Below are 45513 nucleotides of genomic sequence, written 5' to 3'. Positions count from 1 at the left end.
GGGGGGGGCGGGGCGCCCCCGCCCACGCCGGGTCCGCCCGGGGCCGGCTCAGACAGTGGTGGTCGCGGCGTCGAAGTCCAGGCGCGGCAGCCGGTCGTGGCGCGGGGCGGCGGGGGCGCCGATGTTCACGACCATCAGCGAGCGCAGGCTCGTGCCGGCGTGGAACTCGGCGTCCACCCCGGCGGCGTCGAAACCGCCCATGGGACCCGCGGCGAGGCCGACGGCGCGCACCGCCAGCACGAAGTACCCGGCCTGCAGGTGGGCGTTGTCCCGGCCCATCTGCGCGCGCAGCTCCTCGTCGCCGGCGAACATCTCCTGGTTGCCGGCGCCGGGCGGGAAGACGACGGGCAGGTGCTCGTGCCAGTCGAGGTCGTAGCTCAGCACCGCGACGACGGGCGCGGCGGCGGTCTTCGCCCGGTTGCCCCCGGCCATGTGGGGGAGCAGGCGCTCCCGGGCCGCCGCGGAGCGGATCCACGTCACGCGCAGCGGCTGGATGTTCATGGCGGTGGGGCCCATCTTGGCGAGCTCGAAGGCCGCCCGCAGCTGCTCGTCGGCCACGGGCTCGTCGAGGAACTCGGACGCGGTGCGGGCCTCGCGGAAGAGCAGGTCGGCGGCGAGGGCGTCGAGGGTGAGCTGGTCCTGCAGGGTCTCGGGAGCCACGGGAAGTCCTTTCGGGGGCACGAACACGGTGATGTACACGTCAACAAAGCCGGGGGCGGGTCTATGCCGGGCCCCGACTGTGCCATCCGTCACGCGGCGGCACGTCCCCTGCGTATCCTGGTCCCGTGCCCCGACGATCCCCGCAGTCCCCGTCCGGCGCGGTTCCCGGCCGCTCCCGCTCCGCGGCGGCGCGCGCCCGGCGGATGGGTGCGGTGCTGTGCGGGACGGGCGCGCTGCACCTCGTCCGGCCCGCGCCGTTCGACGGGCTGATCCCCCGGTTCCTGCCCGGGTCCCCCCGGGCCTGGACGCTGGGCTCCGGAGTCGCGGAGATCGGCGTCGGAGCGCTGCTGCTCCGTCCCGGCACGCGACGCGCCGGCGGCTGGGCCGCGGCCGCCCTCTTCGTGGGCGTCTGGCCCGGCAACGTCACCATGGCCTGGCGCGCCCGCCGGGGCTCCCCGGTGCGGCGGGCCGTGACGCTCGTGCGGCTCCCGCTGCAGGTCCCGCTGATCGCCGGCGCCCTGCGCATCGCCCGGGCCGGCTGAGCGCCCGGCACCCCGCGCGGGTGCCGTCCTGGCCCCGGCCGCAGGGTTCGCATTCGGTCACACGTGCACACCCTCCCTACGCTGGGCGGAGCACAGGAGTGGGGGCTCCGTTTCCGCAGGGGGATCGTCTCCGCTCCAGTCCATCGGGGGGTGGGCTGTGCGTCCCGTGCCGCCTCCCGTCCCGACGGCCGGAGGAACACTTGACGACCACCCGCAGCACCACCGCCTCGCTCGCGCTCTCGGCGGCCCTCGCCCTCGTCCCGCTGGGCTCGGCCGCGGCGGCGACCGGGGCCGCCGCGCCCGCCGCCGAGCCGGGACCGGCAGTCGCCGCGACGGATCCCGGTGCCGCCGCACCGGCGACCGACCGGCTCGTGGTGCAGTTCCGGGACGCCGCCGAGGACACCCGTGACGTCGTGTACGCGCAGGCCGCCGACCGGGCCGGGGGCACCGCGCTCGTCGAGACCGCAGCCACCGCGGACGGCGCGCAGGTGGTGCGCACCGACGCGATGCTGACCGGCACCGAGCTCGAGGCCCTGACCACCGCCCTCGAGCAGGACCCCGCCGTGGAGTACGCGGAACCGGACCTGCTGGCGACCACCGCCGCGGTGCCGAACGACCCGTCCTTCGCGGCGATGCAGTGGAGCCTGTGGGACGACCCGGCCGGCGTGGGCATGCCCCTCGCGTGGGACCGGGCCACCGGCGCCGGGCAGACCATCGCCGTCGTGGACACGGGGATCACCGCCCATCCGGACCTGGACGCGAACGTGCTGCCCGGCTACGACTTCGTCTCCACGGCGGAGAACGGCCGGGACGGCGACGGGTGGGACCCGGACCCGACCGACATGGGCGACCACCCCGACGCCGTGCTGTGCCCCAACAGCCCCATGACCCCGAGCTCCACCTGGCACGGCACGCACACGGCCGGCATCGCCGCGGCCGACGCGAACAACGGCCAGGGCATCTCCGGGGTGGCCCCGGACGCGAAGATCCTCCCGGTGCGCGCCGTGGGCGCCTGCAGCCAGGGGTACATCACCGACGTCGCCGCCGGCGTCCGGTGGGCCGCCGGCGCCCCGGTGGCCGGCGCCGCCGCCAACCCGAACCCCGCGACGGTCATCAACCTCAGCCTCGGCGTGCCGGGGGAGTGCCCGGCGGTGCTGCGGTCCGCGATCGGGGAGGCCCTGAACCGGGGGATCCCCGTGGTCGTGGCCGCGGGCAACCAGGGCGTGGACGCCGCGCAGTCCGCTCCCGCCAACTGCCCCGGCGTGATCGCGGTGGCCGCGACGGACGTCTCGGGCGCCCTGGCCCCGTACTCCAACTTCGGCTCGGTCACGCTCGCGGCCCCGGGCGGGGACCCCTACGCGCAGATCCTGTCGACCGGCAACACCGGGACCCAGGGCCCCGGCGCGCCCGCGTACACGGAGCGCAACGGCACGTCCATGGCGGCGCCGGCGGTCTCCGGCGCCGTGGCGCTGCTCCGTGAGGCCGCCCCGGGGCTGGGCGTGGCAGGCCTCCAGGACGCGCTGACCTCCACGGCCCGGCAGGCCCCGGGCGGGTGCGCGCCCGGCTGCGGCGCCGGCATCGTGGACCCGGTCTCCGCGCTGATCGCGGCGCAGGGCGGCGCGCCCTTCGGCACCGCCGGCGGCATCGGGGCCCTGCACCGGAAGATCAGCGCGACCACCGGGGAGCCCCGCTCCCGCGAGCTGTGCGCCCTGGGGGGCACGCCCTGCTTCCAGGAGTTCAGCAACGGGTGGATCATCTGGAACGCCGGTCTCGGCGCCCGCTGGGAGCTGTTCCTGCCGACACAGTGGTGGACGGTCCCCACCGCCCGCTGACGCTCCGGTCCGCCCCGCGGCGCCGTCCACCTCCCGGGTGGGCGGCGCCGTCGTCGTGCCCGGGCCGCGCCGCTCTCGCCGACCAGGTACCAACGGAATCATGGATCTTCCCATTCGGTAACAAAAGCAACCGCTCCGTACGCTGAGCGCAGCGGCGCCGGCCCCCGCTTCCCGCGGTGGGTGCGCGGCAGCCCTCGCTGCGGACCGCGTCCCCCACCGCCTGGAGAACCCATGACGTCCTTCCACGGCCGCGCCCTGACGGCCGCCCTGGTCCTGCTCCTCGTCGGCGCCACGGCCCCGGCGGCGGCCGGGCCGACGGCGGAGACCACCGCGCCGGCCGTGCCCGCGCCCGCGCCGGTCGGGTCACGGAGCGCCGGGGCGACCGACCGGGTGATCGTGAAGTTCACGGCCGGCGCGGAGCCCGGGCCCCGCGCCCGGCAGCGGATCTACGCGGAGGCCGCGGAGCGGATCGCACCCGGGGGCGCGGCGGCGGGCGAGCGCGCGGGGACGGCGCCCCGGCTGGCCGAGGTCAGCGAGACCGTGGACGAGGCCAAGGTCGTGGCGGCGGGCGAGCTCCTGGGGGCGGAGGAGCTCGCGATCCTGACCGGCGCCCTCGAGGAGGACCCGGCCGTCGAGTACGCCGAGCCGGACCATCTCGCCGGCATCGCCGCGGTGCCCGACGACCCCTACTACGCGACGTCCCAGTGGAACCTCCAGCCCGTGCCCGCGGGCCTCGGCCTGCCCGGCGCGTGGGACCGGGCCACCGGCAGCGGACAGACCGTCGCGGTCGTGGACACCGGGATCACGCCCCACCCCGACCTCGACGCCAACGTCCTGCCGGGCCACGACTTCGTCTCCCTGCACGCCGGCGGCGTGCAGCCGGGCCACTCGCGCGACGGCGACGGCTGGGATCCGGATCCGCGGGACGAGGGGGACTACGCCGGCCCCGGCGAGTGCGGGATCGGTGCCGCCGCGAGGACCTCCTCCTGGCACGGCACGCACACGGCCGGCATCGCGGCGGCGCGGGGCAACAACGCGACCGGCGTGGCCGGGGTCGCCCACGGGGCGAAGCTGCTGCCGGTGCGCGCCCTGGGCGCCTGCGGGGACGGGTACGTCTCCGACATCGCCGTGGCGATCGCCTGGGCCGCCGGCGAGGACGTCGACGGCGTCCCGGCGAACCCCCACCCGGCCACCGTGGTGAACCTCAGCCTCGGCTTCCTGTCCAGCACCTGTCCGGCGTCCCTGCAGGACGGCATCGACCGTGCCCTCGCCCGCGGCACGAGCGTGGTGGCGGCGGCCGGCAACCACGACCGGGACGCCCGGACGGAGTCGCCCGCCAACTGCCGGGGGGTGATCGCGGTGGCCGCGACCACCGCCCACGGCGCCCGCGCCGGCTACTCCAACTGGGGCCGGGTCACGCTGGCCGCCCCGGGCGGGGATCCCGCCCGGCAGATCCTGTCCACGGCCGACGCCGGGAGCTCCCGGCCCGGCGGGGGCACGTACACCTACAAGTACGGCACCTCGATGGCCAGTCCCACGGTCGCGGGGGTCGTGGCCCTGGTCCGGGAGACGGACCCGTCCCTCTCGCCGGCCCAGGTCAAGGAGGTCCTGGCGGCCACTGCCCGGCCCCTGCCCGGGGCCTGCCCGGGCGGCTGCGGCGCCGGCCTCGTGAACCCCCGGGCCGCCGTCGCCCGGGCCACGCTGCAGGAGGGCTACACCGCGCAGGGGGCCATCGGCGCGCTCCACGCCCGGATCGGTGCGTCCACCGGGGCGCCGCGCTCGCACGAACGGTGCGGTCTCGCGCAGGACGGCTGCTACCAGGAGTTCGAGCGCGGCGCGATCTACTGGAGCGCGGACACGGGCGCCCGGTGGGTGCACGGCGGTGTGCGCGGCGCCTGGCACCGGGCCGGCGGCGTCAACGGCTCCCTCGGCTATCCGCGCAGCGGGGAGCGGGGCGACGGCACCGGGGGCGTCCAGCAGCTCTTCCAGCGGGGCGCGGTGGTCTGGAGCGCCGGGACCGGAGCGGCCCCCGTGCGCGGCGCCATCGGCGCGCGCTGGTCCGCCCTCGGCGGGGCGACGGGTCCGCTGGGCTATCCGCTGGGCGGCGAGCGCGGCGGCCCGGCCGGCGGCGGAGCGCAGCAGACCTTCGAGCGGGGCCGCGTCCTGTGGTCGCCCGCCACCGGCGCGCAGGCCGTGCGCGGGGCGATCGGGCGGGCCCACGCCGACCTCCGGGGCGAGCGCGGGCGGCTGGGCTACCCGGTGTCCCCGGAGCGCCGCTCCGGGGACACCGTCACCCAGCGCTTCCAGGGCGGAACGATCGGCTACCGCCACGGCGCGGTCACCATCTCCTACCGCTGAGCCGGGCCGGGCCCGGTCCGGCTCAGGAGTTCAGCCGGTGGATGCGGGCGCCGAGGAGCGTGGCGAACCCGCACCAGCCGGCGTAGGGGAGCAGGGCGGCGCCGTGCAGCGGCCGCGCCTGCGCCGCCCGGCGGGCGAGGTCGGCGGTGCTGGCGGTCAGCGCCGCGGCCGTGGCCGTGGCCAGCGCGGTGTCGTGCTTCGTGAAGAAGACCCAGCTCCACCCCGCGTTGAGGGCGAGGTTCAGCGCGAGCGCCCGGCGGTAGCCGCGCTCGCGCCGGGCCGCCTCGGACGGGGTGCGCTCCGGCCGCGGGATCGTCCGCACCCGCGGGCCGCGGCGGTGCAGGCCCGGGCGGGTCTGCCGCTGCAGCTCGGTGAGCACCGCGGCCGAGGTCACCGCCAGGTCCGCGTAGAGAACGGTCCACACGACCGGGAACACCGCGGCCGGCGGCTGCAGCCCGGGCTTGCGCAGGTCCCGGTACCAGGGGCTGTCCACCCCGGCGGAGGCGGCGGTGCCGGCGGCGGCGGCCGCCGCCGTCTGCACGGTGGTCCTGAGCAGGTTCGTCCGGAGCATGGATCAGTCCTTCGTCTCGGTGGTGCGCGGATCGTGGGCGGCGCCCGGATCGTCGGTGGCGCGCCGGGCACCGTCACCGCCCGGCCGGGCGCCGCCGGAGGCCGCCGCCCGCTGCCGGGCCCAGGCGCCGAGGATGCCGGCGACCACCGCCCCGGCGTGGCCGGCGGCGAGGTCGCCCATGGTGTCGCGGTAGCCCACGTTGACCTGGGGGTCCACGAGGTAGTAGCCGACGAGCTCGAGGTACTCCCAGACCAGGGCCAGCGCCGCGCCCAGGGAGCTGACCACCACCACGTGGGACACCGGGCCGGGGGGCGTCAGACGGGACCAGCGCTCGAGGGCGCGGAAGGCGAGCTCGGCCAGCACGGCGGTGGCCGCGAAGTGCACGACCAGGTCCCAGTGCGCGTACTTCTCGTAGAGCAGGAACACCGAGCTCCACGCGGCGACCAGCACCGTCACGTCCGTGGTGATCTCCAGGGCCGCGGGCAGCCGGGCCCGCCACGTGATGGTGATGGCCAGGCACACCAGCATCATCACGGAGGCGCCCACGGCGTCGAAGAACAGGGCGGTGAGCACCACGGAGAGGGGGCCGAGCCACCGCACCGCCAGGGCGAGCCGTCTCATGCGCGACCTCCGCCCAGCCGGTGGCCCAGCCGCGCCTGCCACCGCTCCCACGGCGGCTCGTCGGCCCAGTTGAGCCGGATCGTCCGGAAGGCGCGGGCCAGCCGCCGGACGGCGGGGCGCCCACCCCGCAGCGCCCGGGGGGACATGCCCACGGACAGCCCGGGCCGGAACAGGATCCGGTGCGCGGGGTCCAGTCGGAAGCTGAGGTCGAAGTCGTCGTGCAGCTCGGGGTCGTCGCGGTGCACGCCGTCCCGGACATCGAGCCACCAGGACCGGCGCATCGCCATGTTGGTGCCGAAGAGCGGGGGATGGGCCAGCGCGGCGGCCGTGCTGAGCACGTACAGGCCGATGTACAGCGCGGACAGCAGCCGGTCGATCCCCGGCGGAAGGCCGTGGAAGCGGCCCGGGCCGGTGACGGCGACCACGTCCGGACGGGACGCGAGGGCCGTCAGCAGCCCGGCGATCCACTCCGGACCGGGGACGCTGTCCGCGTCGCAGCGCACCACCACGTCCCCCCGGGCGGCGTCGTAGCCGGCGGCGGCGGCGGCCGGGATGCCGCGCACGGGCTCGTGCACCACGCGCGCCCCGGCGGCGCGGGCCACCTCGGCGGTGCGGTCGCTCGAGGCGTTGTCCACCACCACGATCTCGTCCGGCGGCCGGGTCTGCGCGGCGAGCAGCCGCAGGCACCGCGCGAGGTGCGCGGCGTCGTCGCGGGCCGGCACCACCACCGACACCGCCGGGCCCCCGGCCGCCTCCGGCGGCGGCGAGTCCGGTCCGGTCTGGTCTCTGCTCTCGGTCATGGCCCCATTCTCTCGTGCCCGCGCCCTAGAATCGGCACATGCAGTCCGACGAGGGCACGACCAGCACGTCCGGCGCCGCGGCACCGGGCGGCAGCGCGCACCAGGGACGCCGGGGATTCGACGTGCTCTTCCTGCTGCAGCAGTTCAGCACCGAGGCCGAGCGCTACGCGGACCAGGTCCGCCGCCGCTTCGGCCTGGCGCACAAGGACGTCCACGCCCTCAACGAGGTCATGCAGGCCAACCGCGACGGCCGGCCGGTGCGCGCCGGGGACATCGCCCGGCGGCTCGTGCTGAGCGGCTCCGCGACCACCACGGTCATCAAGCGGCTGGTGGCCGCGGGCCACCTGGTGCGCGCGGTCGACCCCCGCGACCGGCGGGAGATCAGCCTCCAGGCCACGGAGCACGCCTACCGCTCCGGCCGCCGGATGTTCTCGGCCATGGGCGAGGAGGTCCTCGCGGTGCTCGACGACTGCACCGACGAGGAGATCGACGTCCTGCGCCGGCGCCTGCCCCAGCTCACCGAGGCGGTCCGCCGGGCCGGCTACCGGGCGGGGGAGGGAGGGCCCGAGGACGGGACCCCGCAGGAGGCCCCGGTCCCGCCGGCCCCCGAGGAACCGGGGGCGAGTCCGCGGACGGCGTGACGCGGACCATTGATTCGATTATCGAAGGACTGTGGTGAAATGGGGGAATGGTGACGGTCTTCTCGCGCGAATCGGCTTTCTCGAGCGCCCGTCCGGGCACCGGGACGCGGACCGGGGGCGGTGGTGGGCGAGAGCCTGCCCGGGCGCCCGTCCTGGCGGAGTTCCTCGCCGAGGCCACCGGCCGCGCGGAGGCCGTGGACCCCGGCTTCGCCCGGCTGTGGGGCGAGGTCTCCCGGCTCAGCTCCGGCGGCAAGCAGATCCGCCCCCGCCTGGTGCGCCTCGCGGCCGGCGCCTATCCCGCGCCCGAGCCGGATGCCGTGGTCGAGTCCGTCGGCGCGGCGTTCGAGCTGCTGCACACCGCCCTCATCGTGCACGACGACGTCATCGACCAGGACGAGCAGCGCCGGCACCAGCCCACCATCAACGCCGCCGCCGCCTCCCGGGCGTTCGCCTCGGGCTCGGGGCCCGACCAGGCGCGCCAGTACGGCGCGAGCGTCGGCGTCATCGCCGGGGACCTCGCCCTCGCCGGCGCGTACCGGCTCGTGGCCCGTTCCGGGCTCTCCCCCGAGCGGCTGCCCCGCCTGCTCGACCTGCTCGACGCGGCCCTGTTCTCCTCGGCCGCGGGCGAGCTGCTCGACGTCGACCACACGCTGCCAGGGGCCCGTCCCGGGCGCGAGCAGATCCTGGCGGCCACGTGCCTGAAGACCGCGGTCTACTCCTTCGAGACGCCGCTGCAGGCCGGCGGGGTGCTCGGCGGGGCCCCCGACGGGGACGTGGAGGTGCTCGGGCGCCTGGGCCGGACCGTGGGCACGGCGTACCAGCTCGTGGACGACCTGCTCGGCGTCTTCGGGGACCCCGGGGCCACGGGCAAGTCCGCGGTCAGCGACCTGCGGGAGGGCAAGCGGACCATGCTCGTCGCCGCCGCGCAGCGCACCCCTGCCGGCGAGGAGCTCGACGCGATCCTGGGCCGCCACGAGATCACCGGCGAGCAGGCCCTGCGGGCCCGGGACCTGCTCGAGCAGTGCGGAGCGCGCCGGGAGGTCGAGGACATGGTCGCCGAGTGCGCCGACGAGGCCCGGGCCCTGCTCGACGACGCCGGGCTGCCCGCGTCCCTGACCCAGGACCTGCGCCGCATCGTGGCCGGGGCCACGGAGCGCATCCGGTGAGCGCCGCCCAGCACGCCGGGTCCCCGGCCGAGGCCGCCGCCCGGTACGACGACACCGCCCAGCAGGCCGCCGCGACCGTGATCAGCCGCTACTCCACGTCCTTCGGCCTCGCCTGCCGGCTGCTCGGCCCGGAGATCCGCCCGCACGTCTACGCCGTCTACGCCCTGGTGCGGATCGCCGACGAGATCGTCGACGGCGCCAGCGCCGGCGCCGGCGTCCCGCCCGGGGGCTCGCGGGAGCTGCTGGACGACCTCGAGGACGAGACCTACCGGGCGATCGAGCGCGGCTTCAGCAGCAACCTCGTGGTGCACGCCTTCGCCCGCACGGCCCGCCACGCAGGGATCGGCGCCGACCTCGTGCGCCCGTTCTTCGCGTCGATGCGCGCCGACCTCAGCGAGGACCGGCACAGCGCCGACTCCCTCGACGAGTACGTGTACGGCTCGGCCGAGGTCGTGGGGCTGATGTGCCTGCAGGTCTTCCTGGCCGGCCGGACCGTGCCCGAGCAGTGCCGGGCCGAGCTCGTGGCGGGGGCCCGCCGGCTGGGCGCGGCGTTCCAGAAGGTCAACTTCCTGCGCGACCTGGCCGAGGACTACGGGGAGCTCGGCCGCGTGTACTTCCCCGGCGTGGAGCCCGGGGAGTTCTCCGAGACCGAGAAGAACCGTCTCCTCGACGACATCGACGCAGACCTCGCGGCCGCCCGGGCGGTGATCGAGGACCTCCCGAAGTCCTCGCGCGCCGCCGTCCTCGCCGCCCACGACCTGTTCCGGGAGCTGTCCGTGCGGATCCGTGCCACCCCTGCCCGGGAGCTGCTGAGCTCCCGCATCCGCGTGCCCAACCCCCGCAAGGCCGGGCTCGCCGCGGCCGCGGTGGTCCGGGCCCGCACCCGCCGCCGCCCCGCCGGGCCCCGGGGGCGGCACGCCGTGGTGGTGGGGGCCGGGATCGCCGGGCTCGCCGCCGCGGGGCTGCTCGCGAAGGACGGCTGGGACGTCACCGTCCTCGAGCGCGGGACGACGACGGGCGGGCGCGCCGGGCGGCTCGAGCGGGACGGCTTCCGCTTCGACACCGGGCCCTCCTGGTACCTCATGCCCGAGGTCTTCGACCACTTCTTCCGGCTCATGGGCTCCAGCGCCGCCGAGGAGCTCGAGCTGCTCCGGCTGGACCCGGCCTACCGGGTGTGGGGCGAGCGCTACGAGCAGCCGATCGACATCCGCTCGGACCTCGAGGACACCGTGGCCCTGTTCGAGTCGGTGGAGCCCGGCGCGGGCGAGCGGATCCGGGCGTACCTGGCCTCGGCGAAGCGGACCTACCAGCTCGCCGTCGACCACTTCCTCTACACCTCCTACGCCTCGTTCACCCCGCTGCTCACCCGTCCGGTGCTGCGGGGCCTGCCCGAGCTCGCCCGCCACCTCACCGGCTCGCTGCACGACTTCGCCGCCGGCACCGTGCAGGACACGAGGCTGCGGCAGGTGCTCGGCTATCCGGCCGTCTTCCTGGCCAGCGCGCCCCGGATGACGCCGTCGCTGTACCACCTCATGAGCCACATGGACCTCACGGACTCCGTCCAGTACCCCCAGGGCGGATTCCGCCGGGTCGTCGAGGCCGTCGAGCGGCTCGCCGTCTCCCACGGTGCGCGGATCCGGACCGGCGCGGACGTGCTGCGGATCAGCACCTCCCCGGCCGCCGACGGCCCGGTGCGCGCCACCGGCGTCGTGTGGCGGGACGCGGACGGGGCGGAGCACGAGCTCGCCGCGGACGTGGTCGTCTCGGCCGCGGACCTGCACCACACGGAGACGGCGCTGCTCCCGCGCGAGCTGCAGAGCTACCCCCAGCGGTACTGGGACCGGCGCCAGACCGGCCCCGGCGCGGTGCTCGTGATGCTCGGGGTGCGCGGCGGGCTGCCCGAGCTGCCGCACCACAGCCTGTTCTTCAGCGAGGACTGGGACACGAACTTCCGGGCGATCTTCGAGGAGCCCACGAGCGTTCCGGACCCCGCGTCCGTGTACGTCTGCAAGCCCTCGGCGACCGATCCCGGGGTGGCGCCGGCCGGGCACGAGAACCTCTTCGTGCTGATCCCGGTCCCCGCCGACCCCGCGCTGGGCGCGGGCGGACCCGACGGCACCGGCTCCCCGCGGGTCGAGGCCGTCGCGGACCGGGTGCTCGACCAGATCGCGGCGTGGGCGGGCGTGCCGGACCTGCGGGAGCGCGTCGTGGTGCGCCACACCGTGGGCCCGGAGGACTTCCGGCGGGACTTCAACTCCTGGCGCGGCAACGTGCTGGGCCCGGCCCACGTGCTCCGGCAGTCCGCGTTCTTCCGGGGCACCAACCGCAGCCGCAAGGTCGCGGGGCTGCACTACTGCGGGGCCTCGACCATCCCCGGCATCGGCCTGCCGATGTGCCTGATCAGCGCGGAGATCCTGCTCAAGGACCTGCGCGGGGACACCTCCACCGGACCGCTGGCAGAACCCCTGGTGCCGCGCGGATGAGCTTCGTGTACCTCGGCTTCCTGCTGTTCAGCCTGGCCGGGATGGTGCTCCTCGACGTGCGCGGAAGGCTGTTCTTCGCCCGGGACCCCCGCCGGGCGGCGCTGGTGCTGCTCGCGGGGCTGGTGTTCTTCCTCGCCTGGGACGTCGCCGGGATCAGCCTCGGCATCTTCCTGCACAGCCAGAGCGTGTGGGCGACGGGCTGGATGGTCGCCCCGCAGATCCCGGTCGAGGAGGTCGTGTTCCTCGTGTTCCTCTGCTACCTCACGATGAACCTGGTCCGGCTCACGGAGCAGGCGCTGGCGCGCCGCGCCGCCGCGGCGGACCCGGGACGCGAGGAGGCGGACGCCCCGTGACCTACGCCCTCGTCATCCCCGTCTTCCTCGCGCTCGCCCTGACCCCGGCGACCCTGCTGGTCCGCCGGCCGTCCCCGGCGCCGCCGCGCCGCCGGGCCCTGGCCGTGCTCGGGATCTCCTTCCTGGTGCTCGCGGTGCTCACGGTCGTGTTCGACAACCTCATGATCGCCGCCGGCTTCTTCGACTACGGGGCCGGGCACATCACGGAGCTGCGGATCGGCCTGGTGCCGGTCGAGGACTTCGCGTACCCGCTCGCCGCGCTGCTGCTGCTGCCCTCGCTGTGGTGGGGGCTGGCCGAGCGCGGCCGGCTCACCGCCACCGTGCGGACCCTCGTGGCCACCTCCCGGCCGGTCTCCTGGGTCAACACCGCCTATCCGTTCGCGGCGGCCTACGTCCTGACGACCGGGCGGGTGGACCTGACCCTCGTGGTGGGGACGCTGTTCTTCCTCCTCCCGTACAACCTGCTGATGTACGGGATCAACGACGTCTTCGACTACGAGTCCGATCTCCGCAATCCCCGCAAGGGCGGGGTGGAGGGCGCGCTCGTGGACCGGTCCGAGCACCGGATGGTCCTCGTGGGCTCGGTGCTGACGGCGCTGCCCTTCTTGGCGTACCTGTTCCTGGTGGGCGGGGCGGCCGCGGCGGGGGTGCTCGCGGTGAGCCTGTTCGCGGTGGTGGCCTACAGCCTGCGGGGGCTGCGCTTCAAGGAGGTCCCGGTCCTGGACTCGGCGACCTCCGCCGCGCACTTCGTGTCCCCGGCCGTCTACGGCCTCGTGCTCGCCGGGGCGGACCTGTCCCCGGGGCTCGTGGCCCTGTGCGCCGGGTTCTTCCTGTGGTCGATGGCCTCGCAGGCGTTCGGGGCCGTGCAGGACGTGCAGGCGGACCGGGAGGGCGGGCTGCGCTCGATCGCGACGGTCCTGGGGGCCCGGGCCACGGTGTGGACCGCCGCGGCGTTCTACCTCGCCGCCGGGGTGCTCCTGCTGCTCACCCCCTGGCCGGGACCGGTGGCGTCCTTCCTGGTGCTGCCCTACCTCGCGAACCTCGTGCCGTTCCTGACCATCACGGACGCCGGCTGCGAGCGCGCCCACCGGGGCTGGCGGCGGTTCCTGTGGCTGAACTACCTCACCGGGTTCCTCGCGACGCTGCTGCTGCTCCAGGCGTGGGAGCTCGCCCACTGACCGCTCCCCACCCGGGGAGGGCACTACCCGAGGCGCCGCAGCAGCTTCTCGGTCGAGATCATGGCCCCGCCCAGCACCGCGGGCAGACCGCCGCCCGGGTGCACTGAGGCGCCCACCCGCCACAGCCAGGGCCGCAGCGGACTGCGGTGGGCGGGGGAGTGGAACGGGCCGCTGCGCCACGAGGGCCGCACCGCCCCGTACAGCGCCCCGCCCGCCGAGCCGTGCGCGGCGAAGTGCGCGGGGTCCAGGATCTCCGTGCTCCGGAAGCGGTCCGTGAGCGGTCCGGGCAGGCCGAGCACCCGCGCCGTGCGCTCGAGCTCGCGCGCCACGAACGGGTCCTCGAGCGAGTAGGACCTCCCGTTGGCCGGTGCGGTCAGCAGCAGGGCGAGCGTGGCCGCGCTGTTGGGGTGGACCCCGTGCGCCGGGTAGTGGTTCGCGAAGGCCATGGTCTGCGCGGGTTCGTTGCCGGCCTCCAGGTCGGCGTAGAGGTCGGCGGGGCGGTCGGGCAGGAGCACGCCGTGCCGGGGTGTGCCCGCGGGCAGCTCGTCGTGGAGGACCGCGTAGATCGCGACGGCCGAGCAGCTGAGCCGGCGCGGGACCCGGGGGGCGCGGCCCGCGAGCAGCCCGTCCAGCCGGTGGGCGTCGAGCCCGCTCACCACGGCGTCGGCCGGGTGCTCCCCCCGGTCCGTGCGGACGCTCCGGCGGGCCACGGCGGTCACCGGTTCGCCGGTGCGCAGCTCGACCCCGGCGTCCACGGCCAGGCGCCGCAGCGCCTCGACCAGCTCGTGCACACCGCCCCGGGGGATCCAGACGCCGTCGCGGGCCATGACGGCGGGCATGCTCGCGTACAGCGCCGGGGTCCGGGCGGGGCCGACGCCGGCGTTGAGGGTGTGGATGGCGATGACCTCGCGCAGGCCCTCCGGCATCCAGGAGAGGCTGTCGAGGTAGTCGCGGGTCGTGAGCCGGCGCCCGTACAGCTTCCCGAGCCGGCCCAGCGCCGGATAGGCCGCCCGGTCCAGGACGTCGGTGGTCAGCAGCCGCGTGATGTCCGGGCCGAGCACGCCGTGCTCGGCCTCGAAGCGGGTCCACGCGGCGTGCCACGGATGCCCGGGCGGGACCGGCAGCTCGCACCGCTCGCCGCGGTAGTAGTACGTGCCGACCTCGGGCAGGCGCTCCAGCTCGAGCCCGGCCGTCTCCGCGGCCCGCGGCCCGCGGCCCCCCGGCCGCGCGGCGCCGGCGTCCCGCAGGCGGTCCAGGCGGCGGAGGAGCTCCTCCCACACGCCCGGGAAGGTGAACAGGGACGGGCCGGTGTCCAGGCGCTGACCCTCGGACTCGAGGCGGCGGCTCTTGCCGCCGAGGTGGTCGGCGGCCTCGAAGAGGGTGACGCGGTGACCGGCGTGGCCGAGCAGGGCGGCCGACGTCAGCCCCCCGACGCCGCCGCCGACGACGACGACGCGGCTCACGGGTACAGCCCGAAGAACAGCGCCACCGTCAGCTGCACACCGGCCACGGCGCCGGCGACGTAGGGGAAGGCGATCGAGTACCGGTACAGCCGGTGCCCGGTCCCGGGCCGCGGGTCCCGCAGCAGGCAGACCACGAGCCACCCGGCGATGAGGGCGTTGACCGCGGCCACCGGCAGGCTGACCAGCGCGAAGCCGAGCGTGGACGCGGCCCACCAGGCGCCGCTCCACAGCGCCGTCCCGCGCGGGCCCAGCCGGACCGCCGTGGTGCTGATGCCCGCCGCGCGGTCCTCGTCGATGTCCTGGACGGCGTCGAACGCGTGCTTGGCCACGCTCCACGCCATCAGACCGAGCGCGGCGGGCCACACGGGAGCGGCCCCCAGCGCGAGGGCGACGAAGACCAGCGGCAGCGCGTAGGCGGCGTTGCTCAGCGAGTCCAGGCCGGGCCGGGCCTTGAAGCGCAGGGGAGGGGCCGAGTAGAACACGAAGACCAGCACGTAGCCCGCGATCCAGCCCAGCGCCGCCGGGGGCAGGGTGGCCGCGAACCAGAGCACGAACGGGACGTTGGTGACGAGCACCGCGGTCAGGATCGTGCGCACCTCGTCGGACCTGATGAGGGCGCCCTCGAGCGAGCCCTTGCGCGGGTTGTGGGCGTCGGTGTCCTGGTCGAAGACGTCGTTGACGCCGTAGATCAGCAGGTTGAAGGGGAGGGTGAGCCACAGCAGCAGCGGCAGCGCCTCCCACCGCCACAGCGAGCCGGCCAGCCACATGCCCACCACGCCGGTGCCCAGGGCGTTGATCCACAGCACCGGGCGCGAGATGTGCACGATCCGCTGGAATGCGGGGGCGAATCCGGCCTGGGGCACGGCGGCGGACCTCCTCGGGCGTCAGGTGACCCGGGGGTCCGGGTGCACTCCAGCCTACGTCGGTTCCGCGGCCCGTGCGGCGGCGTCCGTCAGGTCGTGCGCCGTCGCGCCGCGGGGCAGACTGTGGGGGTGCGCATGATGCTGCTGACCTCCGGAACCCGCGGCGACGTGGAGCCGTTCGCGGCCCTGGCCCGGTACGCGACCGCGCAGGGCCACCGGGTCCGGCTGGGCGTGCCGGAGAACTCCGGGGTGGACCTCACCGGGGTCGACGCCGTGGGCCTGGACGTGGACTTCCACCGTCTGATGACCGCCCCCGGGGCCTCGCCGCGGGCGGCGGTGCACCACGTCCGCGCCGAGGTCCGCCCCGGGATGCGGCGGATGTTCTCCGCAACGGTGCGGGAGACCCTGGAGTTCGCCCCGGACCTGGTCCTGCACCACCCGCTGGTCCTCACCGCGCCGGCCGTGGCGGACGCCCTCGGCGTCCCCCGCGCGCTGGCCGAGTTCGTGCCCGTGGCGACGCCCACCCGGGAGTTCCCCGCACCGGGCGGCCCCACGGTCTCGAAGGATCTCGGGCGGTTCAACCGGGCGACCTACGCGGTCCCCCGCAGCGGGGCGCGGCTCTTCCGGCGGGACGTCGAACACGCCTGCCGGCAGCTGCCCGGCGGCCGGGCGCCCCGGCACCCCGCACCCTCCCGCGCCACACTGATGGGGATCAGCCCGCAGCTGCTGCCCCGGCCCGCCGACTGGCCGGCCCAGGTGCACCTCACCGGCTCCTGGCACCCCGGTGCCGGTGCCCCCGAACCGGATCCGGCGGTGGCCGAGTTCGTCCGGGGCGGGTCCTGCCTGGTGGCCACCTTCGGCTCCATGCGCGCCGGGGACCCGTCCGCGCGGGGGAGGACGGTGGTGGACAGCGCCCGCGCCCACGGCCTGCGCACCCTGCTCGTCACGGGCTGGGGCGGACTGGCCCTGCCGGAGGACCGCCGGGGCGAGGACGTGCTCGTCGTGCCCGCCGCGCCGCTGGACGCCGTGCTCCCGGACGCCGCCGTGGCGGTCCACCACGGCGGGGCGGGGACGACGCACACGGTGGCCCGCGCGGGCGTCCCGTCCGTGGTGGTGCCGTTCCTGGTGGACCAGCCCTTCTGGGGGCGGCAGCTGCACCGGCTCGGCATCGCCGCGGCCCCGATCCCGCGCCGGTCGCTGCGGCCGGCGGTCCTGACCCCGGCGGTGCGCGACGCCCTCGCCCGCCGGGAGCGGGCGCAGCAGATCGGGCGCGCGGTGCGGGCGGAGCAGGGCCTGCGGACCGCCCTGGACGTCCTCACCGGCCTCTGAGCCCGGGCCGCGTCCGGAGGGCACGCACGGGACGGGTCCCCGGGCGCCTCGTGGCGGGGACGGCGTCCGTGGCCGGACCCATCAGCGCGGCTGACGGATCAGCGTGGGAAAACATCGCTTTTCCGCACGGACGGTGCCCTCGATACTGGAGGGACCGGGCGACGCCCCGCCCGCCACCACCCCTCCCGGAGGACCGCACCATGACCGTCGACCTGCTCCCGCCCCGTTCCCCCGAGGCCTCCTCGCGCCCGGACGACGCCTCCGGCCGAAGGGCGGCGGCACCGCTCCGGCGGGACGGGCGGAACAGCTGGTCCGACGTCGAGCAGGCCTGCCCGTACTGCGCGGGCCCCGAGACCGACTGATCGGCGCACCGCCCCCGACGGCCGGATCCCCGTCGTAGTGTGGTCGGGAGCACCCGACCGTCAGGAGGTCCGCCATGCAGCGGCGTCTGCCCCGGTGGTCCGAGCTGCGCCCGCTCCTGCAGTTCGAGACCCCCACCCTCGACCGCCGCGCGGCCCGGCTGGCCGGGGCCGCCGACCTCTGGGACCTGCGCCGGATCGCCCGCCGCCGCACCCCGCGCCCGGCGTTCGACTACGCGGACGGCGCCGCCCAGCGCGAGCTGACCCGCCGGCGCTCGCGCGAGGCGTTCGACGCGGTCGAGCTGCTGCCCCGGATCCTGCACGGCATCGCCGCCCCGGACCTGTCCACGCCGATCGCCGGGACCCGGTCGGCGCTGCCGTTCGGCATCGCCCCGACCGGCTTCACCCGCTTCATGCACGCGGAGGGCGAGATCGGGGGAGTCCGCGCGGCGGAGCAGGCCGGCGTCCCGTTCACGCTGTCCACCATGGGCACCCGCTCGCTCGAGGAGGTCGCCGCGGCCGCCCCGGACGCGACCCGCTGGTTCCAGCTGTACCTGTGGAAGGACCGGGCCCGGTCCCGGGACCTGCTGGAGCGCGCCGCGGCCCACGGCTACGGCACCCTGCTCGTCACCGTGGACACCCCGGTGGCCGGTCAGCGGCTGCGGGACGTGCGCAACGGCATGGTCATCCCGCCGAGGCTCACGCTGCGGACGGTGGCCGACGCCTCCTGGCGGCCCGGGTGGTGGTTCGACTTCCTCACCACGGACTCCCTGACGTTCGCGTCCCTCTCGAGCACGAGCGCCGACCTGCCCACCATCACGAACTCGATGTTCGACCCGACGCTGTCCTACGAGGACCTCGAGTGGATCCGCTCCGTGTGGCCGGGGACGCTCTTCGTGAAGGGCGTGCTGACCCGGGACGACGCCCGGCGGTCCCTGGCCGCCGGGGCCGACGGGCTGGTGGTCTCCAACCACGGCGGCCGCCAGCTGGACCGCGCCCCCGCCTCGCTGCACGCCCTCCCCGAGGTGCGGGACGAGGTGGGGGAGGGCGTCGAGCTGATCCTCGACTCCGGGGTGATGAGCGGGGCCGACGTCCTCACCGCCCTGTGCGCCGGGGCGGACTTCGTGCTCGTCGGCCGGGCCTACCTCTACGGTCTGATGGCCGGCGGGCAGCAGGGCGTGGAGCGGGCGCTCGAGCTGCTGGCCGAGGAGGTGCGGATCAGCATGCAGCTGATGGGCGCCGGCACGGTGGCCGATCTCGGCCCGCACCTGCTCGGCACCCGCAACCATCCCGACCTCTCCCGGCGGGACGCGCCCGGCGACCAGCGCTGAGCCGGACCGCGGCCCCGGCACCGAGGGGTCTCGTTCCGGCGCCACCACCGGCCGAGGGGTCGCGTTCCGTCGTTGTGCGGCCGCGGTTCCGGCCGAACGCGACCCCTCGCGATGGGAGGGGATCCGGACGCGACCCCTCGCGGGCGGCCGGCCCGCGGGCCGCTACAGGTCCGCGAGCACCGACACCGGGTTCTCCACCGCGTCGGCCACCATGCGCAGGAAGCCGCCGGCGGCCCCGCCGTCGCACACCCGGTGGTCGAACGCGAGGGAGAGCTGGGTGACCTTGCGGACGGCCAGCTGCCCGTCGACCACCCACGGGCGGTCGATGATCCGGCCGATCCCGAGGATCGCGACCTCCGGGTGGTTGATGATCGCCGCGGCCCCGTCCGTGCCGAACACGCCGTAGTTGTTGAGGGTGAACGTGGAGCCGGACAGCTCGGCGGGACCGGCCCTGCCGGAGCGGGCGAGCTCGGTGAGCCGCCGGAGCTCGGCGTCGAGCCCGCGGGCGCTCAGGGTGTGCGCGTCGCGGATGTTCGGCACCACGAGCCCCCGGTCGGTCTGCGCCGCGAAGCCCAGGTTCACGCCGTCGAAGCGCACGATCTCCTGGCTGCCGTCCTCGAGGGTCTCGATCCGGGTGGCGAGCTCGGGATGGCGGGCGAGACCGGCGAGCACGAAGCGTGCGATCAGCGCCATGAGCCCCGGCGCGGTGGCCGGGTCCTGCGCCTTGAGCTCGGCGCGCAGCTCGACCAGCCGCGTGGCGTCCACGTCCACCCAGACGGTGGCCTCGGGGATCTCGCTGCGGGAGCGGGTCATGGCCTGCCCGATGACCTTGCGGATCCCGGAGACCGGGATCCGCTCGGCCACCCCGAGCCCCGTGCGGGCGTCCACGGCGGACGGCGCCGGTCCGGCCGGCTCGGGGGCCGGGGACGACGGGGCGGGGCCCGGCGCCGGGGCGGCCGCCGCGGCCACGACGTCGCGGCGCAGGATGAGCCCGCCGGGCCCGGAGCCGCGCACGGTGGAGATGTCGATCCCGCGGTCCTTGGCGAGCTTGCGCACGATCGGCGAGACGACCGTGGGCGCCAGGCGCGGGGCCGAGGCCATCGCGTCGTGGGCGGCGCCGGCGGCCTGGGCCGCGGTCAGCTCCGCCGCCGGGGCGGGAGCGGGGACCGGACCGGCGGCGCCGGCCCGCTTCGGCCGGCGGCGGCGCCCGGCCGTGCCCCCGGCGGGCGTGCCGTAGCCGATGAGCACGCTGCCCGAGCCGGCGTCGTCGTCGGAGGCCGCCGAGCTCGCGGCGACCCCGGCGGCCGCCGCGGGGTCGGCCCCGGCGCGCTCCTCTTCCCGGTAGGACTGCCCGCCCTTGGGGCCGCCGCCCTGCGGGGCGGGGGTCCCGGCCCGGTCCCCGGTGTCCACGGAGATCAGCGGGGCGCCCACGTCGAGGGTCTGCCCCGAGGAGCCGTGCAGCTGGTGCACGGTCCCGGCGAACGGGCACGGGACCTCCACGGCGGACTTGGCGGTCTCCACCTCGGCGATCGGCTGGTCCACGGCGACGGTGTCGCCCACCCGGACGAGCCAGCTCACGAGCTCGGCCTCGGTCAGTCCCTCGCCGAGATCCGGCAGGGTGAACGTCTTCACGGTCATGGTCAGTCCTCCCACTGCAGGTCGTCCACGGCGTCGAGGATGCGGTCGACGCTCGGCAGGTAGTGCTCCTCGAGCTTGGGCGCCGGGTACGGGATGTCGAACCCGGTCACGCGGCGCACGGGCGCGGCCAGGGAGTGGAAGCAGCGCTCCTGGACGCGGGCCACGATCTCGGCCGCCACGGACGCGAAGCCCGGCGCCTCGGCCACGACCACCACGCGCCCGGTCCTCCGCACCGAGGCGGCGACCGTCTCGTCGTCGAACGGGACGATGCTGCGCAGGTCCACGACCTCGAGCGAGCGGCCCTCGGCCGCGGCGGTCACCGCGGCCGCCAGGGCGGTCGGCACGGACGGCCCGTAGGCCAGCAGTGTGGCGTCCTCGCCGGCGCGGGCGACGACGGCGCGGCCCTCCCGGCGCTCGGGCGAGCCCTGCTCGTAGCGGTCCTTCAGGTCGGCGAGGTCCACGGGGGCCTTGGACCAGTAGAGCTTCTTGGGCTCGAAGAACACCACGGGGTCGTCGGAGTCGATCGCCTCGCGCAGCATCAGGTACGCGTCCTCGACCGTGGCGGGGGTGAAGACCTTCAGCCCCGGGGTGTGCGCGTAGTAGGCCTCGGAGGAGTCGCAGTGGTGCTCCACGCCGCCGATGCCGCCGGCGTAGGGGATCCGGACGACGATCGGCAGGCGCACCGCGCCCCGGGTGCGGTTGTGCATCTTCGCGATGTGCGAGGCGACCTGCTCGAAGGCCGGGTAGGCGAAGGCGTCGAACTGCATCTCGATGACCGGGCGCATCCGGTTCATCGCCATGCCCACGGCCATGCCGGCGATCCCGGACTCGGCCAGCGGGGTGTCGAAGCACCGGGTGCGGCCGAAGCGCTGCGTCAGCCCGTCGGTGATGCGGAAGACGCCGCCGAGGGTGCCGACGTCCTCGCCGAAGACGACGACGGCGGGATCGGCGGCCAGCGCGTCGGCCAGGGCGGTGTTGAGCGCCTGGGCGAAGGTGGCGGGCTTGACCGGCGGGGCCTCGCCGGCCGGGGCGGGGGCGTGCAGGGTGCTCACTGTCCGGTCTCCTCTCGGGCGAGCTCGGCGGCCAGGAACTGCTCCTGCTCGGCGAGCTGCGGGGTCTGCTCGGTGTAGACGTGGCGGAACAGCTCGAGCGGGTCGACCTCCACGTCGGCGTTCATGCCGTCGCGCAGGGCCGTGGCGACGTCCTCGGCGGCGGCGGCGATGCGCTGCTCCGCCGCGTCGTCGAGCACGCCCTCCGCGCCGAGGTAGGCGCGCATCCGGGTCACCGGGTCCTTGGCGATCCACTCCTGCACCTCGGCGTCGTCCCGGTAGCGGGTGGCGTCGTCGGCGTTGGTGTGCGCCTGCATGCGGTAGGTGTGCGCCTCGACGAGGAGGGGCTCGGACTCGGAGCGGGCCAGGTCCACGGCCCGGCGCAGGGTGGCGAGCAGCGCCACGAGGTCGTTGCCGTCCACGCGCTCGCCGGCCATGCCGTAGCCGACCGCCTTGTGGGCGAGGCTCGGGGCGGCGGACTGCTGGGACAGGGGCACGGAGATCGCGTAGCCGTTGTTCTGCACGAAGAACACGACCGGCAGCTTGAACACGGCCGCGAAGTTCAGGGCCTCGTGGAAGTCGCCCTCGCTGGTGGCGCCGTCGCCGCACATCGCCAGGACCACGGTGTCCTCGCCCCGCAGCTTGGCGGCGTGCGCCACGCCCACCGCGTGCAGCAGCTGGGTGGTCAGCGGGGTGGACTGGATGCCCACGCAGTGCTCGTAGGGGTCGTAGCCGCCGTGCCACTCGCCGCGGAAGATCGCCATGACCTGCATCGGGTCCACGCCCTTGGTCATGACCGCCACGGTGTCCCGGTAGGTGGGGAACAGCCAGTCGCCCTCCTCGAGGCACAGGGCGGCCGCCACCTGGCAGGCCTCCTGGCCGTGGCTGGACGGATAGACGGCCATGCGGCCCTGGCGGACCAGCGCGGAGTTCTGGTCGTTGACGCGCCGGCCGACCACCAGCTTCTCGTAGGCCTCCAGCAGGACCTCCCGGGCCGGCAGCGGGTACTCGTGGCCGGGGCCGGTGCCCTGCTCCTCGGGGGCGAGCAGCCGCCCGCTCGGGTCGACCATGCGGATCTCACCGCGGGCCGGGAGCATGTACTGCTCCGGCGTGATGCCGAAGGTCTGGGAGGCCCGGAGGATGGGGTCCTCGGGGGTCTCGACGGTCTGGCTCATGGTGTCCCCTCGGTCGGTCCCCGGTCCGGTCGCGGACCCGGGGAGGCAGGAAGGCTGCTGCAACTCTGTCTCCCCAGTATGCGAACCGGGCATGGTTCGTATCCACAGAACGGGAAAAATGCAGAAGACTGCGCTGGTCACCGCACCGTTCGTGGACGATATGTTCTAGTGTGGCGTGGAGCACACGCATTCGTCCGGCGCGGTCCGGACCCTGCGCCCGATCCACCCCGAAGGAGCCCGCCGTGGCCTCGACCCCCGTGCCCCTCGACGAGACCGACCAGAAGATCCTCGCGGAGCTCTCCCGCGACGCGCGGCAGTCGGTGACGGCGATCGCCGCGGCCGTGCACGTCTCCCGCGCCCACGCCTACGCCCGGATCAACCGGCTCCGGGACGAGGGGGTGATCCTGCGCTTCAGCACCGTGATCGACCCGGTGCGGGCGGGTCTGCAGGCCTCCGCCTACGTGACGCTCAAGCTCCAGCAGAACACCTGGCGGGAACTGTGCGCCCAGCTCCGGGCGATCCCCTCCGTGCACCACATCGCCCTGGTGGGCGGGAACTTCGACGTCATGCTCCTGGTGCGGGCCGTGGACACCGTGCACCTGCGGCAGGTCATCTTCGAGCACATCCAGCAGCTGCCCGGCGTGGTGGACACCCAGACGTTCCTGGTCTTCGAGGACATCGACACCCGCGCCTGACGCGCACGGCCGACGTCACGATCCGTCACGGTCGTCATCTTCCGTCGCGGAGGGACACCCACTACCTCTGCGCATAGTGTTGGTCCAGCTTCACGAGACGTGACCGCCAAGCTCCGACTGGGTCACGCACCAACCCCATGCTCATTGGGTGGTTCGGATGAGGAAGCGGCCTGCATCCTCCGCGGCGCCCCACCGGGGGACCGCGGCCGTCCGGTGCGGGTAAGAGCAAGGCACAGGAGCAGCGCCATGTCCATCCCCGTCACCGACCACGACCTCGCGACCCGGCAGATCCACGCCGGCACCTCCGACCCGGTCGTCCAGCGCACCCTGACGGTGCCGATCTACCAGACCGCGGCCTTCGAGTTCCCGGACTACGAGGCGGCCCGGCAGATGTTCGCCCAGACCCGGGCGGGCTTCACCTACACGCGCACCGGCAACCCCACGGTGGCCGTGCTCGAGCAGCGGATCAGCGACCTCGAGGGCGGCACGGGCGCGGTGGCGACAGGCTCCGGGCAGTCCGCCGTGGCCGTGGCGCTGCTGGCCCTGCTCGGTCAGGGCGCCGGCAAGCACCTCGTGGCCTCCGAGAAGCTCTACGGCGGCACGGTGGACCTGCTCACCGACTCCTTCGCGGACTGCGGCATCGAGGTCTCCTTCGTGGACCCGACCGCCCCAGGGGCGTGGGCCGCGGCCGTGCGCCCCGACACCCGCGCGTTCCTGCTCGAGTCCATCGGCAACCCGCTGGCCACCCTCCCGGACCTGCCCGGGATCGCCGATGTCGCCCGGGCCGCCGGGGTGCCCGTCGTCGTCGACAACACCCTCGCGTCCCCGGCCCTGTACCGGCCGCTGGAGAAGGGCGCCGACATCGTGGTGCACTCCGCCACGAAGTTCCTGGGCGGGCACGGCAACGCGCTCGCCGGGGCGGTCGTGGACGGCGGGACCTTCGACTGGTCCGCCCGGCCCGGGAAGTGGCCGCAGTTCACCCGGGCCCGCGCCCGCTGGGGCGGGCAGAGCCTCGTCGAGAAGTGCGCCGCGGCCAGCCCCTACCTGCACCTGGTCCGAGCCAAGTACGTGCACGACCTCGGCACCACGCTGTCCCCGTTCAACGCCGCCCAGATCCTGCAGGGCACCGAGACCCTCGACCTGCGCGTGAGCCGCCACACGGCCTCGGCGCTGACGGTGGCCGAGTTCCTGACCGGGCACCCCGCCGTCGCCCGCGTGCACCACCCCGGCGTGCCCGGCGACCCCGGCGCCGGCATCGCGGCCCGGGACTTCCCGCGCGGGACCGGCTCCGTGTTCTCCTTCGACCTCGCCGCCCCGGACGACGCCGTGGGGCCGTTCATCGACGCGCTGCGGCTGTTCAAGCTGGTCGCCAACGTCGGGGACACCCGCAGCCTCGTGGCCCACCCGGCGGCGATGACGCACTGCCGCCTGACCCCCGAGCAGCGCCGGGCCGGCGGGATCGCCGAGACCACGATCCGGCTGTCGATCGGCCTCGAGTCCCCCCAGGACCTCGTGGCCGACCTCGGCCGGGCCCTCGACACCGTCGCCACCACCGTCCAGACCTCCCGGAAGTGAGACCCGCCATGACGTCCGCCACCGAGCCCCGCACCCGCCACCGGGGCTTCACCACCACCGCCGTCCACGCCGGACAGGAGCCCGATCCGCTGACCGGGGCGGTCATCCCGCCGATCTACCAGACCTCCACGTTCGCCCAGGACGGGATCAACGTGCTGCGCGCCGGGCACGAGTACAGCCGCGGCTCCAACCCCACCCGCAGCGGTTTCGAGGAGCAGCTCGCGGCCCTGGAGCGCGGCGAGCGCGGGTTCGCCTTCGCCTCGGGGATCGCCGCCGAGGACGCCCTGCTGCGCGCGGTGCTGCGCCCGGGCGACCACATCGTGCTCGGCGCCGACGGCTACGGCGGCACCAACCGGCTGATCACCAGGGTGCTCGCCCCGTGGGACATCGGGCACACACCCGTGGAGATCACGGACCTCGGCGCCGTCCGGGCGGCCGTGCGGACCGGCACCACGAAGGTCCTGTGGCTCGAGACGCCGTCCAACCCGCTGCTCGGCATCGCCGACGTCGCCGCCTGGGCGCAGCTGGCCCGGGACGCCGGGGCGCTGCTCGTCGTCGACAACACCTTCGCGTCCCCGTACCTGCAGAACCCCCTGGAGCTCGGCGCGCACGCCGTGGTGCACTCCACCACCAAGTACATCGGCGGGCACTCCGACGTGCTCGGCGGCGCCGTGGTCGTCGGGGCGGCCGAGTGGAGCGGGGCCCCGCTCGCCGAGGCCGTCGGCTTCCAGCAGTTCGCCGCCGGCGCCGTGGCCGGTCCCCAGGACAGCTACCTGGCCGCCCGCGGGCTCAAGACCCTGAGCCTGCGGATGGAGCGCCACCAGGACAACGCGCAGCGGATCGCCGAGTGGCTCCTGGAGCGCCCCGAGGTCGCCCAGGTGCTCTACCCCGGGCTGCCCGAGCACCCCGGTCACGCGCTCGCCGCCGCGCAGATGCGCGGCTTCGGCGGCATGGTCTCCTTCCGCCTGGCCGGCGGGGAGGCCGCGGCCCGCGCGGTGGCGGAGGGCACGCGGCTGTACTCGCTGTCGGTGAGCCTCGGCGGGGTGGAGTCCCTGATCTGCTACCCCTCCGAGATGACGCACGCCTCGGTCCGGGGCACGGCGCTGGCCGTGCCCGTGGACCTGGTGCGGCTCTCGGTGGGCATCGAGGACGTCGAGGACCAGCTCGAGGACCTCGACCGAGCGCTCACCGGCGTCTCCTGACCCGGCGGCCCGCCGCCGGCGGCACTAGCCTGGGCGCATGAGCACCGGCACCCCGCAGGACAGCACCCGGCCCGAGGCCACCCCGCAGGACAGCACCCCGCTCGAGGCCACCCGGCCCGACGGCGATCCGTCCGACAACGGACTGCTCGGGCTGCCCGGACCCGTGGTGGGCACGGAGTGGTTGGCCGGGCACCTCGGCGACCCCCGGCTCGTGCTCGTGGACGCGAGCTCCACGCTCAACCGCGCCGAGGAGGCCCTGCCCGGGGCCGTGCTCCTCGACCTGGACGGGGACTTCTCCGACCCGTCCTCGGAGCTGCCGCACACGGCGCCCCCGGCGGAGCAGCTGACCGCGGCGGCGCGTGCGCTCGGGATCTCGCGCACGAGCACGGTCGTGGCCTACGACGCCAAGGGAATCTTCGCGTCCGCCCGGGTCTGGTGGCTGCTGCGGACCGCGGGCTTCGAGCAGGTCGCCGTCCTCGACGGCGGCCTCCCGGCGTGGGCCGCCGAGGGCCGGCCCACCGGGGCGCACGGCGCGCCGCCCGCCGAGCCCGGCGACGTGGTGCTCGTGCCCCGGGCGGACTCCTTCGCGACGGCGGAGGACGTCGCCCGGGCCCTGACCGATCCGGGCACCACCGTCCTGGACGCCCGCTCCGCCGGCCGGTTCGCGGGCACGGAGCCCGAACCGCGGCCGGGTCTGCGACCCGGGCACATGCCGGGGGCCGTCAGTCTCCCGTACACCGACCTGCAGGACGGGAGCGGCCGGCTCCTGCCCCTGCCGCAGCTGCGGGAGCGGATCGCGGCGGCCGCGCCCGAGGGGCAGCGCCTGGTCGCCAGCTGCGGGTCGGGGCTCACGGCGTGCGTCCTCGCACTGGGCGCGCACCTGGCCGGGCGCGAGGACGTCACGGTCTACGACGGCTCCTGGAGCGAGTGGGGACGACCCGGACCCCGGCCTGTGGTGGGCCCGGCCGGGGTCAGCCCCGGTCCGGGGTCTCCCCGGCAGTCGTGATCCGTCCGGCGTCCGCCCCCGCTCCGTCCGCCGGGGTGTCGTCCAGCGCGGCGGCGAGGATGTTGCGGGCCATCGACGGGAAGATGAACCCGTGGAAGGGCCACACCCCCCACCAGTAGAGCCGGCCCGGGAGGCCCCGCGGGAAGAAGATGGCCCGCTGCGCGTACCGGCTGCCCTCGCCCTCGGGGGTCACGGACAGCTCGAGCCACGCACGCCCGGGAGCCCGCATCTCGGCGTGCAGGAGCAGCTTGTGCCCCTCCTCAATGCTCTCCACGCGCCACCAGTCCACGTACTCGCCCACCTGCAGGTCCGTGGCGTCGCGGCGGCCGCGGTTCAGCCCGGCCCCGCCCACGAGCTTGTCCATCAGACCGCGGACCTGCCACGCGAGGGGCAGCGAGTACCAGCCGTTGCGCCCGCCGATGGACTCGATGACCCGCCACACCTGCTCGGGCCGGGCCGGGCCGGTGCGGCTGCGCTCGTCCACGAACACCGTGCGCCCCGCCCAGTCCGGGTCCGAGGGCAGCGGGTCCGCCGCGGCCTCGGAGGAGCTGTAGTGGACGTCCCACGTGGTCTCCACGGAGTTGTCCTCGATCTTCTTCAGCGCGAGCGCCACGGCGCGGCGGTAGCCCGCCAGACCCTCGGGGGGCGGCGGGATGTGGTCGTCGATGTCGTGCTCGCAGGACACGGCGTCGTGCTGCAGCGACTGCACGAGCGGTACGGCCAGGCCCAGGGGGATCGGGGTGACCATGCCCACCCAGAACCCGGAGAGCCGGGGCGCGGGAAGCGGGAAGTGGAAGACCACCCGCCGGCGCAGTCCGGCGACCCGGGCGTAGCGGCGCATCGCGTCCGCGTAGGTCATGACGTCGCGGGAGCCGATGTCGAAGGTGCGGTTGAGGCCCTCCGGCAGGTCCATCGCCCGGACCAGGTAGTACAGCACGTCCCGGACGGCGATGGGCTCGATGCTGTTGGTGACCCAGGACGGCGCCGGCATGACCGGCAGGGTGTCGCCGAGGTGGCGGATCATCTCGAAGGACGCCGATCCGGAGCCGATGACCACCCCGGCCTGGAAGACCACCGCCGGGACGGGGCACTCGAGCAGGATCTCGCCCACCCGGACCCGGGAGCGCATGTGCTGGGACAGCTCCACGCCCTGGGGGTGCAGCCCCGAGAGGTAGACGATGCGCCGGACCCCGGCGCGCTCCGCGGCCCGGGCCACGGTCCGGGCCATCTCGGCCTCCTCCTCCTCGAACTGCCGGGAGCCGCCCATGGAGTGCACCAGGTAGTACAGGGTGTGCACGTCCTGGCACGCGGCGGTCATCCCGTCGAGGTCGTTGAGGTCGGTCTCGGCGACCTCCACCCGGTCCCGCCACGGCACGGCGCGCAGCTTGCCGGGAGACCGGACGGCGACGCGCACGGCGTGCCCGGCCTCCAGCATCCTGGGCGCCAGGCGCCCTCCGATGTAACCGGTGGCACCGGTGATGAGGACGCGCTGGGGAGAGCTCATGGCCTGCCTTTCGTGCGGGTCCCGCGAGCCTACCAACGCCGCCCGACAGGGGCCCGGCCGGAATCCGCCGGGGCTCTCACCCGCGCTGTCAGCCGCAGCTCTCGAGCGGAGCTCTGGGGCGCAGCGCCCGGGCGCACGTCCTCCCGGGGCCGGACACGGCGGACGGCCGCGTGCCGGAGCATCGCGGCCGTCCGGCCAGCGTCGTGCGGGGAGGGATCAGGGAAGCGCCAGGCGGAACACCTTCGCCCACGCGGAGGCGACCTGCTTCGGCAGGGGCCCGGTGGTGTAGGGGAGCTCGTAGCGCTCGCAGATCTCGCGCACCTTCACGGCGACCTCGGCGTAGCGGTTCGAGGGCAGGTCCGGGAACAGGTGGTGCTCGATCTGGAAGGACAGGTTGCCGGTCATGAGGTGCATCAGCTTCGACCCGGAGATGTTGGCGGAGCCGATCATCTGCCGCACGTACCAGTCGCCGCGGGTCTCGCCCTCGATCTGCGCCTCGGTGAAGGTGTCCGCCCCGGCGGGGAAGTGGCCGCAGAAGATCACGGCGTGCGCCCAGACGTTGCGGACGGCGTTGGCGGTCAGGGTCGCGGCCAGGGCCTGCTTCCCGGAACCGGTCAGGGTCGCGGCGGCGGGGGTGGCCGCGTAGTCCTTCGCCGCCTGCTTGAGGAACTTGGCGCCCAGCGCCTTGACACCGCGCATGAGCTCCGCCTTCGGCTTGCGGCCCTCGCGGTACTCGTCGAGCTCGAGGTCGTAGATCGCGATCCCCCACTCGAAGACCGGGGCGAGCAGGGCGTTGTAGAGCGGGTTGCCGAGGTTCCGGGGCGTCCACTCCTGGTCCTCGTCCATGCGCAGGATGGTGTACCCGACGTCCCGGTCCTTGCCCACCACGTTGGTCCAGGTGTGGTGCAGGTCGTTGTGGGTGTGCTGCCAGGCCCTGGACGGGGTGACGAAGTCCCACTCCCAGGTGGTGGAGTGGATGTCGGGGTCGCGCATCCAGTCCCACTGCCCGTGCAGCACGTTGTGACCGATCTCCATGTTCTCCAGGATCTTGGCGACGGTCAGCATGCCGGTGCCCGCGATCCAGGCGGGCTTGTGCTTGGCGAACAGCAGCGTGGCGCGCCCGGCCAGCTCGAGGGAGCGCTGCGTGGCGATGACGCGGCGGATGTAGGCCGCGTCCTTGGCCCCGCGGGTGGCGATCACGGACTCGCGGATCGCGTCGAGCTCGCGGCCCAGCTCCTCGATCTGCGCGTCGGAGAGGTGGGCGGCGGCGGAGGGCTTGGCCGACTCGGCGGGCCGGCTCGAGTCGAGCAGGAACGGGGTGACGATGGTCATGGGGTCTGTCCTTCGGGAACGGGGTCAGGGAGCACGTGCTGGAAGTTTCGGGTCAGGCGTCGAGGCTGACGGGACCGGCGGCGGTGGACACGCAGGTCTGGACGAGATGGCCGGGCTCGCCGTGGACCTCGCCGGTGCGGGTGTCACGGACCTGCCCGGAGAGCAGCGGGGTCACGCAGGCGTGGCAGATGCCCATGCGGCAGCCGCTGCGCATCATGAGGCCGGCGTCCTCCCCGGCGGCCAGGAGCGTCGTGCCGCTGCCGGCCTCGACCTCCTTGTCGGACTTCTCGAACGTCACGCGCCCGCCCTCCCCGCCGGAGCCGGGGGCGACCACGGCGGCGAACCGCTCGACGCGCAGCTCGCCCTCCTCCCGCTGCCAGAGCGCCTCGGCGGCGTCGAGGAAGTCGGCGGGACCGCAGGCGTAGGCGGCGCGGTCGCGCCAGTCGGGGCACGCGGCGTCGAGGTCGGCGGTGGCCGCGAGGTCGAGGCGGCGTCCGCGCTCGCCGGTGAACCACTGGACGAGGCGGAAGCCGGGGAACTGGTCGGTGAGCTCCAGCAGCTCCTCGCGGAACAGGGACTCCTCCGGGGAGCGCGAGGAGTGGACGAGCACCAGGTCGGCGTCCGCGCGGCGGGGCACGAGGGTGCGGATCATGGACATGACCGGTGTCAGGCCGCTGCCTGCGGTGAGCATCAGCAGCGGGCGCGGGCTCGCGGGGAGGACGAAGTCGCCCTCGGGCGGGGCGAGGAACAGGACGTCGCCGGGCCGGGTGCCCCGGACGAGGGCGGTGGAGACCTTGCCCATCGCCGTCACCGTGATGGCCGGGTCCTGGCCGGCGCCGGTGCTGAGGGAGTAGGAGCGCCAGTGCCGCACGCCGTCGATCTCCACCCCGATGCGGGCCCACTGGCCGGCCTCGTGCGCGTTCCAGCCGCGGCCGGGACGGAAGCGGATCGTCACCGAGTCCGCGGTCTCGGGCACCACGGAGGTCACCAGGCCGCGGAGCTGGCGGGCGCTGGCCAGGGGATCGATGAGCCGCAGGAAGTCCTCGGGGGAGCGCGGGGTGGTGAAGGCCGAAGCCAGGCGGGTGAACAGTCGCAGTTGGGGCACGTAATAACTGTGCCCCAAATCGGACGGCGGTTCTCGTCCCGTCGCGTACTCTTTCAGCAGTGAAATTGTGGTGTCGACATGAAAGAGGGGGATCGTGGAGCGGACGGACCACACCACGGAGCACACGCCGCGGGCGGACCGGGCGGACCGGGAGCTGCCGTGGACCTCCCTGCCGCCGACGCTCACCCCTCTCCTCGTCCCGCACCTGCCCGCGGTGACGGAGGAGCTGCTGGACGCCGTGCGGGTCGACGTCCCCGTCTACGCCCGGCCCCTGGAGGGCCTGTTCGGCGACAGCATCCGGCGCGGCGTCGAGGTGGCCCTCACCCGGTTCCTGCAGCTGCCCGGCACCCACCAGCCGGCGCTGATGGGCGACGACCGGCGGGTCTACGAGGGGCTCGGCCGCGGTGAGGTGCGGGAGGGCCGTCCGATGGACGCCCTCTTCGCGGCCTACCGCTCCGGGGCGCGCACCACGCTGCGCTCGCTCTCCCGCGTGGCCATGGACGCCGGGTTCGAGGCGTCCGTGCTCATCGGTCTCGCCGAGTCCGTCTTCGCCTACATCGAAGAGCTCTCCGCGGCCAGCGCCGAGGGCTACGCCCTGGAGCAGTCGGAGCGGGCGGGGGAGCGGGACCGGCTGCTGGACGCCCTCGCGGACATGATCGTGCGCGGCCACGTGGCGGAGGACGCCGTGCGCACCGCCGCCGCCGCCGCGGGCTGGCCGGTGCCCGACCGGGTGGTGGTGGTGACCGTGGCCGCCGACCGGCGGGTGGGCCTGCGCTCCCGCCTCGGGGAGCGGACCCTGCTCACGTCCCGGCCGGGTGACGTCGTGGCGGTGGTGCCCGAGCCGTCCTCGGCGACCGGGCGCCGGGAGCTGGCGCGCGCGCTCACCGGGCGGGGTGCGGTGATCGGCCCCGGGCGGCCCTGGTACGCGGCCCCCGACTCCCTGCGCCTGGCCGTGCTGACCCGGGACCTGCTGCAGCGGGAGGGACCGGCCGACCCGGGACCGCTGTGGGTCTCGGAGCACCTCATGGAGCTCGTCCTGCACAGCGAGCGCAGCGTGGTCGAGGACCTCGCCGCGCAGTGCCTGGCCCCGCTGGAGGACCTCAGGCCCGGGCAGCGGGAGCGGCTGTCCGCGACCCTGCTGTGCTGGCTCGAGCACCACGGGCAGCGCGCGGCGATGGCCGCGGAGCTGAACATCCACGAGCAGACGGTGGGCTACCGGGTGAACCAGCTCCGGGAGGTCTTCGGGGACGCCCTCAACGACCCCAAGAGCCGGTTCGAGCTCGAGCTGGTGCTGCGCGCCGGATTCCGCTGAACCCGGGCGGCCCCGGGCCGCGCGCCGGGTTCAGCCGGTCCGCTTGTAGGCCTCCCGCTCCCGGGCGTCGGCCTCGATCTGCTCCTGCACCGTGATCGCGGTCCCGCCCAGGTGCGCCGGCATCCACCACGCGCCGGGCTCCGGGGTGACGGGATAGCTGTCGATGCAGCGGTCGATCCCGTCCTGCAGCGCCGCGCGCAGCCGGGCGCTCGCCGCCCGGACGTCCTCGCCGGGGGCCACCCGCAGCAGCGGGCCGACGTGCACGCGCACCGGGGTGCGCCACACGTCGCGCAGCCGGATCCGCCCGCGCCCGCGGGTGAGCATCCGGTGGCCGCCCCACACGGACACCGGGATGACGGGGGCGCCGGTCTCGGCGGCCATGCGCACGGCGCCGGTGCGCAGCGGGCGCACGGTCCAGCTGCGGCTGACCCCGCCCTCCGGGAACACGGCGAGGAACTCGCCGCGCGCCAGCTTCGCCGCGGCCTCGGCGTAGGCCGGGGCGCCGTCGGCGCGGTCGACGACGACGTGGTCGCACAGCCGGCACACCGCCGTGACGAGGGCGCTGCCGGTGTGCTTGCGGGTGATGAGGAAGCGGGAGTGGGCGCGCAGCCGGCGCCAGACCACCAGCTGCGCGAAGACGAAGTCGAGGTACCCGAAGTGGGTCACCGCCACGACGGCGCCCCGGCCCGGGCGGATCTCACGGTCCAGGCCGTGCACCACCTGGTCGGTGGGCAGGTGCTCCTCGCCCGAGGCCAGCAGGGGCACGCGGAAGAGCTTCACCGCGGCGAGGCCGGCGAGCACGATGGCTCGGTAGGCGTACTTGTTGGGGCGCAGCTGCGGGGCCACGGGCCTCCCTCGGGCAGAGGCCCGCGAAAGGCGGGCCGGGAACGGTCTGCCCAGAATCGTAGACCAGGGCGGGGAACCGCCGCCGTCATGTGCGGTCTTCCCCCATACCGGGCCCCGGCACCGCCCCGATACGCTGGCAGCACCGCGCCGGTCCGGCGCCCGGGCACCGGGTGCCGCGACCGGTTCCGTCTCTGCCGACCAGGAGAACCCGATGTCCTACCTTCCACCGTCAGCTCCACCGCCGCAGTACCGGGCCCAGGGCGACGACCGCACCATCGCGGTCCTCACCCACCTGTCCGGACTGATCGGCGCGCTGATCTCCGTCGGCTGGCTGGGCTTCGTGGGGCCCCTGCTCGTGTGGCTGGTGCACCGGGACAGGAACGCGTTCCTGCGGGCCACCTCCGCCGGGTCCTTCAACTTCAACGTGTCCATGTGGCTGCTCAACGCGGCGGCGTGGGTGTGCGTGGTCACCGTGATCCTCATCCCCGTGGCGATCGTGCTGTGGATCCTCGCCGCGGTGCTGCTCGTGGTGTGCCACGTCCTGGCCGTGCTCAAGGCCAACAAGGGCGAGGTGTACCGCTACCCGCTGCAGCTGCCCATCCTGCGGTGACCTCCTTGCGGACCGGCCGGCGGCATCCTCCGGCCGGTCCGCAACCATCCCTTCGGCCGATGGCCGCGGCCTCCCGGCTCTCGTAGATTCTGAGCCATCACCCGGGGAACCCGCCGGTTGATGCACCCCCCAGAAACCTCGGGAACAGAGGAGCTCGTCATGACCGCCCCCCGCACCCCCGCCGTCCGCACGGTCCTGCCCGTCTCGGCCGTCGCCTCCGTCGCCGTCCTCGGCCTCGTCCTCGGCGGTGTCGGCATCGCCTGGGTCGCCGGCTCCCTCGGCATCTCCGCCGCGTCCGCGAGCCAGATCGTCGCCGCGGTCGAGGTCGGCGGCTGGGCGCTGACCCTCGTGGCCGCGATGTTCGGCTTCGGCATCGGCATCGGCATCGGCGGCGCGGTCGTCGGCACCATCCGCTGGTACCCGTCCAAGAAGGCCCGCAACCTGGCCATCGCCTGAGCCGCCTGCTCCCCCTCACGGCCGACCTCACCGCCCGCCGGAACGGCCTGGTGCGCAGCTACCTCACGGTGCTGTCCCAGGGCTGGGCCCCGGCCACCGGGCGGATGGCGGAGGGACCCGTGGAGGCCGGCGCGGCGCTGCTCCTCCGCGGCCGGTGGAGGTCCTGCGGCGCCGGCCGCCAGGTGCTCGTGGTCGTCGTCGCCGTCGCGACCGCCGCGCTCGTCGCCATGGTGTGACCCGGCCGCCGTTCCGGCCGCCCGCCCCGACCCCACCGCTCATCAGATCCTCGACCGCCAGGAGCGCCCACCGTGCCGACCCTCACCCAGAACCACGTCCGACTGGTCCTCGTCACCGTGGCCGTCCTGAGCGCCGCCGCCCTGACCGCGATCCTCCTCCAGGGCCGGGGCACCAGCACCGTCCCGGTCGGGCTGTGGTCCCTCCTCGTGGGCGCGCTGGTGGTCGCCGGGGTGCTCCTGCCGCTCGTGGCCGCCGCGACCCCGCTGTCCCGCCCGCGCTCCGTGGCGCCGGCCGTGCTGCTGTTCCTGGCCATGACGGCCCACGCGACGTTCCTCGACGAGCAGCTGAGCGGGTTCCCCGTGGGCTGGCTGTGCACCACGGGCGTGGTCGTCGCCCTCGCGGGCACGGTCGTGCTCCTGTTCAACGCGCTCGGGCTGCGCCGGGAGCGGTCCGGGACGCGCAGCAGGCTCTCGTGACGGCCAGCGCGACCGCGAGCCCGACGAGCCGGTCGACCGGCCCGGTGCGGCGGCGGACGCCCGCCCCGCCGGCCCGCCGCCGTCTCCGGCTCCTGGCGGACCTGCGGATCGCGGACCGGCTGCGGGCGCTGGGCACGTCCGTGCCGGTGGACACGGCCCGCCGCCTCGTGGCCGGGGCCGCGGCAGGGGCCGTGCTCCTGGCGTTCGCCGCCGGGATCGTCGCGGTGCGCGCGGCCGCTGTGCTGGCGCCGGGTCCGTTCGGGCCGGGCCCGGCCTCCCGGCCCCGGGGTTCGGGCCGGCCGTGCTGCGCGAGCGCGTCCAGCTGCTCGACGGGGGGCTAGTGGCGGGACCGGCGGACGGCGGCTGGCGCGTCGGCGCCCGCATCCCGCTGGGCCCGGCCGCCGTGTGAGAGCACCACGACCGCGACGAGCACGAGCAGCGCCGCACTGAGCCCGTCGAAGCCGATCAGCGCCAGCACCGGTCCGGCGAGCGCGCCGCCGGTCGCGCCGGCGAGGTTCATGAACAGGTCCGAGACCCCCTGCAGCTTCGGCCGCTCGGCCGGCGCGACGGCCTCGGCCACGAGCGTGGAGCCCGCCACCGTGGACGCGGACCAGCCGAGCCCGAGCAGGACCAGCCCGACCGTCACCAGCACCGGGGACGTCGAGCCGAACCAGGACAGCACCAGGGCCAGCACGAACAGGGCCTGGCCGAGCAGGACGGTGGCGCGGCGTCCGGCCCGGTCCGCGAGCCAGCCGAACACGGGGGCGAGGGCGTACATCCCGGCCACGTGCAGGCTGATGGTCAGGCCCACCACGCTCAGCGACGCGCCGTGCAGGGTGAGGTGCACGGGTGTCATGGACATCAGCGCCACCATGACCGCGTGGCTCAGCGCCACGGTGAGCACGGCACGGCGGGCGGGCGACGAGGCCCGCAGCACGGCCAGCCCGCCCGCGGGGGAGGGCTTGCCCCTGCCCGCGGCCTCGCCGTCGGCCACGGCCAGCAGCAGGGGGTCCGGCCGCAGCGCCGTGAGGTAGACCAGGGCCCCGATGGCCTGCGCCACGAGGGCGATGACGAATCCGCCCGTCAGCGCCGGCAGGCCCAGGGCCCGCCCGAGCAGCTCGCCCGGCTCGAAGAGGTTGGGGCCGAGCACCGCGCCGATCGTCGTGGACCAGACCACCAGGGAGAGGTCCCGGGCGCGGGTTTCGTCCGCGGCCAGGTCGGTCGCCGCGAACCGGGACTGGAGGTTGAGCGCCGAGCCGGCGCCGAGCAGGGCCAGGCCCAGCAGCAGGACGGGGAAGCTCGAGAGGACGGCGGCGCCGATCGTGGTCGACGCGCCCGCCATGGCGGTGAACGCCCCGGTGCTCAGGGAGATCCGCCGGCCGCGGGCCTGGGCGAGCCGCGCGAGGGGGACGGCGAGCAGGGCCGCGCCGAGGGTGTTCATGGTCGCGGCCATGCCGGACCAGGCGGAGGAGCCGGAGACCTCGGTGACGAGCAGGGCGCCGAGGGCCAGGGTGGCGCCGACGCCCAGCCCGCCGAGGATCTGGCCGAGGGCCAGGACGCGGACGACCTTCCGCTGCAGGGCGCGCCGGTCCACGGCGGGGTTCGTCGGGTGCATGCCCGCCATCCTATACCCCAGGGGGTACTCGCCCCGGGTGTGTCGGAGCCCCTCGGTGTGGTTCGATGCTCGGCATGAGCTCCCTGCCCGATCCCTCGACCGGACTCGTCCTCGGCGAGGACGGGCTCGTCCGCCCCGTCTGGGCCGCCACGGATCCCCTCCTGCGCGAGTACTACGACACGGAGTGGGGCGTCCCCGTGCGGGACGAGCGGGGGCTCTACGAACGGATCTGCCTCGAGGGCTTCCAGTCCGGGCTGTCCTGGGCCACGATCCTGCGCAAGCGGCCCGCCTTCCGGGCGGCCTTCGCCGACTTCGACCCGGACACCGTCGCCGGGTTCGGCCCGGAGGACGTGGACCGGCTCCTGGGCGACGCCGGGATCGTGCGCCACCGGGGCAAGATCGAGGCCGCGGTCGGCAACGCCCGCGCCACCGTGGCCCTGCGCCCCGAGGGAGGACTGGCCGAGCTCGTGTGGTCGTTCCGCCCGTCGCGGACCCCGCGGCCGCGCACGGCGGAGGAGGTCCCGACCCGGTCCCCGGAGTCCGAGGCCCTGTCCCGGGCCCTGCGGGCGCGCGGCTTCCGCTTCGTGGGGCCGACCACGATGCACGCGCTCATGGAGGCGGTCGGGATCGTCGACACGCACCTGCTCGGCAGCCACCGCCGCGGCAGCTCCGGGGTGTGGCCGGAGGAGCCGGAGGGTGCGTAGGATTCCTGGCACCGAACCCGACGACGCCCCGCGTCGCCCACCGGCAGGAGGCCCGGCCGTGTACGACAACAGCGAGCAGCGCAGCGCGGTGCTGCCCCTGGTGCTGAGCACCGTGGGCTCCGTCCTGGTCGGCTTGGTGGTGCGCAGGCTGCGCGCGGACCGGGCGGCCGCCCGCGGCGGGCCCGCCGGCCGGGGCCGGCGGGACGCGGCACGGACCCGGCCCGCCCGCCGGAGCACGCGCGGACCGGTGCTCTGAGACCATGACGAGCCACGCGATCAGCTGGGTGGACGTCTTCTCGCCGGCGCCGCTGGGCGGCAACCCGCTCGCCGTCGTGCACGGGGCCGACGCCCTCGACGAGGACACGATGGCGCGCTTCGCCCGCTGGACCAACCTGTCGGAGACCACGTTCCTGCTCGAGCCCACGGTCCCCGGCGCCGACTACCGGGTGCGGATCTTCACCCCCGGCGGGGAGCTGCCCTTCGCGGGTCACCCCACGCTCGGGACGGCGTCCGCCTGGCTCGCCCTCGGCGGGGAGCCCGCGGGAGCGGACGTCGTCCAGGAGTGCGGGGTCGGGCTGGTGACCGTCCGGCGCCGCGAGGGCCGGCTCTCGTTCGCCGCCCCGCCCCTGATGCGCTACGAGCCCGTGGCGGAGCCCGCGCTGCTGGACCGGGTGGCGCGGTCCCTGCGGCTGGACCCGTCCGCGCTGCTCGACGTGTCCTGGCTGGACAACGGCCCCGGTTGGATCGGGGTGCGCGTCGCCGACGCCGGCACCGTCCTGGGCGTCCGTGCGGACTGGTCCGCCATGGCCGGGCTCAAGCTCGGCGTGGTGGGCGCCCACCCCGAGGGCGCCGAGTGCGCGGTCGAGGTGCGGGCGTTCGTGGGGGACTGGGTCGTGGAGGACCCGGTCACGGGCAGCCTCAACGCGGGCCTGGCCCGGTGGCTGACCGACCACGGCTGGGCCCCGGACCACTACGTCGCGGCCCAGGGCACGGTGCTCGGGCGCACCGGGCGCGTGCTGGTGGAGCGGGACGCGGAGACCGTCTGGATCGGCGGCCACGTCAGCCCGGTGGTCCGCGGGACCGTGGAGCTGTAGCCGCCGGCACGCGGGGCGCCCTCGGTATCGTGGGGGCATGACGACCCAGGACATCTCCTTCCGCACCCGCAAGTGGGTCAAGCCGGAGGACCTCAACGCCAACGGCACCCTGTTCGGCGGCAGCCTGCTCCGCTGGATCGACGAGGAGGCGGCGATCTACGCGATCGTCCAGCTCGGTAACCGGCGCGCGGTGACGAAGTACATGTCGGAGATCAACTTCGTGAGCTCCGCCGAGCAGGGCGACATCATCGAGATGGGCCTGACCGCCACCGGGTTCGGCCGCACGTCCCTGACCATGCGCGCCCAGGTGCGCAACATGATCACCCGAGACCTCATCCTGAGCATCGACAAGATCGTCTTCGTGAACCTCGACCGGGACGGGCGGCCCGCGCCGCACGGCTACACCGAGATCACCTACGACCGGGACCGGATCCCCACCACGGCGCTGCCGGCGCGGCGGCTGCGCGCCGAGCGGATCACCGACTCCGTCACCTACCACGGCGAGGGGCCGTGCTGGTCGGAGTCCTGGGGCGGGCTGCGGTGGGTCGACATGCTCGCGGGGGACGTGCTGTCCCTCGGCGCGGACGGCGAGGTGCTCCGCAAGCACGTCGGGGACGTCGTGGCCTGCGTGCGCCCGCGCGCGACCGGGGGAGCGGTGCTCGCGCTGGAGACCGGCGTGGCCCTCGAGGACCCGGACGGCACCGTCCACCCGGCCGAGCAGCTCTGGGAGCCCGGGGCGCTCCGGATGAACGAGGGCGGGGCCGGCCCGGACGGCTCCTTCTACGTCGGCTCCATGGCCTGGGACGGGACCGAGGGGGCGGCCACGCTCTACCGCGTGCACCCGGACCTGCGCTGGGAGCCGGTCCTGGAGGGCGTCACCGTCTCCAACGGCATCGCATGGTCCCCGGACGGCACGCTGGCCTACTACAACGACACGCCCACCGGGAAGGTCGACGTCCTCGACTGGTCCCCGGACGCGGGACTGCACGGGCGCCGCACCTTCGTGGTGCCCGAGCTCGCGGAGGGGGACGTCCACCCCGACGGGCTGACCGTCGACGCCGAGGGCGCGGTCTGGGTGGCGCTGCACGGCGCCGGGCAGGTGCACCGCTACACGGCCGACGGCGCCCTGGACACGGTCGTGGAGGTCGGCGCGCGCCAGACCACGGCGTGCTGCCTGGGCGGGGAGGACCTGCGGACCCTCTACATCACCACGTCCCGGGAGAACCTCGCCGCGGACGAGGACCCCGCCGCCGGCTCCCTGTTCGCCGTCCGGGTCGACGTCCCCGGCCTGCCCGTCCTGCCCTTCGGGGGCTGAGCGCGGTGCAGAGCCCCAGGCGCACCGCCGGACTGCTGTGGCTGCTCGTGCTCGTGTGGGTCGTCGCCCTCGTGGGCTCCCTGCTCAGCGGGGGCACCTCCTCGGTGCTCTCCTTCGCCGTGCTCGCCGTGCTGTGCGCCGCCGGGGCGGTGTTCCTCGGCGCCCGGCCCCGGCGCTGAGGGGCTTGACCCTCACGCGGCGGGAGGGCCCAGAGTGGAGGACATGGACGGACAGCGGCCCGGAACGGCGGACGAGAAGCTCACCGTGGGACAGGTCGCGGAGCGCTTCGGCGTCACCGTGCGCACGCTGCACCACTACGACGACGTCGGCCTGCTGCGCCCGAGCGAACGCTCGGCGGGCGGATACCGCCTCTACACGGGGGACGACCTGCTCCGGCTGCGGCACGTGGTGGTCTACCGCCGGCTCGGCTTCCCCCTCGAGCGGATCGAGGAGCTGCTGGCCGCGGAGGACCCCGGGGCCGTGCTGGCGCACCTGCGCCGGCAGCGCGAGTCCGTCCTGGCGAGACAGGCCGAGCTGGCCGACCTCGTCGCCGCGATCGACCGAGCACTGGAGAAGGAAATGACCGGAATCGACCTGACCCCGGAGGAGCGCCGCGAGCTCTTCGGGGAGGGCTTCAGCGACGAGTACGCGGCCGAGGCCGAGCGCCGCTGGGGCGGCACCGACGCGTGGGAGCAGTCCCGCCGGCGCGCGGCCGGATACGACCGGGAGGACTGGCGGCGGATCGCCGCCGAGACCACGGCGATCAACGAGCGCTTCGTCGCGGTCAAGCGCGCGGGGCTCCCCGCGGACTCGGCCGAGGCGATGGATGCCGCGGAGGCCGCCCGGCGCCAGATCCACGAACGCTTCTACGACCTCTCGCCCGAGTTCCACCGGGCCCTGGGGGACATGTACGTGGCGGACCCGCGGTTCACGAAGACCTACGAGGACCTGGAGCCCGGGCTGGCCCGGTACGTCCGCGACGCGATCCACGCCAACGCCGACCGCGCCACGGGCTGAGGTCCCCTCGCCGCCCGGGGCGTGCGGGCAGTCCGGCGGGCCGCCGGACTACCATCGTCAGCGAGGAGGCACCCATGACCGAGACCCCCCGGGCGGCCCCGGACGTCGTCACCGGCTCGATCCGGCTGCTCGCGGAGCAGGGCTGGGACGCCACGACCGTGGACCGGCTCGCGCTCGCCGCGGGCATCAGCCGGGCCACGTTCTTCCGCAAGTACGGGTCCAAGGAGGACATCGTCTTCGCGGACCACGCGGCGAACCTCGAGCGCCTCGAGCAGCAGCTGGCCCGGGCGGGCGAGGACCCGGGCGCCGACCCGGCCCTCGCGCTGCGGGACGGCGTGCTCCTGGTCTTCCGCCACCACCTCGACCACCGGGAGCGGGCCCTGGCCCGCAACGCCCTGCTCCGCCAGGTCCCGCAGCTGCGGGACCGGGAGCTCATCACGTCCCACCGCTACGAGCGGGTCCTGCAGCGCTACCTGCGCTCCGCGCTGCCCGACTCGCCGGGCCGGACCACGCTGGCCACGGCCCTGTCCGCCGCCGCGGTGGCGGTGCACAACGCCGCCCTGCGGGCCTGGCTGCGCGCCCCGGACACCGACCCCTCGGCCGAGCTCGCGGCGCAGCTCGAGCGCCTGGCGCGCACGCTCGTGGCCGGCTACGAGGACGGCCGCCCGGACGGCGCGGCGCGGCCGGTCGACGGCGGGACGCGCCCCGCCGTCGTCGTCACCGTCCTGGACCCCGGTGCGGACACGGAGGAGATCCTGGCGTCCGTGCGGGACGCCCTGGGGTGAGGGCTCAGACCTCGTGGGCGAGGATCGCGTAGACCAGCTCGTCGCGCCACTCGCCCAGCTGGTGGTGGCTCTCGCGCAGGGTCGCCTCCAGGCGCATGCCGATGCGCTCGCAGACCTTGGCCGAGCTCACGTTGAGCGCGTCCAGGCTGGCGCACACCCGGTGCGCGCCCAGCTCGGCGAACGCGAACTCGATCGCGGCCCGGGCGGCCTCGGAGGCGATGCCCCGGCCCGCGTGGTCGGGGTGGACCACCCAGCCGATCTCGACCTGCGCGGCCGTCGCGTCCGTGAGGGTCAGCACGATCTCGCCCACGAGCTCCCGCGAGCCCCGGGGGGAGACGGCGAAGCGGACGGAGTCGCCGTCCCGGCCCCAGGGCCGCATCCCGCTGTTCTCGGCCAGGGCCCGCTCGCACTCCTCGCGCGTGCGCGGGCCCCGCCACGCGTACTGCGCGTAGTCCTCGCGGCTCTGGTAGGAGTGCATCGGGTCGAGGTCCGCGGCGTCGAAGCGGCGGAACGCGAGGCGTTCGGTCTCTGGGGGCAGCACGTCGATCATCACCAGCCAGAATACGGCCTGGACGCCCCGGAGCCGGACGCCGCACTGCGACACTGAGACTCAATACCTTGACCTGAGACTCCGTATCAGTCAGAGTGGTGTCGATCACACGACCCGTCAGGAGTCCGCCCATGGCACCCACCGCGCCCGCCCCCTCCTTCCCCTCCACCGTCACGGTGGACGTCGAGCAGCTGGTCCTGCCCGGCCGGTCCGCCCCCGTCGCCCTGGTCCGGCTGGACTCCACCCCGCCGGGCGGGCTGGTCATCTGGGGCTCCGAGGCCCTCGAGCAGCTCCGCGAGGCCCTGGGCTCGATCGACCAGTCGGCCGTCGAGGCCATCGTGGTCACCGGCAACACCCGGTCCTTCGGGGCGGGGGCCAATCTCAAGGAGATCCGCCACGCCCAGCTCAGCGGCGTCTCCGACCGGTACGTCGGACTCGGTCACGAGGCCTTCGGCGTCCTGGCCGACGCGAGCGTGCCCACGTTCTCGCTGCTCACCGGGCAGGCGCTGGGCGGAGGGCTCGAGCTCGCCCTGCACACGGACTACCGGGCGGCCCATCCGCGCACCGGACCGCTCGGGCTGCCGGAGTGCCGGCTCGGCTTCTTCCCGGGCTGGGGCGGCGTGCACCTGCTCCCGCACCTGATCGGCCCGGCCGCGGCGCTGCGGGTCATCGTCTTCGACTCCCTGAAGGGGCGCCACGTCAAGGCGGCCGAGGCCCTCGAGCTCGGCCTCGTGGACGTGGTGCTCGACGCCGCCCCGGGGACCGGGGAGTGGGAGACCGCCTGGCAGCAGTGGGTCGCCGGCCGGCTCACCGCGCTCGACGCGGGGGAGGCCCGCCGCCGTGCCGGCACGCCCGGCGACACCGGGGAGCAGCAGTGGGCCGAGGCCGTGGAGCAGGCCCGGGACCGGGCCGAGCGCACCTGGCACGGCGCGGCCCCGGCCCCGCTCGTGGCCATCGATCTTGTGGCCGACGCCCGGACCGAGACCCGCACCGAGAACGGGACGAAGGCCGTGGCCGCCTTCGCCGAACTGGTCCGCGGGGACGTGGCCAAGGCCTCCCTCTACGCGTTCGAGCTCGTCTCGGCGCGGTCCCGGCAGGCCGCGGACGTGCCCGCCGCCGAACCCGTGCCCCTGCGCAAGGCCGCCGTGATCGGCGCGGGCCTGATGGCCGGCCAGCTCGCCTCGCTGATCGCGAGCGGCGCCCGGATCCCCGTGGTCATGACCGACCTCGACGACGACCGGCTCGCCGCCGGCGTGGCCCGGACCCGGGAGCGCTTCGCCGCCCAGGCGGCCAGGGGCAGGATCAGTCCGGAGCAGGCCGAGCAGCTCGGGGCCCTCGTCACGGCGGCGGCCGGCCCGGAGGACCTCGCCGACGCGGACTTCGTGATCGAGGCCGTCTTCGAGGACCTCGACGTGAAGAAGCAGGTCTTCGCCCAGTGGGAGCAGGTCGTGCGCCCGGACGCGATCCTCGCGACCAACACGAGCTCCCTGTCCGTCACCGCCATGGCCGAGGGCCTGCGGCACCCGGAACGGGTGGTCGGCTTCCACGTCTTCAACCCCGTGGAGGTCACCCCGCTCCTGGAGATCGTCGCCGGGCGGCGGACCGGCGACACCGCCCTGGCGACCGCCTTCGAGCTCGCCGCCGCCCTGCGCCGCACGGCGGTGCGCGTGCAGGACGCGCCCGGCTTCGTGGTCAACCGCGTGCTGACCCGGCTGTTCGACGTGGTCGTCCAGGCGATCGACGCCGGCACGGACGTGGCGGCGGCCGACCACGCCCCCGATCCGATGGGCCTGCCCATGACGCCGCTGCGGCTGCTCGACTTCGTGGGCCCCGCCGTGCTGCACCACGTGGACGGGACCATGCACCGGGCCTATCCCGAGCGGTTCGCGCGGTCCCCGTGGATGGACGCGGTGGTCGAGGCGGGTCTGACCCACGTGCTGCCCACCGAGCACGCCCCGGAGACGGGTGCGGACGGCTACCTCGCCGCGGACGCCGCCCGGCTGCTCGAGCGGACCCGGGCGGAGCGCCCCGCCGGCACCCCGGACGCCCCCGCCTCGCCCGGGGAGCTGCTGGTGCGGGTGCAGGACGCCCTGGCCGAGGAGATCGGCACGATGCTGGCCGAGGGCGTCGTCGCCGGGCCCGAGGACGTGGACCTGTGCATGGTCCTCGGCGCCAACTATCCCTTCCACCTGGGCGGGATCACCCCGTACCTCGACCGCACGGGCGCCTCGGAGCGCGTGCTCGGCCGCCGCTTCCACCAGGACTGACCCCGTCCCCGATCCCCGCCCGCCCACCGAACGAAGGACCCTTCCATGACCGCCACCCCTGAGACCGGCGCGAACCTGTTCCCCGCCGGCACCGTGGAGCCCGACTACGTCCTCGACGAGGCCCTCGACACCGACGCCGCCGGCGCCTTCGAGGGGGTCTCCGACACCGACCGGGTGCACTGGATGCGTGCCCGCCGGTTCGTCCAGGAGGACCTGCTGCCCGTCATCGGCGAGCACTGGGACCGCTCCGAGTACTCCCTCGACCTCGTCCGCCGGCTCGGCGAGCTCGACCTGCTGCGCGACGGTGTGGCCGTGGACGGTCACGAGGAGATGTCCAAGACCGCCGCGGGACTGGTCAGCATGGAGCTCTCCCGCGGCGACGGGTCCATCGCCACCGTGGCCGGCGTCCAGGGCGGGCTCGCCATGCGCTCCATCGCCATGTGCGGCTCCGCGGAGCAGCGGGAGCGCTGGCTGCCGCGGATGGCCACGGGAAAGCTGCTCGGCGCGTTCGCCCTCACGGAGCCCACCCACGGCTCGGACTCCGTGAGCCTCGAGACCCGGGCCACCCCGGTGGACGGCGGCTGGCTGCTCAACGGGGAGAAGAAGTGGATCGGCAACGGCTCGATGGGCGGGATCACCGTGGTGTGGGCCCGCTCCGACGAGGACGGCCAGGTCCGGGGCTTCGTGGTCCCCCAGGAGAGCGAGGGGTACACCGGCACGACCATCCGCGGCAAGCTCGCCCTGCGCGCCATCCACCAGGCGCACCTGCGCTTCGACGGCGTCTTCGTGCCCGAGGCGAACGCGCTGCCGGCGGCACGGTCCTTCAAGAACACCGCCGACGTCCTGTTCGCGACCCGGATCAGCGTGGCGTGGGGCGCCGTGGGCCATGCCCAGGCCTGCTACGAGACCGCCGTGCAGTACGCGCGCCAGCGCGTCCAGTTCGGCCGGCCGCTGGCCGCCTCGCAGATCGTCCAGGAGCGGCTGGCCCGGATGCTGAGCGAGCTCACCCAGATCCAGCTGCTCGTGGCCCGGATGACCGAGCGGGAGGAGGCCGGGCGGCTCACCGCCGAGCAGGCGTCGCTGGCGAAGTACACCTCGACGCGCACGGCCCGGTCGATCGCGGCCAACGCCCGGGACCTGCTGGGCGGCAACGGCATCCTCATCGAGAACCGCGTGGCCCGGCACTTCGCCGACATCGAGGCGCTGCACACCTACGAGGGCACCGAGACCGTCCAGGCCCTGATCATCGGGCGCGGCATCACGGGCATCTCCGCCTTCGCCTGACCGGCGTCCCTCCCGCGCGACGACGTCGGGAACTCTCCCCGGGGCGCACGTCCGGGTTCCCCGCACGGAGGTCGTCCCCGGACACGACGACGCCCCGGCCGGCCGGCCGGGGCG

Annotated in this window: 45 protein-coding genes, 1 pseudogene and 1 riboswitch; of the genes and pseudogenes, 31 read left to right on the top strand and 15 right to left on the bottom strand. The window is 75.1% G+C overall.

From position 1 onward, the window contains the following. Positions 1–48: 48 nt before the first annotated feature. Positions 49–660 carry a malonic semialdehyde reductase gene (locus ACFU0Y_RS02955; protein ID WP_380212951.1) on the bottom strand — a complete coding sequence of 204 codons (612 nt, stop codon included), beginning with the start codon at positions 658–660 and terminating at the stop codon, positions 49–51. A 125-nt stretch (positions 661–785) separates the two neighbouring features. Here ACFU0Y_RS02955 and ACFU0Y_RS02950 point away from each other — a divergent pair, with 125 nt between their 5' ends. The 3 genes from ACFU0Y_RS02950 to ACFU0Y_RS02940 all read left to right on the top strand — a co-directional run bounded on the left by ACFU0Y_RS02950 (position 786) and on the right by ACFU0Y_RS02940 (position 5392). Beyond that, positions 786–1202, top strand: coding sequence for a hypothetical protein (locus ACFU0Y_RS02950; RefSeq protein WP_380212950.1), 417 nt, complete (start codon positions 786–788; stop codon positions 1200–1202). Between the two features lie 200 nt (positions 1203–1402). Further along, positions 1403–3034, top strand: a complete 1632-nt coding sequence (locus ACFU0Y_RS02945) for a S8 family serine peptidase (protein ID WP_380212949.1) — start codon at positions 1403–1405, stop codon at positions 3032–3034. Between the two features lie 231 nt (positions 3035–3265). After that, positions 3266–5392, top strand: coding sequence for a S8 family serine peptidase (locus ACFU0Y_RS02940; RefSeq protein WP_380212948.1), 2127 nt, complete (start codon positions 3266–3268; stop codon positions 5390–5392). A gap of 22 nt (positions 5393–5414) precedes the next feature. On the opposite strand, the gene ACFU0Y_RS02935 is transcribed toward ACFU0Y_RS02940, so the two are convergent. Genes ACFU0Y_RS02935 through ACFU0Y_RS02925 form a run of 3 tightly spaced genes read right to left on the bottom strand, consistent with a single transcriptional unit; the run spans position 5415 to position 7384 of the window. Next, the gene (locus ACFU0Y_RS02935; protein WP_380212947.1) at positions 5415–5963 is read right to left on the bottom strand and encodes a TspO/MBR family protein; all 549 of its coding nucleotides are present in this window, start codon (positions 5961–5963) and stop codon (positions 5415–5417) included. Positions 5964–5966: 3 nt separating this feature from the next. After that, positions 5967–6584 (bottom strand): hypothetical protein, encoded by a 618-nt coding sequence (locus ACFU0Y_RS02930; protein WP_380212946.1) that lies wholly within the window; start codon positions 6582–6584, stop codon positions 5967–5969. Further along, positions 6581–7384, bottom strand: a complete 804-nt coding sequence (locus tag ACFU0Y_RS02925; protein ID WP_380212945.1) for a glycosyltransferase family A protein — start codon at positions 7382–7384, stop codon at positions 6581–6583. Before ACFU0Y_RS02925 ends, ACFU0Y_RS02930 begins: the two co-directional genes overlap by 4 nt. Before the next feature lie 38 nt (positions 7385–7422). Between ACFU0Y_RS02925 and ACFU0Y_RS02920 the strand changes: the two genes are divergently transcribed. The 5 genes from ACFU0Y_RS02920 to ACFU0Y_RS02900 are packed head-to-tail and all read left to right on the top strand — an operon-like array spanning position 7423 to position 13205. Next, positions 7423–8025 (top strand): MarR family winged helix-turn-helix transcriptional regulator, encoded by a 603-nt coding sequence (locus ACFU0Y_RS02920; RefSeq protein ID WP_380212944.1) that lies wholly within the window; start codon positions 7423–7425, stop codon positions 8023–8025. 47 nt (positions 8026–8072) lie between these two features. Then, positions 8073–9191: a polyprenyl synthetase family protein gene (locus ACFU0Y_RS02915; protein ID WP_380212943.1), complete on the top strand. Its 1119-nt coding sequence runs from the start codon at positions 8073–8075 to the stop codon at positions 9189–9191. Then, positions 9188–11674 (top strand): phytoene desaturase family protein, encoded by a 2487-nt coding sequence (gene crtI, locus ACFU0Y_RS02910; protein ID WP_380212942.1) that lies wholly within the window; start codon positions 9188–9190, stop codon positions 11672–11674. The genes ACFU0Y_RS02915 and crtI overlap by 4 nt, the downstream gene beginning before the upstream one ends. Further along, on the top strand, positions 11671–12027 hold the full coding sequence (locus tag ACFU0Y_RS02905) for a lycopene cyclase domain-containing protein (protein WP_380212941.1): 357 nt from the start codon (positions 11671–11673) through the stop codon (positions 12025–12027). Before crtI ends, ACFU0Y_RS02905 begins: the two co-directional genes overlap by 4 nt. After that, positions 12024–13205, top strand: a complete 1182-nt coding sequence (locus ACFU0Y_RS02900; RefSeq protein WP_380212940.1) for a prenyltransferase — start codon at positions 12024–12026, stop codon at positions 13203–13205. Before ACFU0Y_RS02905 ends, ACFU0Y_RS02900 begins: the two co-directional genes overlap by 4 nt. 23 nt (positions 13206–13228) lie before the next feature. On the opposite strand, the gene ACFU0Y_RS02895 is transcribed toward ACFU0Y_RS02900, so the two are convergent. Further along, positions 13229–14668: a phytoene desaturase family protein gene (locus ACFU0Y_RS02895; protein ID WP_380212939.1), complete on the bottom strand. Its 1440-nt coding sequence runs from the start codon at positions 14666–14668 to the stop codon at positions 13229–13231. Next, entirely contained in the window at positions 14665–15531 is an 867-nt protein-coding gene (locus tag ACFU0Y_RS02890; RefSeq protein WP_380212938.1) for a UbiA family prenyltransferase, read from the bottom strand. Before ACFU0Y_RS02890 ends, ACFU0Y_RS02895 begins: the two co-directional genes overlap by 4 nt. Positions 15532–15666: 135 nt before the next feature. Here ACFU0Y_RS02890 and ACFU0Y_RS02885 point away from each other — a divergent pair, with 135 nt between their 5' ends. The 3 genes from ACFU0Y_RS02885 (at position 15667) to ACFU0Y_RS02875 (ending at position 18550) form a co-directional block, all read left to right on the top strand. Then, positions 15667–16860, top strand: a complete 1194-nt coding sequence (locus ACFU0Y_RS02885) for a glycosyltransferase (protein ID WP_380212953.1) — start codon at positions 15667–15669, stop codon at positions 16858–16860. 200 nt (positions 16861–17060) lie between these two features. Continuing rightward, positions 17061–17222: a hypothetical protein gene (locus ACFU0Y_RS02880; RefSeq protein WP_380212937.1), complete on the top strand. Its 162-nt coding sequence runs from the start codon at positions 17061–17063 to the stop codon at positions 17220–17222. A 74-nt stretch (positions 17223–17296) separates the two neighbouring features. Beyond that, positions 17297–18550: an alpha-hydroxy acid oxidase gene (locus tag ACFU0Y_RS02875; protein ID WP_380212936.1), complete on the top strand. Its 1254-nt coding sequence runs from the start codon at positions 17297–17299 to the stop codon at positions 18548–18550. Positions 18551–18712: 162 nt separating this feature from the next. Here ACFU0Y_RS02875 and ACFU0Y_RS02870 read toward each other — a convergent pair whose 3' ends face one another. Genes ACFU0Y_RS02870 through ACFU0Y_RS02860 form a run of 3 tightly spaced genes read right to left on the bottom strand, consistent with a single transcriptional unit; the run spans position 18713 to position 22412 of the window. Next, the gene (locus ACFU0Y_RS02870) at positions 18713–20188 is read right to left on the bottom strand and encodes a dihydrolipoamide acetyltransferase family protein (RefSeq protein WP_380212935.1); all 1476 of its coding nucleotides are present in this window, start codon (positions 20186–20188) and stop codon (positions 18713–18715) included. A 2-nt stretch (positions 20189–20190) separates the two neighbouring features. Then, a complete protein-coding gene (locus ACFU0Y_RS02865; protein WP_380212934.1) occupies positions 20191–21240 on the bottom strand; it encodes an alpha-ketoacid dehydrogenase subunit beta in 1050 nt (349 codons plus the stop codon). Beyond that, positions 21237–22412, bottom strand: a complete 1176-nt coding sequence (locus tag ACFU0Y_RS02860; RefSeq protein WP_380212933.1) for a thiamine pyrophosphate-dependent enzyme — start codon at positions 22410–22412, stop codon at positions 21237–21239. The genes ACFU0Y_RS02865 and ACFU0Y_RS02860 overlap by 4 nt, the downstream gene beginning before the upstream one ends. Before the next feature lie 242 nt (positions 22413–22654). Between ACFU0Y_RS02860 and ACFU0Y_RS02855 the strand changes: the two genes are divergently transcribed. The 4 genes from ACFU0Y_RS02855 (at position 22655) to ACFU0Y_RS02840 (ending at position 26890) form a co-directional block, all read left to right on the top strand. Next, positions 22655–23107, top strand: coding sequence for an Lrp/AsnC family transcriptional regulator (locus ACFU0Y_RS02855; protein WP_380212932.1), 453 nt, complete (start codon positions 22655–22657; stop codon positions 23105–23107). Positions 23108–23195: 88 nt separating this feature from the next. Next, a riboswitch (SAM riboswitch) is annotated at positions 23196–23329 on the top strand. Between the two features lie 24 nt (positions 23330–23353). Then, entirely contained in the window at positions 23354–24682 is a 1329-nt protein-coding gene (locus ACFU0Y_RS02850) for an O-acetylhomoserine aminocarboxypropyltransferase/cysteine synthase family protein (RefSeq protein WP_380212931.1), read from the top strand. Positions 24683–24690: 8 nt separating this feature from the next. Continuing rightward, a complete protein-coding gene (locus ACFU0Y_RS02845; protein ID WP_380212930.1) occupies positions 24691–25884 on the top strand; it encodes a cystathionine gamma-synthase in 1194 nt (397 codons plus the stop codon). 37 nt (positions 25885–25921) lie between these two features. Beyond that, positions 25922–26890, top strand: coding sequence for a sulfurtransferase (locus tag ACFU0Y_RS02840; RefSeq protein WP_380212929.1), 969 nt, complete (start codon positions 25922–25924; stop codon positions 26888–26890). On the opposite strand, the gene ACFU0Y_RS02835 is transcribed toward ACFU0Y_RS02840, so the two are convergent. The 3 genes from ACFU0Y_RS02835 to ACFU0Y_RS02825 all read right to left on the bottom strand — a co-directional run bounded on the left by ACFU0Y_RS02835 (position 26856) and on the right by ACFU0Y_RS02825 (position 30831). Further along, positions 26856–28394, bottom strand: coding sequence for an SDR family oxidoreductase (locus tag ACFU0Y_RS02835; protein WP_380212928.1), 1539 nt, complete (start codon positions 28392–28394; stop codon positions 26856–26858). The genes ACFU0Y_RS02840 and ACFU0Y_RS02835 overlap by 35 nt on opposite strands. A 216-nt stretch (positions 28395–28610) precedes the next feature. Then, a complete protein-coding gene (locus ACFU0Y_RS02830; RefSeq protein ID WP_380212927.1) occupies positions 28611–29726 on the bottom strand; it encodes a fatty acid desaturase family protein in 1116 nt (371 codons plus the stop codon). A 52-nt stretch (positions 29727–29778) separates the two neighbouring features. Further along, a complete protein-coding gene (locus ACFU0Y_RS02825; RefSeq protein WP_380212926.1) occupies positions 29779–30831 on the bottom strand; it encodes a ferredoxin reductase in 1053 nt (350 codons plus the stop codon). A 94-nt stretch (positions 30832–30925) separates the two neighbouring features. On the opposite strand from ACFU0Y_RS02825, the gene ACFU0Y_RS02820 reads away from it, so the two are divergent. Next, positions 30926–32143: a PucR family transcriptional regulator gene (locus ACFU0Y_RS02820; protein WP_380212925.1), complete on the top strand. Its 1218-nt coding sequence runs from the start codon at positions 30926–30928 to the stop codon at positions 32141–32143. A 30-nt stretch (positions 32144–32173) separates the two neighbouring features. Here ACFU0Y_RS02820 and ACFU0Y_RS02815 read toward each other — a convergent pair whose 3' ends face one another. Continuing rightward, entirely contained in the window at positions 32174–32989 is an 816-nt protein-coding gene (locus ACFU0Y_RS02815) for a lysophospholipid acyltransferase family protein (protein ID WP_380212924.1), read from the bottom strand. 211 nt (positions 32990–33200) lie between these two features. On the opposite strand from ACFU0Y_RS02815, the gene ACFU0Y_RS02810 reads away from it, so the two are divergent. The 5 genes from ACFU0Y_RS02810 (at position 33201) to ACFU0Y_RS02790 (ending at position 35109) form a co-directional block, all read left to right on the top strand. After that, on the top strand, positions 33201–33599 hold the full coding sequence (locus ACFU0Y_RS02810) for a DUF4870 domain-containing protein (RefSeq protein ID WP_380212923.1): 399 nt from the start codon (positions 33201–33203) through the stop codon (positions 33597–33599). A gap of 159 nt (positions 33600–33758) precedes the next feature. Continuing rightward, entirely contained in the window at positions 33759–34055 is a 297-nt protein-coding gene (locus tag ACFU0Y_RS02805; RefSeq protein ID WP_380212922.1) for a hypothetical protein, read from the top strand. A 50-nt stretch (positions 34056–34105) separates the two neighbouring features. Beyond that, entirely contained in the window at positions 34106–34291 is a 186-nt protein-coding gene (locus ACFU0Y_RS02800; RefSeq protein WP_380212921.1) for a hypothetical protein, read from the top strand. Positions 34292–34363: 72 nt separating this feature from the next. Then, positions 34364–34768, top strand: coding sequence for a hypothetical protein (locus ACFU0Y_RS02795; protein WP_380212920.1), 405 nt, complete (start codon positions 34364–34366; stop codon positions 34766–34768). Next, a complete protein-coding gene (locus ACFU0Y_RS02790) occupies positions 34765–35109 on the top strand; it encodes a hypothetical protein (RefSeq protein WP_380212919.1) in 345 nt (114 codons plus the stop codon). The genes ACFU0Y_RS02795 and ACFU0Y_RS02790 overlap by 4 nt, the downstream gene beginning before the upstream one ends. Here ACFU0Y_RS02790 and ACFU0Y_RS02785 read toward each other — a convergent pair. Then, positions 35106–36392: an MFS transporter gene (locus ACFU0Y_RS02785; RefSeq protein WP_380212918.1), complete on the bottom strand. Its 1287-nt coding sequence runs from the start codon at positions 36390–36392 to the stop codon at positions 35106–35108. The two genes, ACFU0Y_RS02790 and ACFU0Y_RS02785, sit on opposite strands and share 4 nt — an antisense overlap. 56 nt (positions 36393–36448) lie before the next feature. On the opposite strand from ACFU0Y_RS02785, the gene ACFU0Y_RS02780 reads away from it, so the two are divergent. From ACFU0Y_RS02780 to ACFU0Y_RS02745, 8 genes and pseudogenes are all read left to right on the top strand, one after another. Continuing rightward, the gene (locus tag ACFU0Y_RS02780) at positions 36449–37087 is read left to right on the top strand and encodes a DNA-3-methyladenine glycosylase I (protein WP_380212917.1); all 639 of its coding nucleotides are present in this window, start codon (positions 36449–36451) and stop codon (positions 37085–37087) included. A gap of 58 nt (positions 37088–37145) precedes the next feature. Continuing rightward, positions 37146–37343, top strand: coding sequence for a hypothetical protein (locus ACFU0Y_RS02775; RefSeq protein ID WP_380212916.1), 198 nt, complete (start codon positions 37146–37148; stop codon positions 37341–37343). Between the two features lie 4 nt (positions 37344–37347). Next, positions 37348–38181 carry a PhzF family phenazine biosynthesis protein gene (locus ACFU0Y_RS02770; protein ID WP_380212915.1) on the top strand — a complete coding sequence of 278 codons (834 nt, stop codon included), beginning with the start codon at positions 37348–37350 and terminating at the stop codon, positions 38179–38181. Positions 38182–38218: 37 nt separating this feature from the next. Further along, positions 38219–38620 (top strand): annotated as a pseudogene (locus ACFU0Y_RS02765) (acyl-CoA thioesterase); the annotation flags it as partial. 21 nt (positions 38621–38641) lie between these two features. Continuing rightward, a complete protein-coding gene (locus ACFU0Y_RS02760; protein ID WP_380212952.1) occupies positions 38642–39496 on the top strand; it encodes an SMP-30/gluconolactonase/LRE family protein in 855 nt (284 codons plus the stop codon). Between the two features lie 5 nt (positions 39497–39501). Next, positions 39502–39675 (top strand): hypothetical protein, encoded by a 174-nt coding sequence (locus tag ACFU0Y_RS02755; RefSeq protein ID WP_380212914.1) that lies wholly within the window; start codon positions 39502–39504, stop codon positions 39673–39675. Positions 39676–39718: 43 nt separating this feature from the next. Beyond that, positions 39719–40513: a MerR family transcriptional regulator gene (locus ACFU0Y_RS02750; protein WP_380212913.1), complete on the top strand. Its 795-nt coding sequence runs from the start codon at positions 39719–39721 to the stop codon at positions 40511–40513. Between the two features lie 74 nt (positions 40514–40587). Continuing rightward, positions 40588–41298: a TetR/AcrR family transcriptional regulator gene (locus ACFU0Y_RS02745; protein WP_380212912.1), complete on the top strand. Its 711-nt coding sequence runs from the start codon at positions 40588–40590 to the stop codon at positions 41296–41298. 4 nt (positions 41299–41302) lie between these two features. On the opposite strand, the gene ACFU0Y_RS02740 is transcribed toward ACFU0Y_RS02745, so the two are convergent. Beyond that, the gene (locus ACFU0Y_RS02740; RefSeq protein WP_380212911.1) at positions 41303–41848 is read right to left on the bottom strand and encodes a GNAT family N-acetyltransferase; all 546 of its coding nucleotides are present in this window, start codon (positions 41846–41848) and stop codon (positions 41303–41305) included. A 131-nt stretch (positions 41849–41979) separates the two neighbouring features. Between ACFU0Y_RS02740 and ACFU0Y_RS02735 the strand changes: the two genes are divergently transcribed. Together ACFU0Y_RS02735 and ACFU0Y_RS02730 are read left to right on the top strand one after the other, a co-directional pair. Further along, positions 41980–44115, top strand: a complete 2136-nt coding sequence (locus tag ACFU0Y_RS02735; RefSeq protein WP_380212910.1) for a 3-hydroxyacyl-CoA dehydrogenase NAD-binding domain-containing protein — start codon at positions 41980–41982, stop codon at positions 44113–44115. Between the two features lie 45 nt (positions 44116–44160). Continuing rightward, entirely contained in the window at positions 44161–45399 is a 1239-nt protein-coding gene (locus ACFU0Y_RS02730) for an acyl-CoA dehydrogenase family protein (protein WP_380212909.1), read from the top strand. Positions 45400–45513 lie beyond the last annotated feature (114 nt).

It is taken from the genome of Kocuria sp. NPDC057446 (assembly GCF_042802875.1).
Lineage (GTDB): Bacteria > Actinomycetota > Actinomycetes > Actinomycetales > Micrococcaceae > Kocuria.
This window is presented reverse-complemented; position numbering and strand designations above follow the sequence as displayed.

Coding starts and splice junctions, on each gene's coding strand:
- ACFU0Y_RS02940 (WP_380212948.1), top strand. CDS start 3,266: ATGACGTCCTTCCACGGCCGCGCCCTGACGGCCGCCCTGGTCCTGCTC.
- ACFU0Y_RS02935 (WP_380212947.1), bottom strand. CDS start 5,963: ATGCTCCGGACGAACCTGCTCAGGACCACCGTGCAGACGGCGGCGGCC.
- ACFU0Y_RS02930 (WP_380212946.1), bottom strand. CDS start 6,584: ATGAGACGGCTCGCCCTGGCGGTGCGGTGGCTCGGCCCCCTCTCCGTG.
- ACFU0Y_RS02925 (WP_380212945.1), bottom strand. CDS start 7,384: ATGACCGAGAGCAGAGACCAGACCGGACCGGACTCGCCGCCGCCGGAG.
- ACFU0Y_RS02920 (WP_380212944.1), top strand. CDS start 7,423: ATGCAGTCCGACGAGGGCACGACCAGCACGTCCGGCGCCGCGGCACCG.
- ACFU0Y_RS02915 (WP_380212943.1), top strand. CDS start 8,073: ATGGTGACGGTCTTCTCGCGCGAATCGGCTTTCTCGAGCGCCCGTCCG.
- ACFU0Y_RS02905 (WP_380212941.1), top strand. CDS start 11,671: ATGAGCTTCGTGTACCTCGGCTTCCTGCTGTTCAGCCTGGCCGGGATG.
- ACFU0Y_RS02885 (WP_380212953.1), top strand. CDS start 15,667: ATGATGCTGCTGACCTCCGGAACCCGCGGCGACGTGGAGCCGTTCGCG.
- ACFU0Y_RS02880 (WP_380212937.1), top strand. CDS start 17,061: ATGACCGTCGACCTGCTCCCGCCCCGTTCCCCCGAGGCCTCCTCGCGC.
- ACFU0Y_RS02875 (WP_380212936.1), top strand. CDS start 17,297: ATGCAGCGGCGTCTGCCCCGGTGGTCCGAGCTGCGCCCGCTCCTGCAG.
- ACFU0Y_RS02870 (WP_380212935.1), bottom strand. CDS start 20,188: ATGACCGTGAAGACGTTCACCCTGCCGGATCTCGGCGAGGGACTGACC.
- ACFU0Y_RS02860 (WP_380212933.1), bottom strand. CDS start 22,412: ATGAGCCAGACCGTCGAGACCCCCGAGGACCCCATCCTCCGGGCCTCC.
- ACFU0Y_RS02850 (WP_380212931.1), top strand. CDS start 23,354: ATGTCCATCCCCGTCACCGACCACGACCTCGCGACCCGGCAGATCCAC.
- ACFU0Y_RS02845 (WP_380212930.1), top strand. CDS start 24,691: ATGACGTCCGCCACCGAGCCCCGCACCCGCCACCGGGGCTTCACCACC.
- ACFU0Y_RS02840 (WP_380212929.1), top strand. CDS start 25,922: ATGAGCACCGGCACCCCGCAGGACAGCACCCGGCCCGAGGCCACCCCG.
- ACFU0Y_RS02835 (WP_380212928.1), bottom strand. CDS start 28,394: ATGAGCTCTCCCCAGCGCGTCCTCATCACCGGTGCCACCGGTTACATC.
- ACFU0Y_RS02830 (WP_380212927.1), bottom strand. CDS start 29,726: ATGACCATCGTCACCCCGTTCCTGCTCGACTCGAGCCGGCCCGCCGAG.
- ACFU0Y_RS02810 (WP_380212923.1), top strand. CDS start 33,201: ATGTCCTACCTTCCACCGTCAGCTCCACCGCCGCAGTACCGGGCCCAG.
- ACFU0Y_RS02805 (WP_380212922.1), top strand. CDS start 33,759: ATGACCGCCCCCCGCACCCCCGCCGTCCGCACGGTCCTGCCCGTCTCG.
- ACFU0Y_RS02785 (WP_380212918.1), bottom strand. CDS start 36,392: ATGGCGGGCATGCACCCGACGAACCCCGCCGTGGACCGGCGCGCCCTG.
- ACFU0Y_RS02780 (WP_380212917.1), top strand. CDS start 36,449: ATGCTCGGCATGAGCTCCCTGCCCGATCCCTCGACCGGACTCGTCCTC.
- ACFU0Y_RS02770 (WP_380212915.1), top strand. CDS start 37,348: ATGACGAGCCACGCGATCAGCTGGGTGGACGTCTTCTCGCCGGCGCCG.
- ACFU0Y_RS02750 (WP_380212913.1), top strand. CDS start 39,719: ATGGACGGACAGCGGCCCGGAACGGCGGACGAGAAGCTCACCGTGGGA.
- ACFU0Y_RS02745 (WP_380212912.1), top strand. CDS start 40,588: ATGACCGAGACCCCCCGGGCGGCCCCGGACGTCGTCACCGGCTCGATC.
- ACFU0Y_RS02740 (WP_380212911.1), bottom strand. CDS start 41,848: ATGATCGACGTGCTGCCCCCAGAGACCGAACGCCTCGCGTTCCGCCGC.
- ACFU0Y_RS02735 (WP_380212910.1), top strand. CDS start 41,980: ATGGCACCCACCGCGCCCGCCCCCTCCTTCCCCTCCACCGTCACGGTG.
- ACFU0Y_RS02730 (WP_380212909.1), top strand. CDS start 44,161: ATGACCGCCACCCCTGAGACCGGCGCGAACCTGTTCCCCGCCGGCACC.